The organism is Sphingobium phenoxybenzoativorans (genome assembly GCF_001757355.1).
Classification (GTDB): Bacteria; Pseudomonadota; Alphaproteobacteria; order Sphingomonadales; family Sphingomonadaceae; genus Sphingobium; species Sphingobium phenoxybenzoativorans.
In genome coordinates, this window is sequence record NZ_MINO01000025.1 from 1 (window position 1) to 51,915 (window position 51,915).

Sequence of the window (51,915 nt, forward strand, 5' to 3'; positions counted from 1 at the left end):
AACCTTCCTGCCTTTCACAGCACCGGCCCGCCGGAGGGGCGGGGGTGGGCGGCAAGGAGAGCGATGAACGGACACAGCGCATGAGGCGGGGGGCACCTGTGGCCGGAACGCATGTGGAGGACCCTGAGCGCAGCGAGGGGTTGCGCCCCGTCGCGATGGGTCCAGAGGCGAGCGACGCCCACCTCCCGGCCCTCAGGTGGCCGCGATCCCCAAACGCCGCGCAAAGCGCGACCGCCAGCGCTAGGCCGTCAGGCCTGCGCCACCGTCAGTGATCGTCACGGGCACCGACGAGACCCGCCAGGCGGGGCTCGGCCGACCAAAGGGAGGTAGAGCGCGGCCGGCCCCGCAGGGGACGGGACGGCGACCCATCTGAGAGGAATATCTTTGCCCAGAAATCGTGGATTTGCCTGTAATCGGGCAATTGGCGCATTTGACAGACGAAACTGCCGTATTTCTGTCCGTTTTGGGCGCTTGCGATGAGATTTGGCACGCCTGGTTCTACCTATGACGGCAATCCAATGGCTCATGCCCGAACAGGGGCCGTCATACAGGCAACAGGCGCTTGCCCCAGTTGGTGTATTTCGAACCGGGGGATAAGATTTGCAACGCCTCCCCTTTCGGCCCTATTGCGTATGACATACGGTTAACCGCAGGTGGATTGGCACATTGAAGGGGCTGACATGGAGAAAATGACTAACGCCACCCAAGTCGATATCGGTTGGAAGCAGTTCGCGACCAATATTTTTGAGCTCTCGCGCTGGCCGATTGTCGTTCTTGTAATCTGCATTGTTATGAGAGCGCCAGCAGGGCGCCTGATCGATGCGATTTCGATAGCTCTGCGGGGGCAATGAGGTTGCCCCAGTATGTCGGCATCAAGATTTCCCCATGTGGCAAATGGATGGTTGCTCTTGTTTTGGAGATCATGCCGTCACGGGGAATGCGGAAGAGCGCTATACTCTATCCATTCGTATAGCGCCTGTACCAGGAAACGAACTCGGGCACGCCCACCTCTATGGGCGTCGTTGGCCGGAAACCCAGGTCAGCGGAAATCGCCGTGATGTCGGCATAGGTGGCGTGGACATCCCCCGGTTGCATGGGCAGCAGATCGATGATCGCCTTCTTGCCGCATGCTTCCTCCAGCACGGTGATAAGGCGCATCAGTTCCTCCGGCTTGTGATTGCCGATATTGTATATGCGATGGGGCGAACGGCTGCCTCCCGCCTTTTCCGCGCCATCGTCCGGTGGAGGATTGTCATGAGCGGCGATCACCCCCGCGACGATGTCGTTAATATAAGTGAAGTCGCGCTGCATTTTCCCGTGGTTGAACACGGGAATCGGGTCGCCCGCGAGAATCTTCTTCGTAAAGATCCACATCGCCATGTCGGGCCGCCCCCATGGTCCATAGACGGTGAAAAAGCGCAGACCTGTTTGCGGCGTCCGATAGAGATGGGCGTAAGTCTCGCTCATCAGTTCATCCGCCTTCTTGGTCGCCGCATAGAGCGAAACGGGATGGTCGGCCCGGTCCTCCACCCGGAAGGGCAGGCTATCATTGCCGCCATAGACGGATGAGGAGGAGGCATAGACAAGGTGCCGCACCTGACGGTGCCGGGCCAGTTCGAGCATGTTGACGTGCCCGACCAGGTTCGACTGGACATAGGCATGCGGATTTTCGATCGAATAGCGCACCCCGGCCTGCGCGCCGAGATGGATGATGCTTTCTATCGAATGCCCGTCCAGCACCGCCAGCAAAGCGGTATGGTCAGCAAAATCACAGGGAACGAACGAGAACAGCCCGCCGTGAATCGCCTGCAACTGAGCGATCCGATCCTGTTTCAGCCGGACCGTATAATAGTCGTTCATATTATCGACGCCAATGACCGTGCGCCCTGCCTTCATCAGGGCATCCGCCACATGCATGCCGATAAAACCTGCGACACCTGTAACCAGGATCGTCATCTTCACTCCTTTATCAGACGCTCGTTCGCCATAATGGGAGCGACTATAAGATCAACAATAAGGCGCCTTCTTTACAGGGGATCAGAAATTTTGCGCTATCCAGCCTGCTTTGCTCGCGCCACCCTGGCTGGGGATATCCAGGCGAACTCGTCCAGAATATTTTCGACCCTACGCACCTGATCGGCAGTTAATCTCACCGCTATTCCACGGGAGATCGACTGCCCGACGAGGGATAGTATCGGCCCTATGACGAGCCGTCCCATTTTGGGACAAGTTCTGGTTAACATTTTATGATATTTTCTCAATAACATACCCGTTGGGGCATCCACGGCATCAGCTTGATCTGGCTTCGGGGACAGACTTTGCTAATTCCCAACTGTCGGTAACCAGGGGACTTGCGATGAACATGTTGCGTTTAGCCGCCGCTACGATGGCGCTGCTTTTTTCAGGCAGCCAGGCGGCACAAGCCAAGATTGTATCATATGATTATTCCGGGGTAATCGAAGACACTCAGCCCAATGCCATTTTCGCGAATGGGACCTCCTTCTTCGGCACGATCTCCTACGATAGCGATTTTCTGCCCAGCGCAACTTCGGCCACTACGGCGACATATACCGCCATCCCCGGACTGTTCAGCATCAACATTGGCGGATTCAGCGCCAGTCTCAATTCCTTCAACGCTTTCGTACGCGATGATGACGGCGGGCCGGACGACGATATGTATGTCTTCAGCAGCCCCCTCCCCGGTGTTGATGGCAACTCCTCCCCTTATTCTTGGAACCTCCTGTTCGCAGACAGTTCGAAAACACAGGTCACCTCCACCGGCCTGCCTGAGGCAATCCCGGCGCTCGGCTCCCACTACACCTCATTCAATATCTCCGGCGGGAAGGAGCAAAGCGCTTCCTTCGGATCCACCAGCCTTGCGGTGAGCGCAGTGCCTGAGCCAGCGACATGGTTGCTCATGATCGCGGGATTTGGGGCAGCGGGAGCGATGCTCCGCAGAAGGCGGCGGTTCACAGACCTAAACGTCGCCTACGCCTGATATCTCTGCATCTTCGGGTGCACTGCCCCTGCAAATGCGGAGCCGGATTCTGCGTGAAGTCGGCTCGATTTGTGAAAAACTACGCTCGCCAAATTAGCTAACCAAATGAAAGGCCGATCGAGAAGATCAAAGCATGTCTTTGGCGTAGATAGCTAGGCGCCTTTGGGCGGATGCATCTCGTGAAGAAAGCATGCGATTTAGCTCCGCCTACAAACATTCTACCCGTTCGCGCTTTCATCGACTCGGCTCGATATGCCATCCTGCCTTGGTTAACGGTCAGGGGTTATTATGCGCCGATTGATTCAGGTAATCATAATGGCGGTCGCAATAGCGGCTTCGGTGCCTGCAAGCGCCGCAACATGGTACGCGACTTTTTGGGGGAATGCGAACGCTACCTTTAAGTTCGACGACACCTTAGAACCAATCCTGAACGATGACCCCACGCTATTTTATGGGGAAGGACCATACTCAGCATCATTCCCCGCCTATTATTTGGAAGGAAATGATCTGGGCAGAGTTCATATAAACAGCCAGCCCAACTCAAATTTCTTCAGCATCCTCGCACGAGACAATCAATTCGGTTGGGAGGTTCTTGGAACGCTTGCCACTTCAACGAATATTTTCAGCGAGGGCGCACCTTTCGGCCATGAGATCGACTATCTGCTGGGACAACAGGACACCGCCTCTGTCGCCTTTTATCCTAGTGGTATCTACAACCCTGAAAACACTCCGCTGACGGGCATTTATCGCTTTACCCTATCCCAGTTTGCTCCAGCTGTGCCTGAACCCGCCACTTGGCTGATGATGATCATGGGGTTCGGCGCAACTGGGTTGGCGCTGCGCCGCCGTCGCCGAAGTACGGTTTTGCCGACGATGAATCCGCTACCTCCGGTTAATAAGCGTCAAGTAGAATGTCATGAGCACTATTGCAGATAGCTCACCATTCGCTTCGTCATTCGGGCCTTAACCGCCATATAGTGTCCAAGCTAATCCCCAGATGACGCTTTCTGATCGCGATCAGCGGTTCTGTTCCTGTGTTTAGGCAGCAACCGAAGAAGAGGCCGCTCCAGAAACCTATAGCCAAGATCCGCGATTGCTAATGAAGCCAATATCATCAAAATGATACCCACTATGCCGAGGAAAGACGCGCCAGCAATATCCAGTCGCTTCAAGATGGCCCAGCCTATCCCTAGTACAAACATGTGGGTGAGATACAACGAATAGGAAACATCCCCGCACCAATTTAGAATAGAGTAACTTCGAACTCGCCCCTCAGCGCATAAAACTGCGGCTACAATTAGTATGGCGGCTCCAGCCATAATAAGATGGCCATGAAGGGCTTTGGTCATATCAAACGGCACTTGATAAAACGCAATTGTAGCAAGCACGGCGAGAATACCGACAAACCATTTTGCACTCCTAGGGAGAGCGGAGAATCGGGAGGGCAGGAAGATTGCTAACAAAACGCCGCCCGCAAACGGCAGCAGATTTAGGTTTGCGTAAAATGCAAGGATGCTCGACTTTGGCGTCACAAAAAATGCGCTCAGAATGAATGCCGCCATCACGACCAGGATCACTCCCCCTCGCATAGACATAGTTCGACAGGCGAACGTGAGCGCCACCACAATATAGAAAAAGACCTCATAATTTAGTGTCCACCCCAATTTGAAAAGCGGGCGCCAGTCGAGAGTGCCAGGAACAGGTGTGGGGATGAAAACCAACGATCTAAGCAAATATGTTGGCTCAAAAGATGTCGACAGGAGCATCCTGGGCATAATTATCGCGATTCCGGCGACCATGAATGTCGTAAACCAGTAGAGAGGAGCGACTCGCCACAGCCTCCGGATCAAAAATTTTCTCGGAGAGAAGCTTGTCGGTCCAGCAGCAGTAAGAACAACCAATCCACTAATAACAAAGAATATTTCTACTCCAAAACGCCCAGTTAATATAATGGAATTGCTTGCATGACCCGGTCCATGTTCAATAGAGTGGGCCACCACCACAAGAAATGCGGCGATACCGCGTAGGGATTGAATAGAATATAGCTTACTGTCTTGGCCTGCCAAAAGCTGCCTCCTTCTCAAATCCCGCGAGAAAGAAATACCCTAACATGTATTCTTGACAAAGAGGAGTAACCATAATTTATATAGGTGGAGCTTTTAAACGGGCCTTAGAGCCTGCTTCATAATTATCCGATGAGATTTCATAGCCTTGCGATGCGACGGGCAAATAGCTGGATGGAAGCTATGAACAACCACGCGGTTGCCGATGCGATGGTCTGTTCAAAGTCCTTGGCGAGGCGGCGGTTGCGATTCAGCCAAGCCAGTGTTCGCTTGACGACCCAGCGGCGCGGGAGAACCACGAAGCCTTTTGCCACATCGGATCGCTTGACGATCTCGACGGTCCATTGCCGATACGCCGGAGCGCCTCCCTGAGCTTGTCGCCAGCATAGCCGCCATCGGCAAAGACATGGCGCAGCCATGGAAAGCGACGGATGATTTCAAGCAGCACCAGTGGCGCACCGTCGCGGTCCTGAATGTCGGCGGTGTGAATCACCGCATGTACCAAATTGTCCTCGGTGTCAGTGAGGATGTGGCGCTTACGGCCCTTGATTTTCTTGCCCGCGTCATAGCCGCGAGGGCCGCCGCTTTCAGTCGTTTTCACGCTCTGGCTATCAATCACCCCTGCGCTGGGAGAAGCATCGCGACCAGTCGCTTCACGAGCCATCAACAGCAGGGCATGATTGAGCGAGAGCCACAGTTTGTTATCGCGCCACAGGTAAAACCAGCGCCGCACCGTCGAGACCGGCGGAAAGCAGGGCAGCAGCATTCGCCACGGCAGTCCCCCGCGCAGCAAATACAGGATTGCCGCAACAATTCGCCGCAGCGGCCATTTGCGTGGTCGGCCCACATAGGAGGGCGGAGGCAATAACGGTTCGAGTACCGACCATTCGGCATCGGTCAAATCGCTTGGCAAAGCCAGCCCCGCGCGGGCATACTGCGTCCGAGTGGTATCGGTCCACATCGTTGATCTCCGGATGTTTGTTGCAAAACACCTGAATCAACGACCGCGGCGAGCGTCACGCTAACCCGCTGATACCACTCAACTTAGTTTCGGATCAGGCTCTCAAAGCTACAGATATTCCACCGGATACCGAAGGGTTGAGTGCCAGTCATGCCATCTGAGCGCTTAAATCCTTCTCGCTGTGGCAAAGAGGTAAGCTCAACCGTCCCTGCTGTTTTATCAAATCTTTTTGATCACCGCTATCCAATAGGCCTGGCTCTTCAAATTCAAACCTCGAGTATAGCCTATGAATTATTCGCGAGGTCCGCTTATAACGTGGAACCAGATGCAAAAGTTTGGTCCGTTATAAGACCGGGTTATTCGAGCCAGCGGCTCCACTCGGCCGACACGACCCACTCGCCTTTAACCGGCTTCAAGGCATAGATCGTTCCCCAATGCGCCGAACGAACGGTAACAAATCCAATTGTCCGATCTCGCGCAGGTTTGGTCACGGCAAATAGCGGGTCACATTCTTTAAAACTGTTCAAAGGCCACCACCGCGCGGCAACACCTGTCGGCGTCCATGCCGAGCTGATTGCAACCGGCTCACCGGCTTTTTTCCATGTTGAAAGTCTTAGAGCAGCACTGTTGAGAAGATACTGATCCATCGCCGGAAGCATTCGGCGGGAATCGCTCGGTTCGGTAAGTACGGGCGCAATTCTCGTTTCTCCCTTATCTACTTTGCCCTTCTCTAAATTCACAGCAGATGGCCACAACGGCTCAGGATAAGACCAGCGCAGCCGATCGCGCGATGGCAGTGGAGCAATGGCCATCTCACGAAATATGGAAAGAGCCTCCCCCTCCGTCTCGTCATTTAGACATATCTTACGCCCTTCAGAGGTTAACAGCGTAAGTACCGAACGAACCATTTTTTGCTCGTCATCGAGCGGCCGATTGTTTGAACAAGCAGCCAAAGCTATCAATAAAATGGCTGACAAAAGCGGCTTTGCGTCATAGAGCCTGTTCATGCTTCTGCGCCCAAGCTTTTCAAAACTCGGCTGTTTGGGATAATTCATGCCCGATCCTTCCACCCCCTTCTCAGCATGGCCTGGATCGAAAAATCAATAAGAAAATGGTTAATTCAATGGATGTCTAATATCATATCTTCGATATTTTGTTTTATTATCTTTAGTATATATTTATTCGACGAAATTTACGACGTTCCACACGATGTTCCTATATTTAATTATTGGCGGTATTTGTGTCAGAATTCAAAAAGAAGATTTTTCAAGGCGCGGCATGGCTCACGCTAAGCCGACTTACCATGAATTCTTTGGGTTTTGTGAGCACGATCGTGTTAGCTCGCATATTGGTACCTGCTGACTTTGGAATATTCGCGATTTCTTCCGCAGCTCTAGCAATAGCTTTATCTATCACAGATCTCTCTTTGAATTCTTCGTTGGTCCAGCGAGCAGAATTATCCCAACATCATTTTGATAGCGTTTGGACAATAAGTTTCTTTAGGGCATTATTTATTATTCTGGTATTTTCCGCGATCGCATATCCGATGGCATTTTTGTACCAAGAGCCGAGACTCGCAGCGGTATTTTTCGTTGTTGGAGTGACAGGCGCCCTACCAGGATTGAAAAGTCCAAAAGTCGCCTTAATGACACGCGAGTTACTGTTCCGTCAGGACTTTATAATTCAAGTCACACAAAAAGGCACGATATTTGTCTTTTCCATTGCTCTGGCAATACTTCTCAAAAGCTATTGGGCACTCGTTATCGGCAGCTTCATGGGAGCGGCGATGGGGCTGATAACATCTTATTTAATCGCACCCTATGTACCGAGATTCAGCTTGAAAGCCTTCCGCGAACTTTTCTCTTATTCCTTTTGGCTTTCGATGGGAGATACCGTCAACACGCTGAATTGGAAACTTGATCAGCTGATTCTAGGCTATCTGGTCGGACGAAGCGCTTTAGGTGTATATACTGTAGCCGATAATCTTGCCGCCCTACCAGTGCGGGAATCCACATCTCCGCTCGTGAATACGCTCTTTCCCGCTTTCTCACGAATGAAGGACAGCGTTGATCGGTTGCGCATCGCATATAAGCGTGCCCAGGCCCTCATCTGCGCGGTATCTTTTCCAGTCGGCTTTGGATTTGCGGCGGTGGCGAATCTCCTCGTGCCGTTCATCCTCGGCAACAAATGGAATGGAGCAATACCGATTATTCAAATTCTTTCCGTCACTTTCGCTATGCAATCCATCACTGTTGGACTGCAACCACTCGCAATGGCAAAAGGGGAAACTAAAGCCCTATTTTTCCGAGATGTACGAACCTTCTTGATTAGAGTCCCTTTTATTGCGGCAGGGTTTTTGATTAATGGACTGATGGGTGTGGTCGTTGCTCGCATGATCTCCAGCCTCATTGGGACCGTTTGGAACATGGCACTGGTAAGCAGGATTTCAGGTATCAAAAAAGTCGACCAGGCGAGACTGGCTTCCCGCTATTTCATTGCAGCTGGAGGTATCCTACTAGCCGTGTGGATTGTGCAGAGTGCATTCGCAGTCACTCCAGATGGCCATCACGACCTGCTCACAATTACATGCTCTGTGATTGCTGGAGTAATAGCATATCTGAGCATAGTATCAGTGTTGTGGCTCGCTGCTGGGCGCCCGGAAGGGCCGGAAACCGAATTCCTATCATTGTATCGAGCAGCGTCAGAACTTCTCAAGTCGCAAAAGAAAACTTGATGGGAAACGCTAGGCTTGTGTCTCACCGCTCCATCGAAGGAAATTACCAGACCTCCGTGCAGCGACTAACAACCATGTTGTTAATACGAGAATCTGAAAGCCCAGGGCGTTGGAGCGCTGACCGCGAATGCAGCGTAAGCGGTGTTTTCCCCCCACCTTGTATATTGGGGTGATTGAGTCAGATCGTCGATGGCATGGATGACGACGCGCTAAGGACTGCACTGGACACGCGCACTGGAGTTGATCCGGAGCCTGTTCGGCGTATTGAAGTGCTGAGCGGGATGGTAGGTCGGCGGCGATCCTGGAGCCTGGAACAGAAGCTGGCGATCGTCGCAGAGGCGCAGCACTGCGATAATATGACCGAGTTAGCGCGGCGGCACGATATTCGGACCTCCCAGCTCTACACGTGGCGCCGTGAGCTTCGTTATGCGCTTGAAGCGCAGCGTAGCCCGGCGGACGCGGAGCCGATGTTTGTGCCGGTGGTCGCCAGCAGCAGGCGAGACGATATCGCGATAGAAGTCGAGATCGACGGCGCCGTGGTCCGGATTGCGCGAACAGCCAAGGCGGACCTGGCGGCGGCTGTGGTGCAAGCCCTTCGGTCCCCGCGATGATCGGTCCTGGCGCTGGCGCGCGCGTGATGGTTGCGACGCGTCCGGTGGATTTTCGCAAGGGCCCTGATGCGCTCGCTGCACTGATCGGCAAGGAGTATGGCGGCGATCCCTATTCGGGTGTGATCTACATGTTTCGGGCGAAGCGCGCGGATCGGATCAAGCTGGTTTGGTGGGATGGCACTGGGCTCTGCCTGATGGCCAAGAGATTGGAGACGGGCGGCTTCAAGTGGCCCGGGATCCAGGACGGCGTAATGCGACTGACCGCCGCCCAACTCGGCGCGTTGCTGGAAGGCCTGGACTGGCGACGGGTGCATGGCGGGCGGCGACCGATTGCACCACAGATTGCCGGTTGACGGCGTCCAGCGTCCCTGATTCACTATCTTCATGCTGATCGAGGCGGACCTTCCCAACGACGTCGAAGCGCTGCGGGCGCTCGTTCTCGAACAGGCCCGCGAGCTCGACACGATGAAGGTCTTCCAGGCCGAGGTCGAGCGGTTGCAATGCAGCTGTAGCTTGGGGCTTTTAATTCCCAAGCGCTAATCGAAGCCGCGACACGGCCCAGCCTCCGCTCGAAACTAGCGAGTCTGCGGGGTACGTCGCCGAAAAATTTCCGACAATATATTTCTTTCTCGCCGACGCCCAAAAGCAGCAACGAAGCTACCCAGCGCGTGCACTGAAGTCCCATTAGACGATCTTTTTGCGCTATCAGCCGTATGCATCCAATGCGTGGGGTGCTCATTTGTTTTATCAGAAGCGAATATCCACCGCCCCTCTTTCCAAGCTATCATGCCGATCCGATCACCATCAGGATCAGCGTGCCGATTCCAACAAAAATAGAATTCTCCATTTCTGGGAATTGTATTCATGGGTTTCCACTCAAACATAGTATGGTCTCACACGCTCAAATGGGACTATGCCCAACACCTACAACCCGAAGTCGCAGATTGGCAGCGCGCGGTTATCAAGATCAACCTGCGCCATCTGGGCAAGGTGAATCCACAACCAAAACGTCATTGCATATCTTGCGACGCACGATGTCAGATTCGCGTTAACCACGAATCACTTATGCCAGTCGTTATGCCAGCGATATGAACCAGAGCTAAGCGAAATAGGATAAGATGACCAGAAAGAGCGGCTAAATCGAGCTCCTGCAACACGGCTACGCCACTTGGTTGCTGCTAAATCCTACCTATCGCAATGAGATAATTGAATTAATTTGATTATAATGACATTTTAGGAATGTTAGGGTTGCGAATGAGAACCACCAATTTCGCGGCGAATTCATTAAGGAGGATAGAGAATATTCCTCCCAAATATGGCAAATAACTATTTTTTCAATTTTAGTTTTTTATACAATTCAGCAAATATATTATCTTCAACATCGCATTGTCATCGACATATTTTCTCATTTACACTCCGCATCGCTAAATTTATAAAATAAGATTTCTAAAAATAATATAAAAAATTGAGTTTTCCCCCCCCACTTGGATTTTTTGACCAAAAAAAATACGAAGTGGATGAAAATATATTTTTCCCTAACCAGAGATCAATGTTCTTTCAACTTATATTATTTCGAATTGTTGCCACAATATTTCCATGGCGGGTTTGCCGACCAATCTTATTGAACATTCTCTCGGGAATTAGGAAAAAAAAAGATTGAACTCTAACATAATGAAATTTGGCATCTTCTTAGTTCCCAAATAGTAACGGGATATCGAGTTTAAAATTGGCTCAATTTCGTACAATTAAGATCATCTAAAGATGGTTAGACAAATTGCTATTTTCTTATTCGGACCTTATCATGGAGCTGATCAGGGAGACGAATCGTGATGCCATCACTTTTGGCGGCACCAACATTGAACCGATTTCGGCGAGCGGCTAGGAAATCGAGGGCGATTCTGCGCCCAGGATTCATCACGGGGTTCATTTCATTTGAAGAATATGGGCGAACCCATCCAGGAAGTTGGCATTTTGCCAGACTAGGCTATGCTGACTTTCCACCAATCCCTCGACATTTCGGCGATCAAACTGTTGATATGCGAGCTCTCCTGCAGCCGGCGCCAGACCTGGGAATTCTGCAAGTAGAAGGCGGCGCGGTATTTGGAATTGAAGGATGGCCCTTCACCAGTTCTGGGGAACTACTCATCGATGCCACGTGGTATAATGAAGAATCTTCAAAGTTTATAAATAAGTATATAAGAACACAACCACGATACATGCCCGGAATCTGCCTCTCATTAGCTACTGATTTCGGTCATAATAACTACAGTCATTTTGTCTTAGACTGTCTTCCGAGATGGGAGTTGTTCCAGAAATGCGGGATAGGGATCGAAAATATAGACTATATTTACCTTCCCAAGCCGATGGACAGCGCTTGCGACCATTTTCTTGATGTTTACGGAATCCCGAAGGAAAAATGCCTTTTTACACGACCAGAGGAATTTCTAGTTTTTGACACACTCCTCTGCACGTCTTTCCCAGGAAGCAAGCGGAACTATCAGTCTTGGACCGTGGAATTTTTGCAATCGCCATTCCCAACTCCTACCGGTGACAAGCGACGAATTTACGTTCCACGCACGGGCGTGCGCCGCATTGAAAACGAAAAGGACATTATTGCCTATCTTCGTGGATTTGATTTCGAAGTCTATAATTATGAAGAGAACCCTGATGAGCAAAGTATGTTTAGCGAGGCGAGCGTGGTTGTCGCTCCACATGGTGCTGGTCTGACAAATCTCGCATTCTGTGCTCCTGGTACCAAGGTTTTCGAGCTATTTCCTTCTGACCAGATCAGGCCAAATTTCTATACCTTGTCTCATGCTGCTAGGCTTTCCTATTCCTACATGATCGGGCAAAGTGTTGGCGATAGGTCGCCTGATTCATGGGGTCCAAGCCCGTTTGATTTCCATATAGACGCAGATAGTTTCAAGAGTGCAGTCCAAATACTGATAGGCGAGGCAAAACTCTCTTATTGATACCGTAATTTTCAATTAGTAAATTTCGAATCGATGGATTTTCGATGGATTTTTTAGGTGGATTTATTCGGAAAAAAATATTCTATTTATTTTATTTTTTTTCATTTATATTTGCTATTTCTCCTTGGCTTGGCAGTATTTCAAATAAGATAGATAGGATTTCTTCATTTTTCCCGATTTTTTTTCCTTTGCTGGTTATTGCTGTGTATTTGGGCTTCCGCGATAGGCCACTTCGAAACCTATCTCTTGGATGCCTAATCCTTTTTACTGCCGGAACAACTTTGGCTCCAGAATTTGTCGTATCAAATGATAAAATTCTCTCGAAAGGAAAGCAGCTCTTTATAATATCACATAATCTCAAACGACTTAATTTTGATGCACGCCAAACCGCATCGAAGTTAGTATCGAGCAATGCTGATATACTGATACTTCAGGAATGGTCCGATCGACTTGAACCATTCCGAAACCAGATTTTAACTCGCTTTCCTTTCGTGGCGGAGTGCGAAAAGGGCGATGTCATTATCTTCTCAAGGCTTGCGCTGGGGAAAACGCGATGCCGTACCATTAAACCATTGTGGGCCAATCAGGTCCTGCTTCTTTCTGAAATAAAGCTGAATGATAAATCAGCCGCAACCCTGGCCTCTTGGCACCCATCCTGGAGATTGTCCCGCGGACACCGGCAGGTTACCAGACACAATCTGATTGAAGTTTTCAAGGAGTTCGAGAGCACACGTGCAATCCTGGCAGGAGATTTCAACATGACTCCGTGGAATAGTGGAATGCGTGAACTTCAAGCTGAGTTGTCACCGCTTCGTCGCATTACACACGCGCAATTTACCTTCCCCGCTCGGGTCCGTAGTGTAGAATGGCCATTTGCCCTCCTCCCAATTGATCACATTTTTGTTGGCCCGGCATGGTCTGCAATCTCGGTTCATCGCATGCCACGTACCGGCTCAGATCATTATCCACTGATAACGCACTTGCAACTTCGCGAGGGTTATTGAGCTTTGCATAGATTAGTAGCAGTGGACGGAGTTCTAGTTGTAATCGCGATTTGAGCCGAGGATTATTTTATGCCGAACGCCCTAAATATCTCCGCCGCTGGCTTCCTTATATCCTCAAAATAAGTGGTGATTTCAAACGCAACTGATACCAATACCACGTGGAACCACCGCAGATGGTTAGATGAGGCCTTTTGGAAAAAGTCATCGATTCCAGCGGTTGCGTAGCTCCATCTCGATAGAATTATAACGCAGCTGATTCCAATTATCGCCCCCCCAACTATATCGCTCAAGTAATGAGCTCCTGTATATAACCTCGGAAAGCTCACCACCACCGTCGACCAAAACATCGCAAGAATGCCCATTTTCCGCGACATAATCCATACTGTCGCTGCTAAAGCGAAAGCCAACGCTGCTGTATCACTCGGAAATGAACTCCAATCTGCCGACAGCGCGGTAGGATACGCGAAATCGAAGTTTCCCGAGTATAAGGGCCGTGGTCGATGAGGGGCAATATTCTGGATGAAACGCGTCAAGAACAATGTCACGAACCCAGCAGCGAGGCCGTTAACAATCACGGGCCGCTTCTCACGCTCGTTCCAGAACCAGACCAATGAAAGCATCAAGGGGAGCAATCGGAAGGTTGGCGTTTGGAGCACCTGAACGATGATCTTGTCGATTATTGCGCTGTGACCAGCAAGCTTAGTGACGTACTCCGTTACAAGATCGTCCATAGAGCTCATTTGGTATTCCCCTTAAGCAAATAAGGCGGAAGGCATGTAACAAAAATGTCATTTTATCTAGAAGATGGCCGAACCGGTTGTCCAGAATAGAGACATTAACACTCGGGATTATTACCCATCCCAATTATGGTAAACGTCAAGGTCGGAGGCCTCGCGGCATCGACTTGCTTCAGATTCGCGATTTCACGGTCACATGAGTTGGACGGATCATGAAATGATTGAAATATCTGCCCGGTATAAGCAGTCAACGGATAGGTTCTTCACCGTCCAATAGGAGCATCTTCCCTATGCGACCGTCATAAGGGGTCGACGCAGTGAACATCGTTGCCGGGAGTGCGGCCGGCAGCCTGTTCACCAGCGCCTTTACCTCGCCCCGCTGTGTCAGAACACACCGCCCTGGGACCGTAAGCGCTCCCAGTGGTAATCGAGCCGCTGTCCAGCATATCAGCGGATTTGTCGGCTTGACGACGCCGGTCGGTCTGATCTGCCGCCCCACCCCTTCCAATGGAGCTATTATTGCCGCGGCGATATGACCGGAAAGTCGGGCGGTAAGTTTCAAGGGGTCCATCAGGGTAAGCGGTTGTCGAATTCCCCCCACAAAAAGGCGTGAGTTTGCCGACAGCTGTCAGAATACCAAACTGCCTGTATCTGGGAGCTAGCTGAATGTCGAGCGACAGGGTCGTGGCAAGCAATAAATATCTAACCTTTGGTATTCCCTCTGATAAATGGCTGGAAATATAGGCCTTCTCTATCATGCTTCGGCTTGCGCAGGCCTCGCCAAGCCCTGCGCTGAAAGGAACTGCGTTAGCCGCTTCAATCGCGCTCATTCCTATATGCCAAGCAAAGAGTACAATTATCTCATATCTAGAGCAGAATCCGATCACTCTGGTTCATATCCGGTGGCAGTGAAATAGTTTGCGCATTCTTCGGGAGTGAAGCGGGTCAAAGCGTCGCGGATAGCATCCCATAGCTCCGGGATGGTTCGGGCGGCGGCTTTTCGTAGGATGGCCTTTAGTTTCGAGAAGGCGTTTTCGATCGGATTGAAGTCGGGACTATATGGCGGAAGGAAGATCATGCGCGCGCCGACTGCTTCGATCGCCTCGCGGGCTGCCGCTGTTTTGTGAGCCGGCAGATTGTCCAGGATTACGCTGTCGCCGGGGCGCAGCGTTGGGGCCAGAACCTGCTGGGCATAGGCCCCGAACCATTCGCCTGTCATGGGGCCGTCCAGGACCATGGGCGCGGTCATCCCCGTCAAGCGCAACGCGCCGGTGAAGGTGGTGGTTTTCCAATGGCCGTGCGGGATTGGCGACCGGCATCGCATGCCGCGCCTTGCCCGTCCGCGCAGACGCGCCATCTTCGTTGACGCGCCGGTTTCATCGATGAACACCAACTGCTCGGGATTGAGATCAGGCTGGGCCTTGAACCATGCGCGCCGCCGCGCGAGAACGTCGGGCCGCTCCTGCTCCCTGGCGTGCGCGGTTTTTTTTGACCGTCATCGAGTGACGGTCGAGGAAGCGCCAGATGGTGCTCGGTGCAAATACGGCTCCATGCTCCGATCGCAGCATCTCGGCCAGTTCAACCAGCGTGATGTCCACCTGCTCCTCGATCGCACCGAGAATAACATCGCGATGGGCTTCAATCCGCCGTGACCGCATGTCGCCGCCCTGGGGCTTCGCCCGTGTCGATCCGGTCTCTCGCCATTCGCGAACCCAGCGAACCGCGCTCGCCGCCGCAACTCCAAAACGCTCGGCTGCCGCGCGCCGTGACAAACCGCCATCGACCGCCGAAATCACCCGCGAACGCAAATCCTCTGAGATGGACTTCGTCATGCCAGGCTGGCCTCCTCGTCCAGCTGACATGATGAATCAGATTTTCCAGTCTAAGGAAAGACCCTCGATTCAATCAGATCGGATTATGCTCTAGGGCGGTACCCTTTGGTTTGGACGGGAGCGCATCGCCCTGCTCACCAGTTCTTCAGTTGAGCGCTCGTCTCCGGAACATCGACGAGCGTCACGTCTCGAGCACCAACTGTAGACTACCACATGAAAATTAACGCGTGCCCATTAACCACCTGCGAACTGCAGCTTCCAAGTCTCTATTGCTTGTAACGGCAAACGTATCTCAGTGGCAGTACCGCCGTGAATCCATAAGCGCGCACCCTGCAAATCAGACCGATTAAGAACCGGCAAATTCGTATCTCGGGAAATTTCTGTCGCGCGGTTGTCAACGGACATAATCAGTGCGCGATGGCCCTTTTGCATCGCCCGAATACCCCCGTGCAATCGCGTGCCAATGAAATCTACATCCTCGGAGTCTAAGACCGAATTATAGGATGCGAGCTGAGGCTGAATGATTTCGATCCCCGAGATACCTAAGCTTTGAAAATATGCCAGATCGTGTGATTGCTGTGGCCAAAAAGCTACCTCTTCATATTCCTCTTTCAACAAAGACAGCAGCCCGCGATCCGCTTCACGGTCTTTCTTGTAGAAAGTTAGCGTTGTGACTACCTTATTGGCTTTATTTCTTGGAAGCGCGGCACAGTGCTCGGGAGTTAAGCTCCACATAGTTACACACGAGGTATTTACAACCCTTTTACCGATATTTGCAAGCTTATCGGCAGTATAAGAATCTCTCACAGAATGAATATATTTGCCCGACAATATTTTTTTCAGGATAAATCGTGTGCTGCATTTCGGCGCGCTCACATAGGCATGCCATCCTACTCCCAACAGCACCACTGATTTCAACGAAAGTATATCCTTCAAGCCCAGCTTCCAGAGGGCATGTTTGCTAAGCATGCTGGACGATAGGATATTTGTTCCGCCCACGATGGATAGGTCACTGCTTCTAATAAGTCCGCGAGACGTTGCCCCCATCCGCTCATGGGTAGCCACCCTGTAAAAATATCCATCAGGTAATACGGCTCTTGCCACCTCAGCAACAGCGTCCATAATAATCTCGTCACCGAGATTATCAGTCGCCACAGAAGTATCCAGCAATGTGATGCGTCTCATATATCCCACGGTTCTAAAGTTTATTTTTAATAAAGCTCATCGCCGCCCATCGCATTTTATTAACAGGAGCAAAAAATCTTTTAACCGGCCTAAGCATAATGTTTAAAAATGATCTATCGCTTTGTCGAAAATCGCGCCAATCACCAAGAGATAAATAATATAAATATTCATGCTCATATTTTACGTCATCTCGATAGTTCCACGGCTTTTTTTGAGTGGTAAAATGAACGATACGAATATCACTCATTATCTCTTTTACAGACTGCTCCGATAGATCAGAATTTTTCAGGTCTAACTTCTTTGTTTTGGCTTGAAAGTTCCACCGCAAGCTCAAATCAATAATTCGCCCACTACAAACACCGTTCAGCGTGTCTTGATCATGAAAGATTAGTATATCACTATTATCTTCAGCATACTGAATGAAACGTCTAACCAGATCTTCTTCGCGCCAAAGACGAAGATTAACAACTAAAACACCTGCATTTATGTATTTATGCGACAGAGGAAGTCCTAGTCTTAAAACACTTCCTTCAGAATATGGATCAAATGCTCCTGCAATGTAGGAGGTTCCTAAATCCATTTTCCACAATTCTGCTACATCGCCACGAACAATCACATCGGCGTCAAGATAAATTACTTTATCAAGGTCATCGGGCAGAATATGTGGAAGAAATAGCCGGAAATAAGATGCCAACCTTATATGACCATCAATTCGAAGATGTTGATATGGCCTCTCATCGAACTGATAAAAATTCAATTCCGCATTTCCGAATGTTTCTACGAGAGAGCGGATTTTTCTGCGGTTCAGTTCACTGACACCCCCGGCAATCACATGCAGATGAAACAAATACTGCTTATTATTTACCAAGAGCGACGCTAACGTCGCAGCGAGATGCTGGCAAAAATTGTCATCTGTCGAAAAAACACAATGAATTCTGTTCATTGGTAACAGGATTGGTCGGTCATCACCCATCAAGGCCTCACATTAAGCGTGGGTCCTTTTATATCGAAACCGCCCCCCCGCCTACGTTCTTTTGCATTGCAGCATTATCAGTTGATCACAAATTCGGTTCTTCTCGTCGCCTTGCCCGATCCGTACGCGGCCGACGAAAGCCGCGCCTTATGTGCAGAAGGCCGAAAACTCCGGCCCCATCATGAACATGCAAGCCCTACAGAACAGGTGTCGTTAAGCCCGTAACGACTTTCCACTATGCTTCAAATACGCGACACCGCCCCGAAACAAGCGCCTTAATCGCCATTGCGTCTTTCTGCGCCCCAAGATAGCGTCGTCACCGGGTATTACAATCTCCCGGATCGCGTCCCGACAAAGGACAGCAACACGTCGTAAAATCATTGGATGTTTGAAGAAATATTTTGCGAACAAAGCACCATCTCCAAAGCTATATCCAGAGTATAGCTTTCGTGCCTGATCAAAAGTCTTCCGACCGTGAAAATGATAGACGACTATATCTGGATCATATCTTATCGGCACATTTTCTAGCAGCGCTCGCATTAGCAGCTCGCTATCCTCTGCAGCTTTAAAAGCCGCACCAGGCCCGAAATTTTCATCAAACCCCCCGATGCGCCCAAATGTGGCATATGTTATTACGAAGTTAGCGCTCATGATATAACCAGAAGGTATTCTTTTCCCCTCAAAACAGGACCCTAGCTCATCTTCCTTTATGGTGATCGGGAGGTCATCAGGATCGCCCAGCATTATCCTTCCTCCGATGATTTGCGGTTCCGCCAAGTTAGAAACGGCCCGGGAGATGGCCGTGATATAGTCCTCTGAAATGACACAATCATCGTCTGTAAAAGCTACAATTCCGCCCATAGCTTCTGTAATACCAATGTTCCTCGCAAGCGAGGCTCCAGCTTCTTGCGCCCTCACAACACTGACCCAGAACGGTTGATCTCGTGCCCATTCTATCAATACTTCTTTGGTCAAATCATCAGAGAAGCTATCGATCAATATGACTTGAACTATAGCTGACGAGTTCAGAATCGCCGATCTTAAGCTATCAAGCATTGGCTTTAGCCGCTCCGCACGGTTGCGGGTGCAAACGACTAGGGACACGTCCGCATTTTTGCTTGCATGGTCAGTTTGAAAATCGACCGAATAGCGGCGAGGCTGAACGAGGTTAGCACGCGTAACCGGAAAAGATCCCGAAGAATTTTCTGCAGAAGCGGTCATCGACCATTCACCCCTTCTCATAAAAATCCCACATATAGTAGTACGAGTAACATTATTACATATACTTCAAGACAAATGACCCAGTATTCTTATAAATACCGTCGTTTTCAGTGTGAAATACGTCTCAACGTTCTCTTGATAATCGACATATCTCAAGAAGCTCATCTGGAACCAGCCTATTTACATAGTAAGCAGAACCTCGACTATGGAGGATTTTACCAGGATTGCCAGAAACCACAGACATATCAGGGATATCTGAGGACATGACCGCCCCGGTACCGACTATCACATCATTACCGACCGATATCCTTCCCACCAGCGCGCTTCCAACGCCGATATAGACACGGTCCCCCACAATCGGCGAGCCTGCACGTGTACCACGATTTGCTTGCCCGATCATCGACATTTGAGCAATATTTACATTATTTCCAATTATAGCATCCCCATTGATGTAAATCCCACCAAACCGGTTGATGAAAAACCCGGGGCCAATTTCTGTATATTCAGGTATAGCAATACCGTATTTATATCTTAAATGACGCAGAACAAACTTGAACGGTAATCCCAAGGTGTATTTACGCAGTTTGCTGCGATGAGCCCATCCAGTTAATCTCATCCAGACGGTATATTTATAACCAGGCGTAAAAAGAAAATGTTTGATGAACTTTGCGCGACCCTCTCCTTGATATCGGATCAAGTCAGCCTTCAAGTGTAAATAAACTGATCGTAATGAGGGTAGACATCCCCGAAGATGACGGGAAGATAATTGGCTTAACTGTTGTGATCCGGCGACATCTTTTCTAGAGGTTGTTATATGTCCTTTCGTATTATTCATGCCAAGCCTCGCAGTTTATTTCACTATGCCACTTTGAATTATTGGCATCTATCAAGAGAGAGAATAAGACTGGTCACAACTTCAAATGCGGCGGAGAGCCATTTGAAAATCGATACCGCGCTCGCTTGACCGGTCCAGATGCGAGTCCATAGATGAGCGCAGCGCGCGGTTGCATAAGCAATGAGAAAGCTGCCTTGCCAAAATGGCGCTTCCGCAAAAGGTCCATTATCATTTTGCCGTTTCGGGCACCCACCATCCAGCATCGATATTTCATTAGCATTGCTTGCGAAGTTGGTGTGAGACTGCCTTTAAACTTCTTAAGCAGGTCATCAGCAACCCAGATACGATCGTCGAGATTCGGAACGGTTCGTGACCCTTTCGATTTTTTACCTGTGACGAGGCTGGACGGCAAAGTATAAGAATAATATGCTTCGCTAACTAATATCGCTTTAGCCCCGTGTAGCAGGAAGTTCATAAAAAAATGAAAATCCTCAGCGTACCGGATTTCTGTTGAATAAGAGATTTCCTTTTTGGTGAGAAATTCCCGTCGTAGGATTGGCTTCAGCATGCCAAACCGCATCCGTCCGCCGGGCCGCTCGCTCCATAGAAAACGCTCCGGCGTAAGCTCACCCCATTTTTTCCGAAGATAGAACGCTGGGGTATCGCCTGCGGGGCGAGACTCATCATGCAAAACATAATTATCTGCTATGATATCACACGACTGTTCCAGTGCGATTTCTATAAGATTTTTCAGGCGCCCTTGCTTCCATGTATCATCGGCATCCAATATCGCGATCCAATGACCCTTTGCATGTCCGATCGCCAAATTCCTAGCCTCGCTAGGGCCGCCGTTTTTTATAGTTTTGTGAAGGATGATCCGATCATCTGCCAACTGTAGGCGACGCACCACATCGCAAGTATTATCGGTCGAGCAGTCATCTACGACAATTATTTCAAGTGAATGGCCCATTTGCTGCTGAGCACTAATGATCGCTCGTTCGATGTAGGCACTGGCGTTATATGCGGGAATGATCACCGATACCGAAGGTGCCTCGCCGCTGGCCGTCCCCATACTTCGCCAACTCCAAAATTCCTGAAGAAACGCCTCTTCTGAGTGGCCTTAGCCGGAAATCACGAACTTATGAACATCACTTCATCGCGCACCGCGGACCTATCATCGCAAATCGATATAAGCCGATTGTTACCGATAGCGCTGTTGAAGCTGTCGCTCACGCCAAAATGGTCCCCGCCCCTTTTTTCAAGAAATGCAGCATCTTCGAGGGCCAGTTGCTTTTCGGTTCAGCCCGATTATGCATGTCCGGGCCATCCTTATCAGGCAGGAAGCGAAAGGCATTTTTGTTGCGCGCTGGAAAAGTCGACATTAGGGGCGCTGGCCCACAAAATGATTTGGGATCACCTCATACGCATGGTGTCCTTGCATGAACGGTCGCATCGAGGTTGTGAGCGGCTCACTTCCTTTGTTTGCCCAACTTCTGGGACTTCTCCTTTCGTCCATAGTTGCTTTTGTCGCGCTGAGAAGATGTCAGGACTGGTCTTCAAAGTTCGTCATATTTGCGATCTGGTTTCGCTTCATATTATCTGCATTTCCCTCCGTCACCTATCAGACCGTTGCCGCTGGACTTTCCGGCAACGCTCTAGGTTCTATCTTTATCGTTGCCTTGGGACTGTTTACGGCGCGTAGGAAAATTATATTCAATGTTATAGCGTTAGCAATAGCACCTTATCTGATTTCGATAATTGTTAGTTCATCAATAAACCATAATTTGATGGGGAGTGTCGATACTATTCTAAAAACTCTGTATTTTTTCGTTATTGCAACTCATATCTTTAATATTTTCAGAAATGGTTATCACAAAAATTTCAGCTTTTGGGCCTTGTTCGCTTTTTGTCCGTTAATCATTTTTCAGGCGCTCTCCGTTGTTCTGGGAAGCTACAAACAGACAGAGGCAGACGGCTCTGCTTCTTATATTGGCGGATACAATCATGAAGCGGCGTTCTCTTCCGCCTTGGTCGGCTTGGTCATGCTTTCCGTGCTTGGGCAAGGCCTATCCACACGAACTCGGTGGGCAGGCATGACGACGGGCGTCGTTGGCATTTTTATCGCAAATTACAGAACGGCCATAATTGCAGCGGGGCCTATAATCGTATATTTCGTATTATCTGAAGCTATCCGGCAGTTTCCAAGGCATCTAAAAGCATTTGTCTTACTGGTTTCGGCATTATTTGCTATCACTGCTGCCGTCGGCATTAGCGTATCTACAGATCGATTAGATGATTTGCCGAAAGCTATAGAAAGAGTTGCCAACGGTTTAGGGCGACCGGAATCCTTCACGTTCAGCGATAGAAGGATATTGTCGGGCCGGCTCTATCTTTGGAGCAAATATATCGATGAATGGCAGCAGTCTGACAACATACGACATTTAGTCGGATTCGGCCCGGATTCATATCAACAGAAATTTACAATTTATGCTCATAACACCTTCGTTCATAATCTATACGAATACGGAATATTTGGACTTGTAGCCGTTATTTTCATGTTTGCTTGTGGCTTCATCGTGTCCATATTGGGATCAGGCGAAAACAGGATAAAAATTGTTTTCGCCCAACTCTCCTTTTTGGTCCTCAATATGTCGACAATGCCATTGTGGCAGATTGAGGGCCTGATAACTTGGGCAATAATTTGGGGTTGGAGCGCGTCATTCTATGCCGGGCCAGCGCGCCGGCATCAAAGTCGCTCTCAGCGTTAATTGAAAGGACGGCTAGACTGCGCCGGGAGAGTGTCCTGTTTCCGAACCGCTCATTTCTCCTCGGGCAAAGCGATCGCCAAATTTGCGGTAAACCTGCATGACCGCTTCCGCATGACTTGTTGGGGATAACTCCGTAGCGATCAGCCGGCGATCATCCAGACTTAGCGCAATCTGATCGGTGCTAGTGATCATTCGCTCTATCACATTGGCAAATTCTTCCGGATCAGCGTTTAGTGGAACGCCCACCCCTCCAGCCCACTTTTCCAATATCTCGCTGTGCCCCGCATCGTCCGTGGCTACATAAGGCACCCCCAATAACAGGGCCTCAACAGGCGTGCGGCCAAATGGCTCTGTGATCGCCGGCATTGCCAGTATGTCCAAAGCGGCAATATTGTTATCGGCAGGCGTACGAAAGCCCGCAAGTAAGCAAACCGCGCCAAGTTGCATCTGCTGAATTAGGTCCTGCATACGCGCTTCGGAAATGTCGCCTGGCCTACCGAAGATCACAAATCTCAGCCGGGGATTTCTCGCTGCAAGGATTCGAGCAGTTTCCAGAAAAAATACTGGGCGTTTCCTCTCCCAGAAATTTCCAGAGAAACCGATCAAAATGCAGTCATCATTTGCACCCATTTCTTGAAGAATGGCATTCTTCAATTCAGATGGAGGCGGTGTGTCAGGATACTTAAAGGGATCCGTAACCAGGGTTTTCCGATGTTCGCCAACGCAAGCCAGGCTGGCGTAACAAAAGGACGAGATGCTTATGACATGTTCAGCGATCTGGATGGCCAGGCATTTGGGGAACTTTCTGCCGTTAGCTCTATCATGATGTATGACTGGGATGCCTATAAGCCGTGCTGCTGGGCCCCATATGGGCAGGGCAGACATGTCATTGACGTGCAGGACTGCCCCATCCTTCAAGCGAGACAACATGCTGTAACGCGAGCGAAATCCCAGCAATGCTCCAAGCGGATCATATGCGCGGTTGGAAGGCGCAGCTCCACTATCTATCGTTGTGAAACCCATCCCTCTGGCAAAGTCGGTCACTTCAGATTTCTCTGGCGCCACGATCACGCTGTTCAGATCAAATCGCTGCCTTAGGCCATCTGCAAGGACAAGACCGGAAATATGCGAACCCCCAAGTCTTTTGCCGGTAAAGGGCATAATTACCAGTCTGGGATCTCGGTGCATTTCCCGCCTCCGCCATAATCTAAAGGATTTCTACCAGAGAAACTGATACAGAGATCAAGTCATTTTGCTTACAAGGACAAATAAAAGCATCGCGCAAAAACATTGCACAGATGAAGAATTGATATTTTTTTGTTTATTCTATGACTATGCGGCGTAATATTTTTTATACTTCTTATAATACGCACTGGCGTCTTCTTTCGTCCATTTATTCTGCTGATCAAGATCCACCTGAGTTAACGCAATTCCGGCAACATTGGCCCCAGATTCAAGCAGCATTCTCGATGCCGCCAAAGAAGCGTCGCTAGGTGTGTCGCCCCATCGCACTAGGAAGACAACACTATCTGCTTTCGTCACAAGAAGGCGGGTCTCGGCAATGGCAAGAACCGGTGCGGTATCAATCAGAATGAAGTCAAATGCCTTCCTGAGATCTGCCAGCAGATCATCCATTGCCGATTTGATAAGGACATCATCGGCCCCCACCGGCTGCGTGGAAATGGGAAGAAAGTAGGCCGATGAGATCGGATCCTTCACGATCGCCTGCTGCAGTGAGCAAGTGCCTGCAAGGACTTCCAACAGGCCATATTTTGCGTGCTGAGATGCAGGCCCACGATCTGGACGGCGCGTGTCGCAATCAATTAATAGGGTCTTGAGCCCGCTTGTCGCCGCAACTCGTGCCAAACACATTGTGCTGGTTGATTTTCCTTCGCCCGGCAGAGCAGAGGTGACAGCAACGACCTGATATGGCTTAGTGCTTTGAGGCTTGTAGAGCGAAGCTAGCAGCATCCGAAAACTCTCGGTGAATGCCGAAAATGGCCGATCAATCACGATGCTCGGATCAAATTCGGCTGAACCTGCTTTTTCGTCACCACTGAGCGTCGAGGAAAAGCTCGGCACAGAAGCCAAAGTGCGCATGCCAAGAACTTTCTCGACATCACGCGACGTTCGAATTCCTTTTTCCAACAGTTCCCGTACAAGAATTGCCAATGCCCCCAACGTGAGCGCCAAGACAATTCCAATCGCTCCGAACGATTTCAGCGAAGGAAAACTCGGCATACCCGGAATGCCGGCGAGGGTGAGAATTCGCGCATCCGCACTTTGCGCTCCCTCTTGCGCCGTGCTCTCCCGATACCTGCGAAGATAATCCTCATATGTGCTGGCAATCGTTGATGCTTCGCGAGCAAGTTCGCTCTGAGTGGCCTTGGCGCGATTGTTAGCGTTCAATGTCGCAGATAAATTGCCGACGCTGCTTTCCAGCGAAGCGACACGACTGGCAGCGGCTTTTTCCTTTGCCTCCAAATCACCGATAGAGCGGCCACCAGCTGCAGCAATTCTTGCTCGCAGGGCCGTTAATTCTGAACGCGTCGAGATGAGTTGAGGATGATTTGGTCCGAGATTGGCTTCCAATTCGGCCAGTTTGCGGCTCAGAACGGCTTCTTGGGCCCACAGGCCGCCGCCATTGGCACCTTCCGGAGATCCCTGATCGGAAGCACCAAGGAATCCGTCGGAAGGCGCATAATTGCCACCAGCCGCTAGAGCACGGGCTTTTTGCAGTTCCGCAAGCCTTGAGGCATGCTCCGCCCTGGCAGCGCTCAGCTCGCTCGACATTGAGGCAAACTGCTGCTGCGAGACATTTTGATCGTCTGCGGACGTGAGCAAAGGATGACTGGATTTGAAGTCTGCCAAGGCGGACTCAGCCTTAACAGCCTTCTCGCGCAAGCCTCCCAGCTTACCATAAAGAAAACCACTTGCCTGCTGGGTGGCTGTCAGTTTCGAACGAAGCTGGTCGTCAGTGTATACCTTCACCAGCTCGTTGACGACCTTAGCAGCAATGACCGGATCCTTATTGGTATAGCTGACGTCGATAACGAACGCGACGCCGAAGCGCTTTGCGGCCAAGCCAGAAGAAATCAAATCGACAGCCGTACTCACTGCCTCCTGGGGAGAAAGTGGGCCATCATCTTCCGATGGCGGAGGCATGAAGTCCGGATTGTTCGCAAGACCCAGACGCGTGACTACCATCGCAGCCAAACCTGGAGACTGCAAAATCTCAACAGCGGTATCCACAGCATAAGTGTCCGGCGTATCTCGCTGAACAATGTCCTGAGAGACTACCTGCTCCTTGCCTGTCTTGAGCACCACCTGAGCAGATGCAGTATATTGCTTGGGTGTTAGGATATATGCCGCGACCGTGAGCAACATGACGATAACTGCAACGATGACAAAAAGAATCCACCGTCGGCGAAAGGCAAGCCACGCAGCTCCAAAATCAATCAAACCACTTGATGATTCCGAAGCCGGAACTGAATTAGTAATCCCGATCTCGGGCTTGCCTGAAATGAACGTCATAACTTTTATCCTACGATCGGCAGCTGTCAGCACGGCTCAGATACGCAATTTATTTTCCAACTCACAGCCCGATATGCTGACAAACAGATCGGCCATCAACATATAACTATTCGACAACCCTTGCAAAAAGGCCTTGCTTTTCGCTTGGGTTCGCCGATCGCGCAATATCGTCGTTTAACCCTGCCCGTCTTACAGTGGCGACAGAATTGCTGCAACTGCTCACTGGGCGCAGCTGCCGGTGCCTTTAACAGATGGAGTCCCACGAGGCCGATTCGCGTCATGTCGTACGACGAGCCGTGCTATAATCGGGAAGTGATCTGAGCCTGTGGGAGGAAGACGGTCAACCGAGGCCACGGATAAGCCTGAACCAACGACAAAATGGTCGATCGGCAGGACCGGCAAGACATGTTCAATTTTGTTCATTCGCGAAGGAAATGAGAATAAGGCGCGCGAGACGCGGCGAGCAGGTATTATGCCTCTGTCAAACTCGCGCATGCCAAATTCCCAGGGCGTGAGGTTAAAATCGCCAGCAACGATCAGCAGGCCGTGTTTGGATGCATGAATGAAGTTCATCAGCCTGCGTCGCTCCACGTTTCTTTCGGCAACTGAGCCGTCCCGGGCCATATGAACGGTCGCAAGCAAGATCGACGACGTTGGCAGGGTTAGATGAGTCCACATAATGTGGGGGCCAGTAGTCGCACCATTACTATCCTTGAAACGCCAGCGAACCCGATCCATCGATATGCGGGAATAAATTCTGAGGTCGCAACCTCTTACACAGCGTGAATGGTAAGGATATTGCCTGTCTAGCATTGGCAAATATGGTTCAACGCTGCCGCTTGCCTCTTGTAGCAGTAGAACGTCCGGATTGGCCGCAAGAAGCGCGCGGACCGTCGCCTCCGGCCGCCGATTTCTCACTGCAAGATTATGCGACACGATGCTGATCTGCTTTTGTTCACTAGCCTCGCAAGAGGCCGCAGACCACATCTCAGATACAACAAGGCTGGCTGCCACTCCGATCAATCCCAGACTGATCGCAATGAGCCATCTCCCGCCCTTTAGGATGCCATAAATTAAAAGAAATATATGCAGAAATAATATAAAAGGATATACTGCAAAAATTCTCTCATATTCTCCCAAGTCTATATTAATTATTGGCCAAACTGTGTAAGATGCCGTTAAAAAAATTATTGACGATAATATTATATAATAAAATGTCTCCATTTTTATATTTTTGAACATGCGGGAAGGAAAATTCGACGCCATATTACCTCGCCCACGTCGATATCCGTATTTCAATCGCTTCGACGTGCGCGAGTATCATTGTAATATGAGGCCCAGAGTCTGCCTCTTTGCCGGCGTATCTTCCGCCTTTTGTAGAAAAAACGGATTAGCATGATTGCACCGAGCACAAGGCTCAGTGCACACGCACCCAAGATGAGAGCCGCTGGGTCCACTTAACAGCTCCCTTGTTCTATCACCATCACTATTAAGGCCCTTCCGGCTCACCACTACGCGATTGAAAAGTGAAGCCTGACAATCTGCACCGCTGCCAAACATCCACAAATCAAGATCGATATACACTGGACGCGAATATGTGCCACTCCCGAAAGATTCGGTAGCCTTTCCAGAGTTTTATTGCCGCTCTGTGCAGGCGATAACCAAGCTGATCCAAAGCGAACCATATCCGATCAAGCCTTCTGGCCCCTGCTTAGCCTGCCTGAGAATCTTCGACGCCGGTCTGGAGCCAAAATTTATCAAACTTTCAGAGGTTTGACATAAATTTGGATGACACGTCTTCCACTAAGGGCTTTCAATGACCGGTCTATATGTGATGATGATGGCTCCGTTCGCATTGGTAGGTGCCATGGTGCTTTCTTGGTACCGTAACAGGGGCGATGATTATTACTGACCGAGCAGATTTCCCGACATTGGCAGATTGCCGTTGCCTAGCCTACCTTGTTTCAGGCGGGAATATGTTCCAACGATTGGAAACCTGACCGAGCTGCCAGACCGTAGGCCTCGATTGTTTTGGCGGCAATCTCGCTCCAGTCATAGTTGCTGAGTGACTGGCTCCAGTCGACTCGGTTTTGGCTGGCATCACTTGGCAGACCTGAGCGAATTGCCCCTGCAAGGCCGCTGACATCCGCCAGCTTAAAGTAGCAACCATGCGGCAATCCGACATTCAAATTAGCTTCAATATCGCTGGCCACCACTCGACACCCGAAGGCCATCGCCTCCAATAATGCGATTGGCAGCCCTTCATGACTGGAAGGCAATGCGAAAATTCCGGCATGGCTGTAGAGTTCCTCTAGTGCCAATCCCGTTTGAAAGCCCGCCGCAATCACATTCCGATTGCCCGAGACCTCCTCATCAATGATTTTGCTGTAGTCAGTCGCATGATCAGCAGCCCCCACAAGAACCAGCTTCATGTCTTTCACATCGAGGAATTCTAACGCGTGGATCAGATCGATCTGCCTCTTCTCAGGAACGATGCGCCCCACATGAAGGATGTACCCCCCAGGCTTTAGATCCAATTTATCAAGGATCGTCGTGCTGGATACTGGCTTTGTCGACCTAACGCCATTGGGTATATATTTGAATGACACACCGTAACGCGCACTCACATCATTTGCGAGAGAGGATGAGACGCAGATTCGCTCATTTGAAAAGAGTGCGCCAAACCGCTCACCCAATCTGAGCATCTTGCGCGCAAACCACCCCCACTTCTCACGCTGAAAATCTTCGCCATGGTGCGTAAATACCACCCGCAGTCCTAACAACCTTGCGAGAGGAACTGTCAGCGACGGCCCGATCGCATGCATGTGGAGTATCCGCGGCCGGCGCCAGGCAGCATAGAGCACCCCTATTATAGAATGCACGATGGCTTCGGTCGATTTCCCCTTGGGAGACCATAAGGGAATGGTGCGTATATCTCGCCCGCTGGCGACTATTTGCTCGCCCGCGTAAGGCTTTCTGACGACTACTTCGACTGCATATCCAGCACGGTCAACCTCCTGCGCCAATTGCTCAACATGCGCTTCCACACCGCCTTGACCATGGCCAAAGCTTCGCAGCCCCAACATCATAACATCAGGTCGTCGGCTCGATTGTTTTGCCTCGTCCCGCATGGCTAGCAGCCTGCTCCTGCTATGCGCCTGCTACGGGAGTAAATCCCGTACAATGGGGGCGGCATGTTCTCACCGCAGAGGGTTTGAAATCGGTAAATTTTCGACCCCTTCAACATTGGACATTTATATGATTAATAAGCAAAAAGCTCTCATGCTGCTTAGCAGCAAATATCAGCCACTTCGGACTTTGCATACTGGAAATAAGCGATCGCGACATGGCCTCCAAACTTCCCCGCAAACGTATCCTATTTGTCATAAATTCGCTCGCAGGCGGCGGAGCCGAGCGCGTCCTGTTGGAATTAATCGGCGCTTCCCGCCAATTTCTCAGCGATTATGACATTTCCCTCGCCCTGCTCGATGATGAAGCAAAGGAATATACACCACCTCCATGGCTACACATTCACCAACTGAATGGCCGTTTCAAATTGATACAGAGCATCCGCGAGTTGCTCAAACTTGCCAGAGCCGAGCGGCCCGATTTGACGCTCTCCTTCCTGACCAGAGCCAATATCGCCAGCGTGGCGGTAGCCCGGATGCTGGGACATAAGGCCATCATTAGCGAGCGCGTAAACACCAGCGGTCATTTCGCCCACGGCATCGCTGCCCGCCTTTCCAAAGCTATGGTGCGCACGATCTATCCCCATGCTGATCGCATCATCGCTGTGTCCGACGGTATCGCGGAAGACCTTGAGCGCAATTTCTCCGTTCCTGGGAGCAGGCTCGTCACGATTCCAAATCCCGTGGATTCTGACCGCATCAATCTTGCAGCCGCGGAAGAAATGACGCTGCCCGTTGACGGGCCATACATTGTGGCAGTATCGCGGCTTAGCAAGAACAAGAACGTTATTCTCCTTACCGACGCGCTAGCCGCATCAGGACTGAAACTGCCGCTGGTCATCCTCGGCCAAGGGCCCGAGCATGACGAGATAAAAGCCCGAGCAAAAACGCTCGGAGTAGAGGATCGGATAGTGCTGGCAGGCTTCGCTGCCAACCCTTACCCCGTGATGCGTGCGGCAAGCTGCTATGTAAGCGCGTCAAATGCAGAGGGATTTCCAAACGGACTGGTGGAAGCGCTGGCGCTTGGCCTTCCCGTCGTGGCGACAAACTGCCCCTCAGGCCCGTCGGAAATACTGGCAAAAGCTCGTCGGGAAGAGATAGATGGTATACATATAGGCGAGAATGGCATTCTCGTCCCTCAAAATGACGCCTTGGGGGTGGCTGAGGGTTTGCGATTGGCTCTCGAACCAGAACGCGCGCGTGCGTTGGCCATAGCAGGCCCTCGTCGCGCTGGCGATTACAGTTTAAACGCGGCGCGCGACCTGTATTGGAAGGTCATCGAGCAATGTCTGGGCGAGGCACGCAGTACACCCCCCGCTTCTCGACATTCCAGAGCAGCGGCTACGGTAATCGCCAGCGATAAGCCAAATTAAAAGACGCGTTGTCATTGCCAATGTACCGAGGAAAGGCCATCGAGAGAAGAGTACCCGCGGGCAATCTCATATCTGCTCAAATTTCTGGTACCTTCGGCAGGAGTCTGGATATGTTAAAGGCATCGTTCATCGCGGCTGCTCTGTTTGTGTTTGGAACGTCGGCCGCAATCGCCCAAGCCGATCTCAAGCCTTTCGAACCAACAAAGAAACTGAAAAAGTTAAATCGAGGCAACGATGCAGTTTTCATCGGAAGTAATGTAAATTTCAGACGGATTGATAACATCGATATAAAGGGCGCATTTCGGGTAATAGAAACAAAGCCTGGTACGGTAATTTCCGATAGCGAAATTTCAAATATTAATGCGGTAGATGTTCAGCGTGACTGCATCAGGCTTCGAAAGGCCGAACGGGTGGTAATATCAAACGTCTTCTGTCGCCATGCGGACCTGCCCAACACCCCTCCTAACCTACCGGAGGGTTTAGCCATCATCGCGGGGTCGGACATCGTTGTTCAAGATAGCGAGTTTAGCGGATTTCAAATGAACATGGATGCCAACCGGTACTGGAATGGCGATGGGATCGCGGCAGAGGGTACCGTTGACGGGCTTCGTATCGAGCGTGTCCTGGTGCAGGATAACAGCGATGGAGGCGTCGATCTAAAAGCGAAGAATGCCTTCCTTGATCAAGTGACCGCCAGAAGAAACACACGCAACTTTCGCTTCTGGGAGTCGGCAGAAGCGGGAACCTTGATCAGCGAAGACCCAATGAGCCGTGGTGGAAAAAGTAGTCCTCTACATATTTGGGTGCTCGGCCGCGGCCAACCGAAAACACTCCATATCAAAAATTTGATCGCCAAATCAGCAACATCCGCGCCCCTACTGGTTTCAGAGGGTGGATTTACGACATTCATCATTGATGAATGCGATATCGATATTCCCGATACCGCCAAAATATTATTAGGCCCTGGAAAAATTATCGCAGGTCCAAAATGTAGTCTTACTCAATAGCGGAATATACGAATAAATATTTTCCCGCACGCCGCGACGATGACAAAATAGCAGGTTAACGGAATTTATCGCTATGCCGGGTTCTCATGCATTGCAACTTCCAGTTTTAGGACAATGCAGGTTGCGATCTTCAGCAATTCATCGTGACAAAATATGAAAAAGATGGAAAGCGCGCTCTAGATAATGTGGAAGTCCCATACATGCATCAATCTTCTGTAACGGGATTGAATGAGCTCGCGATTGGCTGCACAGAGATGATGAAGGGGCAGTATTCGTGATCCATATCATGGTATGGCAGTGGGTTCGCAAGGCACTTGCCGAATATCCTTGGCAGATCGCCGCATTACTGGCGCTTGGTTTCCTGTCGTCAATCGCCGATGGTCTCAGCATCAGCCTTTTGATACCTTTGCTTTCAACATTGTTCCATAGCGCAGAACTCGTAGGTTCGGATGAGGGGCCAGTTGCAGAAGCTTTAGGTAAGGTCGCCAATCTGGCAGGCACCGAAAATCGTCTTGAGCTTATCGCAGGATTGATTGTCGCTTTGGTAACGCTACGCGCGATCATAACCTTCCTTAATGGCCAGTTGGTTACATGGCTCAGTGGACGAATGAGCATGTCACTGCGAGCCCAAATCCATGCAAGTCTTTTGGGCGTAGATTATGAATTTATTTGCCTTACCGACAATGGAAAACTCATAAATACCCTAGATGGCGAAAGCTGGAAAGTCACGCACGCTATATTTAGCGTATTTGATTTGTTTACCAATATATGCATGATCTTGGCTTTCACATGTATTCTTATTCTCATATCCTGGCCACTTACTCTTATCGTCATTGCACTTGTGGGGTTGGTTTCAATATTTCGTAGATTGATCGACGGTCGTACGAGATTGCTGGGCGAGAAAATCGTGCGCGCATCTGAGGATTTGTCTGTGCGGGCCTGCGAGCTGCTCGATAGCATGCGTATGACGCGTGCATTTGGCCGGGAAGCCGACGCACAGCGGGTTTATGAGGACGCATCTCAACGGCTTTTCAATCTTGAAAGAAAGGTTGCAACCTTAGGAGGCGGCGCCTCGGCAACGCAGGAAGTACTTTATGCGCTTATAGTGGCTATCATTTTGCTGGCCGCGGTTTCTCTTGGCGTTGGTCAGGCTTCGATGATTGCCTTTCTTGCATTGCTTCATAGGCTTCAGCCGCACGTGAAGGCTATTGACGAAACGCGCACCAGCCTTGTCCAAGCCACAGGATCTGTGGAGGCAGTTGCAAATTTACTGAATCTGGAACAGTGGTCGGACCGTGCCAACGGCACCCAAGCCCTGCCGCCCTTTGAAGATGCTATTCGCTTTCAAGATGTCAGCTTCTCCTATGCCGGCAAAAGTCGGGAACGGCGCAATGCGCTTGACCATATTTCATTCGAGATTCCTTTTGGTAAAACGACGGCACTGGTTGGCGCCTCAGGTGCCGGGAAGTCCACCATCACTAATCTGATTTACCGATTTCATGACCCGGACTCCGGTCAGATCAGCGTGGACAACGTGTCGCTTTGCGACCTGGATCTTACTTCATGGCGGCGGCGCCTCGCGATTGCCGGGCAGGACACCGACCTTATATCCGGAACGGTAGGTCAGAATATTAGTTATTCCCGGCCCGAAGCCACTGAGGAGGAAATTAAGGAAGCTGCTCGAGCAGCGGATATCCATGATTTCATCCAAACGCTGCCAAACGGCTATGACACGGAGATTGGGGAGAGGGGGCTTCTTCTCTCGGGAGGGCAACGTCAACGTATCGAACTTGCCCGCGCCCTGCTTCGAGAGGACAGCATTCTCATTCTGGATGAAGCGACAAATGCGTTGGATAGCCTGACCGAAGCAGAGGTGTTCAAGGCACTCGAATCTATACAGGGCAAGCGGACGATCATCATAATCGCACATCGCCTGAGCACAACACGTATGGCCGACGAGGTGATTGTACTGTCCCACGGAAAAGTTGCTGAACATGGATCGCCCTCCCAGCTGTTTCAGCAAGGTGGAATTTTCAGCAAGATGGTGCAGCTTCAGGAATTAAGTTATCTGATCAATGATCCTGTTATGCTTGCCAGTGAAAGCAATGCTATCTCAAGGCAGCTGACGTAAGCGCCGCCCCTTTATTAGTGCCGTAACCATCCGGAGTCCGTAATTTATCACCCGGCGCACGCCAGGGGGCGTGTAGGCCCTAAGGAAACGACGCGACGCACGTAAAGCCCTCCGACATATCCTCGCCAGCGGTATGTACAGTGGCACCCTATATGGAAGAAGCTGGTTGCGTATAGAACGATTTATGACCGGATCGTTCAAGCCCAACCGTCGCACATACTGGTCAAGCCATCGGAGGTATACGGCTCTAGCGGGATGATGATCTAATGGGTCATACTCCCCGGACTCAAGGCTTTTCCAACAACAGGACTCGCTATGCTGCCTGTAATAGTCCAGCACTTCATCTATCACGACGATCGGATAGTTGGCGGTCATCTTGGACAGGAACACTTGATCTTCATATAGACCACGAAACGAATGCTCAAAGCCGCCACACTCTTCAAAAGCGTGCCTGCGTATCAACAAGCTGCAAATTCCGGGCAGGCAACCACCTTGGGTGACCAGAAACTGCCGCAAGACAATAGGTGGTATCAGCAACATTCGTGCGGGCAGATCATTGTGGCCGGCAAAATCGGCCTGGCCATCGACGGGCGGCTTCTCTCCCCGCGCCTCGGCCCAACTGTACCAATAGAGCGTAGGGCCATAGATAAGTCTGGCGTCCGGAAAATCCCGCGCTACCTGCACAAAATGCTCGAGCCGATCGGGAAGCCATATATCATCCGCGTCGAGAAATGAGATGAACTCGCCGGAACCGGTCGAAACACCAGCATTTCGAGACGCACTCATGCCTCGGTTCTGATGGCCCTCATGTTCGATATAGCGAATTTTCCCGGGATATCTTTCAGCATAGCTAAGAGCGATCGACGTCGCGCCATCCGAGCTGCCATCATCGACCAGGACCAGTTCCCAGTTCTTGTAGGTCTGTCGGATGATGCTCTCGATCGCCTCGGCAATATATTTCTCCCCGTTAAGGAAGATCATTACTACCGTTACAAGGCCTGACGCGTTGCCCTCTTGCGACGTCATCTTCCAACCCTCAACAGAAGATGATGCTCATCCTGAAGCCACCGTGTAAAGGCTTCTTCATCCCTCTCTACGGACTGCAATCGCGGTAATGCCAGACGATCCATTGTGGATGTGGCGGCACTTACGGCACTGGTACAGGCGACATCGACACCCAATGCCTCGACGAGCTTCTTCGCCGAGGAATTCAATCGTCCAAAGGGATAGGAGAAGCGATCGATCCGTGCCCCTATCGTCTCTTCCAGGTCCCGATGGCCACCTTCAATCTCCTCTGCTTGTTCCGCGAGCGACAAATCCGGTAGTGAACGATGTGTACGCGTATGACTACCAATGTGCAGCAGCGGGTGCCCTGCATGGCCGGACAGCTCCTCTCGCGTCGCCGGGTAGCGACTTTCCGGCCCCTTGAGCGATGCCCCCGCCCAGAGGAGTATCTCGTCTGTTACAAGATCCTGTGCTTCGGGAGGCAAAAGGACAATTGCATTCCACAGTTCCACATACAGCTTTTCCCGATCAGTACGCGGTCCATCTTCATCCGCGACCCAATTTTGCGCCAGGGCCCTGTCTTCGGGTCGATCGTCGATGGCGAACTCTCGGACATCTTCCCCCAGCTTCAATGTCAACGAAACCGGAAGGGTCGCACTCTCGAGAATCGCGCGCGTCAACGCGTCCCACCAAAACTCGCGCCGCCGACCTAGAGTTTGAGAGACCGCAAAGATCGTGATCGGGATCTCGTATTTCTCGATAATGGGTAGCGCGGCTGTGAGATTGTCGACATAGGCATCATCGAACGTAACGGCGATACTCGCGCCACTCTTCGAATAGCCTTCCCCGCTGGAAAATGCTGTCAAATCCACTGCAGCGCGATATTTCGCCAACACAGCCATCTGATCCGCGAACGCAGCAGGTGAGACGCATAGCCCCCACGGATCACACGATTCTTCCGCGACGCGATGATACATCAATATACCACCGCGCTCATGTCGATTGTGTATCGCTCTCCGCAACGGATGCAGCGCCCGACGAACGATTTGAAAGGCCGAACTATTTCTCAAGGTAAAAAATGGTTTCCCTACCATATTGCGTTGCTGACACGATTATTTCTTCGCGCACTTGGAGGCCTTCGAAGAAAGCCGTCAATTCGCTTTTATCTAGGGAGAGATCAGGAATTGCCCCATTAAACGCGATCGCTTCATCGCTCTGCGCAAAGGGTGTGAAAATTATGAGCGTCATACGCTTGCGGAACGATGATATGGCGTTTTCAAGAATTTGCCGCCATCCCCAATTATGCTCCAGGACATGGCGCATGAAAATACAGTCCGCCTCGGAGCGGTACTCTTGCAGTTCCGCTTTGATATCGGCCTGATCGCTTTTGCTGCCGTCTATACCAACGTAGCGACTTTGGGAGACAAACTTTTTGGCATATGCGCTGCCACAGCCCCAATCCTCTATGGTCGCGCCCACCCCATCTAAATGGGCCATGCCCAGCTGATAGCTGGTCTCCTCATCATATGCAGTCGGATCCTGCCCCTCATAGTTCCACAGGTCAGCCATGCGCATCTTGGCATTTGCATCACCAGCCCTGGCAGTGATTGCTATGGTTACGGGATATTCCGGATCAACATGATCCAGTTCCGCGGCAGTCAGTTCACTTTCTGCAAGCCCTTGCAGGAAGGAAGTGGCAGAAAGGACGTTCCCGTGATGGACCACGTCCACATTCCCCTCCTGGAACACCTGTTCACACAGCTTCCTCGCTGCACTCTTCGTCAGCGACCAATACCAAGTGTCGTTCCATGAGGGATCGGCAACCTGTGTAATCCCGGGCACAGTGCACAACAGTACGCCACCTGGCTTGAGGATGCGGAAAATGGTCGTCAACGCCTGCTTCATATCGAAGATCAGATGCAGGGTCTGCGTCAGGATCACGCAGTCATAGCTGTTGCTCGGAATGGAATAGCCGTCAGTGAGGTCATCGACATAGGTCGCCCCCTCCTCATCATTGACATGGAGCATATCACTTTGGGTTACACCCTGGCCGTATAGTTCGGTATATGTCCGCTCCCCAATCTCCAGTACCCGGCCTGTGATCAGCCGCCCCTGTGATTGAAGGAAATTCTCGATATAGTATCGATCGATTGGCCGGCCCCGGTCATAGCCATATTCCCGGCTGATGGGTTCCAGGCGCCGGAGATCACCGAACCGAACCCTGCCATGTAGTGGTACGCCTTCGCCACCCAGCCTGAACCGGACAAATTTCAATAGTGGCATGATCCCTGATCGACGTGCTGCGCCGCGGATCTTGCTTTTTACAGAAATATTCAACTTCATCCCCCCGGACAAGATACAGCCTTTCTATCGCCCAGAGCATGTCACCATGTCGAGTGCAAAGCGTATTATTTCGAAGCTGCTATGTTCAGATTTCGGACGATATGATGATCGTCGCTCCGATAGGTGCTCGCCTTTAAACGCAAATCTCGTTTTTATTTTGCTGAATTTCACGAAACTGAAACAGGCTCATGCCGAAGCATGAGCCTGCAGGATAGGTTAACGATGGCTGCCTTGTCTGACGGCAGCCTCAAATATTCAGTCACTTATGGCAGCTTGCACCCCGCCCCCAAGGTGACGACCGTTGCCGCCGTCGCCTTATACATCAGCTTTGTGCCTGGTGGCACTGACAGCTCACAGGATTTTATCGTAACCGACTTGGCGCCATCAACATAAAGGATGAGCGCGTTGGTTTTCGAGGTGGCTATCAGCTTGTCAATCACAACCACTGCACCTCCTCCAGCCCATACGTGCGCATTCACTGGATCAGTGCTGGTCAGGGTCGTGGCCGCGGCCGTCCCCCAGAAGCGATAGCTACGATAGTTTCTGGAGGCGCTCAGATTGCGAAGTACAGTATTTGTGGATTTAAGGTCAAAGCCGCCATCGCTGTTATCGCTTGAATCGACATCTTCAATGGTCAACCGATCAACCGCCTTCTCCGCCGCAACACCGTCTCCATTGGCATAGGTATTCGGTATCGGTATGGTCTTGAATCCGGATACAGAGCCTCGCTGAATCAGGATATTCTTGCCTCCAAACATCACGATGCCGGTAGGTATCTGATCATTCGTCTGCGGAATGTTCCGCATGGCAATATTGAAATCCTGGATCTGAACGCCGTCCGCGTTGCCGGTTATGCGTATTCCTTCTCGCCAAGTGTCGGAAATGAAGACCCCCTTCATAGTCATATTGCTAACGACAGCAGCAGGATCGCTCCAAACCGTCATGGCTGCATTTAGAAAGATGGCCGGGCCAATCACAGCGTTCTGGACCGTGCCCTTGATTTTGACGCCAACTCCGCCATTGAAGGTAATGGGATTGGCAGGCGCGACACGCCCGTTTGTGGAAATATTGACTGTCTGCGCGTTGGCTGCGCAAGAGGCAGCCGCCATGAGGATTGCGCATGCAACCCGTAGATTCTTGCCCATGTAAAAGCCCCGACTCTAGCCCCCACCAGAACCATGGCCATTAGAATAGATTCACCTTTCCAGGTTATTAATTACGAGATAAATACATAGTTAAATGAAATTATTCATGTCGGATACATCTAAATTCCCATAAATAATTTTGCATTTTAGCATAGTCAAATGGCAATTTTTGTATAGTTTATTATGTATTAACCTAAAATAGTTTTCGTATTTCTAAAGGTGTTAATTTATAATTTCAAATATATGAGATTTTTATAAATTAGTATTTAATAGATTACATAATATTCACAAAAATCAATTCTCTCTATAAATTTTATGAAAAAATATCACGATCTATATTTAAATTTTTATACCAACGTCCAGATATTTCGATCTATTATGTTTTTATATTGGAAATATAAATAAAAATATCGCGCCTTATTCTATTTTTTTCTGTGTGCCATTGCCCCTCTCGGAATAATGACGAGTACCAGTCTTAGTCGCGCCAATTCTGCTGCTATCCCACGGAAAGTTAATGGAATTGCATATCCAGCGGGACATCGTTAGGGGTTTGTTATAGGAGCTGAGAAATGGCCTATCAGGTCGATATGATTACGCAGGAGTACCGCAGGCGACTATTTGTCGTCTTGGGTCTTGCTGGCGCCCTGACAGCATCCACATTGCCAGTGACGAACCAGCGCGCATTGTTCAATGCGCTGGAATTTCCCGACAATGACGAAGTCTTCGCCTATGGCGTAATTATGACGACCGGATTCGGTCCGAAAGGCGGCAACGGTCGTTATGGGAGACCTGGCAGGCCAAACCGTACCGACCGAGATGGCAACACGCCTCCCCCGGTCGCATATGCATTTCAGGTCCCAAATGAACCAACGCCCTTAGGACCGCCTGTCGATCCTGCAATAGCCACGCCACGAGGCCTGCTTCCTTCTGTGCCGCCGGGCTTGAGCTCGCCTCCAACCGGCGGTCCATCGCAAGTGGCTCCGCCATCAACGGCCACGCTAGTGGATTCCCCTCCGGCCCCGGTGCCACCTGTACCGGAGCCGGCGACATGGATCATGATGATCCTAGGATTTTTAGGAATTGGCCTTGGCCTCCGGCGCGTGCGCACAAAAGATGCGGCCCGTGTGACCTCGACCCTGTAGGTCAGCGAATACTTAGGCTGTCACCCTTGATTGTGACTGATTCGAACTTTGATAGGGCATTTTGACCTAAAAGCGACACACCCAGGCCGTTGCGGACCACCGCTGCCTTTAGCTGATTGACGTTTCGTCCACCTATTTCAATCCGGTCAATTGTTGCCCAGGCCATTTCAGCCTTACCGCCGACCGTTTTTACATTGCTATTATAGTGCTGTTCGCCCACCTCTATGCCGACCGCCTTGGCGTCCGCAGCTGTGAGCACCATTATACTTGCCCCGGTATCGACGAGAAAGCGCAGTGGCTTTCCATTGACCAGAGCGTCGACATAGAAAAGACCGTCACTGGCATTTCGCCGACTATAATGCCCCTCAGTATGGGATTTTGCATCACTACTACGTGCGCTATCTACGATTGCCGCGTTCGCGCTTGGAATAGCGTGGATTGATCCGTAAAATTCATCGCGATGAGCCCGCGCGAACACCAGCGTGATCGCTATCGATCCAGCGAACAATAGTTTTGTTCGCAGTGAAAGAGATTTGGTGAACAACATGGCAGCCATAATGACAGCCGCCTTTCAACATTCAGTATTGGGATTAGCCTAATTCTACATTTACCAATTATATCGGATAAGCCTTATCAATATACTTTAGTCTACGGGTTTCGCGAGGTCCTTCCGCCACGCAGATGGTAATCCTGCAACCCCGCCGCGATCAGTGACAAAAGCGCGCCGAGCGCCAACTGAATCGCTGCTAGATAGTATGGCCAACGCATGGAATGCGGGTTAGCGAAAAGCACATAGTAAGGACGCTCAACCTTATATCCTGCATATTCGTAGAGCCGGACGATCGAGCCAGGCAACGCATTAGAGACCAGAATGCCGGCTTTTGTCGAAACCGGTTCATCGACAGGCGGCGCCGCATTCCGCGCTACCGGTAGCAGCTCAACAAAGTAGCGAATTGCCCCATTCTCGCCTTCCCGCGCTTCCATCGGCGCGAAACGCACGCCCCTCTTTGAAACTATCAAATCTTGGGCAAACGCAGAGGTGCGAAGATAATTGATGTGACCGGTAATCATGGCTGCGCCATCGGGGGGGCGCTGATCATCAGCTCCGCCGACATTTATGATCCTATATGGCGGCTTGAATGTCGGGAGGGTAAGTGTCCAGATCAATGTGGAGAGGGAAGCCGCAGCGAGACCAGCTGCGAATATATAAAGCACCTTCCTGAGCCCTGCCCCAATTGTCTGCGCAGTAACGCGGGTCCTGTAAGCCTTCCTCATGCCGAACCGCTTCGAACCGAACCGCAATATCCACAAAGCCGGTGATCCGAACAACAAAACGAGCAGCATGAAAGTGAGGATTGGCGAATAATGGCCGAAATGGACAAACTGCCATTCCGAGATGCGCCCATAGAGCCCGGTGTAAAATACAGCCTCCCAGGCGAAATAGAAGGTTACGGCGAACAACCAGCCGAGCAGGATCCAATCAACACGGAGCCGCCGCTTGAGACGCCGCAATGGGGTACGGCGCGCCGCAGGCGGACGATCAAAGCGTTGTGTCAGGGTCATCCGATGTGATCTGTTCTTTTCCGTTATGGTTAATGAACCTTAGCGTAGAATGGGCAGGGCCGTCACCTCCCACGTCACAAAAAATTTGGAGAAGATATATGCGATTTTCCGCGAATAAATAAGAGCGCCGCAGCAATATAAATAAAGCGCGACAATCAAGAAAAATCTGTTCGCATATCATTTCATTATTTTATAAGTTTACCATTCTATTATAATATTTATAGCATTTACTCATGATTTATTATTGCGTATAAACGAATTTAACTTTCTAAATTTCGTATAGATTTTGCGCGATAATTTGCATAGGATAATGTATATAGTTAAAAAATGCATCAATATGAGACTTTGAGAAATCATCAAATTATTGCTTTAACTTGATTAACTGCGCAAATGGACAATCATAATCATCTCCCAATCGGTCTTGGAACAGAAAATGAAACATGCTCGTTTGATCTTGGTTCTAGCCGTCGCAATATTCGGGATGGCTCAGCCGGCAACAGCCGCCCAAAGCCTCGCGACCTTCTATGGAAAGATTTCCAGCGGGTTTGACAGAACGGGCGTATTCGGTGCTTCCGATACCAGCCTCGATGGCGCCTACGCTACTTTTGCTTTCCTTTTTGATGACGCGACACCCGGTGCTTATTTTAGCGTAAGCCCAACCGCCTCGCAGCTGAGCGGCGGTTCGCTTTATGGGATTCCCTCGCCTGGCAGCGCTGTTGTGACAGTCAATGGCGTGTCCGTACCAATAGCGGGCAGCTATCAATCATATGCAGCCAGGCACAATGGCGGATATGACGAGATAGATTATTTCGCCCAGGATTATGCCGGCACACCATCTGGAGAGAGCAATTGGGTCCATGGCAAGATCAGTTCCTCGTTGAATGATTTTATATCGACGACTGATTTCAACGGGATCCTTGCTTATGACGTTGTACCGGGCACGGATTTTCTGGCCGATTTCCAGTTCTACAATCCAGGCGTGGGGTTTGTGGGATCCGTGCAGGCCTACGGCAAGATGGCTGTCAGCCGCGTTACAGTGCAATCGCTCATTCCGGCAGTGCCTGAGCCTGCGACTTGGCTGATGATGATCGTGGGTTTCGCACTGATCGGCTCGGCCCTCCGCGCCGGCCGCAGGAAGGCGATTTCGACACCGAAAATGGTCTACTGATCTGACAAAAGAGAATGGCAGGCTTAGTTGCTAGAAAGCCGCTATGTAGCACAAGTTGAGCTCATACAGGGTGGGAATTGCTTGCTAAACTGGGGGGTCACAGGCTGAAAATTCAGCCAATTTGGAGGCTTCTCTATTATCTCACTGTTATATCTGAGAAATGTAAGGTTAATATAAATATAATTTTTATTGCCTTATATATCGATAATCCTTCCCTTCATTGCTAATATCAGGGCGGGGAGAATCAATCTTATAACAAGATCATTAGAGTTAACGGATTAGCCATCACTCTAATGCGATATGAGGTTTGCCTCTTCGGGGCGGGGGGGGGATTTAGCGGAATGCGTGTCTGCGTAGTGGGGTTGCGAGCTCTGCCATCTACAATTGGCGGCATAGAAACCTATTGCGAGATGTTGTATCCCCACATGGTGGACGAGGATGCGAACCTCCTCGTGACGATATTGACCAGATCAGGATATTCCAAAGAACGCGCTTTCAATTTCCGATCACTGAATGTCCGGTCGATTTGGTCGCCAAGAATCTCTGGTCTTGAAACTGCGATGCATACGTTGCTCGCCATAATTTATGCGCGGCTCACCATTCACCCGCAGGTCATACATCTTCATGGCGTCGGCCCGGCATTCTTCGCGCTGTTTGCTCGCATGCTTGGGATGAAAACAGTCGTCATTCATCACGCTCCCGATTATCGCCGTCCTAAATGGGGCATGGTAGGACGCTGGTTTTTAAAATCAGGGGAAAGGGTGGCAGCGCAATTTGCCGACGCCATCATATGTGTGAGTGACACCGTACGTCGTGATTTCCTGGGCCTCTATCCATCTGCAAGCTCTCGCACCGTCGCGATCCGCGCAGCCGCGGCACTCCCACCCCCCGCCTGGAATCACGCGGACGAGATATTGGACGAACTGGACCTGCACCGAGGTCGATATATACTCTCTGTCGGACGGCTGGAAGCTACGAAGGCATTGGAGGATCTGATTGACGCCTTCGAGATAGCGAGCCCCCTGGGAATGAAACTGGTGATTGCCGGCTCAGGAATCGGGGATGAACGCTATGCGCAAAAACTGATTGAACGGGCTTCAGACAAAATAGTCTTTGCCGGCCCACGTTATGGCAGCGCCTTGCGAACCCTTTATACTGAAGCAGCCTTGTTTGTGCATCCTTCCCATATGGAAGGCTTTGCCCTGGTGGTCGCTGAAGCCCTTTCCGTAAGGCTGCCGGTCATCCTGTCCGACATTGAACCCCATCGCGAGTTCAAACTCCGGGACAATTGCTATTTCAGGAGGGGAGATGTTCACCAGCTCGCTCGGTTGTTGGCTATGGACAGCTATGAGAGCTTTTATTCTAGGGAACAGTGCGAAATACAAAGCGCCAAATCCTGGACCCATGTAGCCCAGGAACATCTCTCCGTACTGGCAGGGTTATCCCGGGAACGAAAGAGGGCGCCCTCGCAGCCCGACTTTACCGTCAATTCCCGTCATTCTGACATTTCATCAAATACCGACCAATAATGATCCGCTATCCGGATCAGGGCGAAGTCCTCAGCCCGTTGAGCTGCCCGTTCCTCATATTTTCGGCGGATCACAGCGTTGTTCATGCTCCGCATCGCGGCGGCCATTGCTTCAACTGAATTCACCGGAACCAGGAGACCAAATTCCCCTTCACAGATTGTACCAGAGCCTGGCTTGGCAGTGCCTACGAGGATTTCCGCAGGGCCAGACGGACAATCAGTCGCGACAACTGCCTTGCCCAACACCATGGCCTCGACCATCGCATTGGGGAAACCCTCATTCAATGAGGATGACACAAAATAGTCCGCCCGCGATATGATGGCGAACGGGTTCCGCATATATCCAATGAGATGAATTCGGTCTGATGCTCCAGCAGCTCTAATTTGACCTTCCAATGCCGATCGGCTTGAACCTTCCCCCATAATTACGAGGTCGCCCTTAGTTTCCGAAACGAGAAAAGCGGATACTAATTGTGCGAAATTCTTGCTCGGTTCCAAACGGCCGACAGCGATAATAAAGCTTCCAGGGAGATCGATCTCTGGTTGAGCCTGCCCATCCAGTCGGATTGCGTCCAGATTATAGGGGTTATGGATGGTACGAATATGATCTGGATGGACGCCAAATTTCGCAACCAGATCTTTGCTTACCCCCGATGACACACCAAGCATAAGGGGGATATGACGATATATGACGCGGGGCGCCAGCCCGACAAGGATCCGCTTCAGCCCTGAATATCGGCCATCCAGGTGGGACGAAAGATGCATCCGCTCACACGCAATATGCTTCAAATTATGCCAACGCGCTACCAGTCCTGTCGATACATTTGCACGAACCAAAAGACTGACAACGAGCGTAGGTCGATGACTTCGAAGAAACTTCCTTAGCAGGTAAATGCTTCTCCACAGGCTGCCGCGTGAATCCAGCCTGTCAATCTTTACATATTCAGGCAGTGAGCGCGCATCGGGAAGCCGATCAAGCAAGACGACACGAACGGCATAACGTGACGCGCGCGCTCCGATTGCTTCAAGGATATTCGAAAGTGCACGCTCCGCCCCTCCAAAGCCGATGGAGTTAATGACGAAGATAATCGTCTGCTTCGACACCCCGTCCTTGCCGTCGGACAATCTTTCTGAAGAGATTTCATGTCCGTTGAGTGCGGCTGTCTCGGTTTTCATGCTCGGATATACGGTCGCGGCCGCCTCAACTATTTCTTGTCGGCAGAGGCACCGCTCTCGACCGGGGCATAGCCCGGCTTATACTCGATTTTCACCGCCTTACGTCGATAATTCACCTGCTCCTCAAGCGCTTTTTCAACATTCTGCTTCTTCAGAATCTCCATCGCAGCATTTTGTTGTTCCTTTGGCCCAATCGGCGCGTTGATAACATTCACCTTGCTATTGATCAGCAGCTGCTGACCATTGGCGATGATGAAAGGCATGCCGTCCGGCAGCTTATCAATCTGATTGACCATCTCTTTTGGCAGCGAAACGGCATCAAGCTTACTCCGGCGACGTTGGAAGGGATGCTTTTTCGTGGTGAGGTAGCGGACTACTTCTTCATTGCTGTTCAGCTTTTGCAGCTCATTCTTATCCAATGATGCGACAGATGTGCTAATCTGATCAAGGTCATAGATCTTACGTCCGCTAAATTTCTGAGGATTGTCGTTTATAAATTGCTGAACCTCCGCCGACGACGGCGTAGGAAACTGCTGCATCCGCTCGTTAACAAGCATGGAAGCCAAAATTACTTCCCGCATACGCTGAACAGCAGCCAGGTAATCCGGCGATTTGTCCAGCCGGGCCTTTTTTGCCTCGATTGCCAGCAATTTCCGACTAATAATCCTCTCCAAAACCTCGGAACGCTGCGCCTGCGTCTGCGGCGCAGCCTGAACATTTTCGGCCAATAGTTCTGATCGGATGTCGCGCTGGGTAATATCTTCCCCATCAATGCTGGCAACCACCTGTCCGGTGGTTTCCGATTTCTCTTCGCATCCGGTCAGTCCGACCAGGGCCATCGCAGAGCATATTGCCAAAGCCATAAATCTGTTCGATTGATGACGCCTGCTCACACTGTATCCTTTCCAAATGATTGCCATATTCCCTAACAATGGGACAGAAACAAGGTTGATTTAATTGCAAACCGTATATGACTGGGTCACGATGGCCATATTCTGTGGAATCATCGTATTATTCCTTGAGCGGTCCATAGGGCAGAAAGTCGAAGATGACCGTGTGGAATATTACCTTCCTCCCTGCGTCGGCTGTGCATTGGCCAATTATTTTGGCAATGCCGGAGATAATCTTATCGCAATTGCTATCATTCTTCTGTCAATTGCGTACATCTTCAAAGTCCTCAAGCCATTCCGTGGACTCACATGATCCGCGCAATCACTTGAGTGCGCTGTCCCCGAGATAAACTTGCCGCGCAGTGCCTGCAATTCCGCTAACCATGTCTTTCATGAAACCGCCCAGCGTCTGAAAGGCTTTCGCTCGATCTGCTGATATCATCGATATCCGAATGAGCACTGCGTCAGGCACTACGCCCGAAAAGTTACTCTTGAGAATAGCTATACGCTGCGCGGCGTAGTCTGCGGGAAACTGATGACCAATCCGGGTCCAATACAAGATTTGCTCAACCCTGTCGCTCCGGGAAGCTGTGAGAAAAATGGCCTCACTTGGCCGACCCAAAATATCGTCTGTCCTGACATGCGTTCGATAGTCGATATGAAAACCGGCCGCAGGATAACAAGTCTCGGGTCGGTGAATTTGCACATCATATTCCTGGGCCCTGTCATAAGCCACGAGGAGCATGATAAACGGGTCGATGCCGTTCGAATAAGTGCCAAAGCGCGTGTTGCTGTACAGTATCTTCGTTAGATCATCCTCGACCGGCAAGACAACGCCATCCTCACCTGTAAAACGGAAATTGCCCACCAGCGGCGGCGTCACGCTGCGAAAGGCATCCTGACTTATCCCAGGACGTTTGGATGTCAGCCGAACCCCGTAATGCGCCGCTCCCGCAAAGCCCAAAAGGCCGGCCAGTAGCAATTCTCGGCGACCTATCCTTCCCAAAGCAGTAGGAAGCGGCTGCGCAGCACTATCCATGCTTAGCCTGCCTATGCACGAACCGCTGGTAGATTGGTGCAAACAGATGATCGAAAAGGATCAACCCGGCCAGAGTGACCATGAACATCGTCAAGCCCGCGGCCTCATGAAACGCGCCTTGTGCAAAAGCCTCTCCAGAATAATGCGTAGCTAAAAGGAGCATCATTACGCGAATGAAATTCGCCAGTACGGCAATAGGAAATATAAACATCATAAGTATTAATGAATATATCCAGTCAAATCTTCTAAATAAATAAATATATAACAACCCTATTGCCATAAGACTAACAAGTGAATTCAATCCTGCGCAAGCTGCTGCAACAGTGACTTCATATTGATCTATGAAGATAGACGATCCGCTATTGGCCACATCAAATCCTAATGGAGACAAGATATCAACAGCAGCCTCAGATATCTTCAGCTTGAGCATCCTGATGAATGGCCCAGTCATCGAAATTGGCGGAGGAATAATAAAGAATAAATATAAAATCGGAAACCATAATTTTATAAACAACCTGTTCCCAATATAAATGTAAATCATTGATATGGTGCATATCAACGCGCCCAATGCTTGTATCCAGCTAATCCCAGACCTGCTTCCGAGCAAATATATTAGTATGGAGATAATTATAGATGGATATGCCCTGAAAAAGTTTCCATCCTTTAAAAGCTCCCTATTGTTGAGAATCTCTCTGGTTATTAGCCATAACCCCGTCGCAAGTATCAGCGGACCGTGCGCACCCTGATCTGTAGACCATTCATGCTTTGCCAAGCCCAAAATTACAGGAGCCCAGAAGAAGCTAAAAGCTCCGACAAGAAGGAATGTATAAAATAATGGGCGTGTTATTGCCGGCATCTGCGTTGAATATTGTGACATGTTACAGAGAATTCCACACCCGCAGCCAAGACACCCTCATCGATCATCGTCGGAGGCATTAAGATCGTCCCACTTCCGACAGTGACTGGATCAAGCCCGGAGGTTACCAGCCGGATAGCCGTTAATGGCAATTTAGCCTAGGTTTTTCCCACCCTCACTAGCGACCACTTGCGCAGAACGCGGGCCCAGGGCCGTCCGCACCTGCGACACAAAGAGCTGGCGCAGACCTGTCAGCACTTCTTCAGCTGAAACGGAAAGGCGCTCCACCCCTGAAGGTGAAGCGCCTTTCCCATTTACGTTATACCCGGACCACAGGCGCGCAATCACTCGCGTCCTACAGCATCAAGCAGGATTATTGCGCGTACGAAACCGTCGTCTTGACCCGGCGACGGCGGCGCATTGCCATACCCATGGCACCAAAACCAAGCACCATCATCGCCCAGGTTGCCGGCTCCGGCACTGCCGAGGTGACAGTCAGGAACCCGAGCCCGCCAGCACTATTATTACCGTTCACAGCCGACGTAAAGTTGTAGGCCTTTGGAAAATCCAGGAAGCCGGTGCTGCCGATATCATCACCGTAGAACGACAGAATTGTGCTGCCGAAGGCCAGGTCAAAAAGACCAAGATTGGATACCGTGTAGAAGGTTATGGAGTCAGGCGTGCCTGCTACGCTGACGTCATCCAAGGAATATTTGAAATTCGTGAAGCTTGATGTCGGGTTGCTATCAAGTGGATTCGGCAGGCTAAAAGAGAACTGGAACGATGTGTTAGCCTTGCTGTAGGCAGTCGTCGCCGTGCTACCACCCCAAAGGCCAGTGCCCTGGAGGAGCACAGCGGCATCTGCCGCCGTGGAAACTGCCGCCATGGCAAGGGCGCTGCCAAGAGCCAAAAGCTTGCTCTTTAATTTCATATCAGTTCCTTCCTCGAACCTTGTCCGACGTTAAATGCGCCCCGCTATAATTAACCGCCTGTTAACGGAAAAGTGGCGCTCTGTCGCACCGATTATTTGCTCGAGTTTGTCTCATAATGAGACAAGAATGAAAAGTTATTTTGCATTTGCGAAAGAGCGACTGGTCTCAAGCGAGACACATTTGATCAGATTTGCGATATTTTGGCTACTGTTTTCAGTGCGCTAACGTAACAGTGCCACAAAGGACGCTTCGAAGCTTAGTTGCGCCGCATCAACGGCGATTCGGCTCTAGGTCACTCGACTGCCACAAACACCGGCCAGCGAATTGCCGATCTACGAAATCCGCCAACCAACAGTGGGAAATGCGCGCTCTCTATATTCCCGAGCTATTGTTCCAATTTCGAAATAAACACCGCCCGCTCCGCTTGCGCATTTGAAGGTTTCGTGCATGTTCGGCACACAGGGGGAGAAAATTCATTCGATGACTGAATATCTGGATTCAAGCGATCTTGTTTCCGTCATTATTCCGCTCTTCAATGCAGCAGCTACCATTGATCGCACGCTAATTAGCGTAAGGACGCAAACTCATGCAGCATTGGAAATTATCGTCGTTGATGACGGCTCGACCGACGGCGGGCCGGATATAGTCCGTCGCCACGCGTCCCAAGATCAGCGTATCACACTCCTCCACCAGAAGAACGCCGGGGTGGCAGCTGCCCGCAACGCTGGGATCGCGGCTGCGTCCGGGAAATTCATCGCTCCTATCGATGCTGACGATCTCTGGGCGCCAGAGAAAACGTCCCTACAATTGGCGGCACTTCTGCGAGCAGGCCCTGGAACAGCCGCCGCATATTGCTGGTACGCGATGATTGATCAAGCCGACCATATCCTTCTCGAGAAACGCTGCATGGCAGATGGTAATGTCCTTCCAGTTATGGCCCTCTACAACATCGTCGGAAATGGCAGCTCAGCGATGATGAGGAGAGAGGCCGTCTCCTCTGCGGGAGGGTATGATCGCGGACTGCGGGAGATGGGGGCTGAAGGCTGCGAGGACTATACGCTTTATTTCACTATTGCGGAGCGCTCCCATTTTGCGCTCGTCCCACAAACGCTCGTCGGATATCGTGAAAGCCCGGCAAACATGTCCAGCGATCTGCGCAAGGCGCTGCGTTCCCGTGATCTTTGTGTACCCAAATTTGCCGAACGGCACCCGGAACTGGCTCGGACATTTCATCGAGGTCGGAGCCGCGTACTCCGGTTTATGCTTGGCCGTTCATTTCGCCTGCGAAACTGGAAAGATTTCAGATTTGTCTTGCTTGAGATGGTGCGGCACGACCCTATTGGAGCCCTCATCAGCATAGCCCAGCTGACATTGGGACTTGTTGGTCGCCTGAGACGGTCCATCGATGGGAGGAGAGAGTATTTTGCGATCGGGCGGATCGATCATTGATGACAATGGAAGCATCTATAGCGGTCGTTATAACTGCATATAATCATGCACACTTTCTGTCTGCCGCGATAGAAAGTGTGCTTGCGCAATCTGTTCCAGCCTCAGAGCTGCTCATTATCGACGATGGATCGAATGACGACCCCGCCGCCGTCGTCGCGAAATACCCGCAAGCGCGGATAATTCGTCAGCATAATCAGGGCCTGCCGGCCGCACGCAATAGGGGGATGCAGGAAACATCGTCACCGCTACTTCTTTTTCTGGACGCAGACGATCAGCTCGAATCCAAGACCCTGGAGATATCCAGCGAAATGCTGAAATCCTGCCCTGATGCAGCGTTCAGCTATGGGGCCTATGTGCTGGCATATGAGGGAAAGCCGAAAGTACCTGTCCGTTTCAGGGCACTATCCGGATCAGTCTTTTCCAGTTTTCTGCTTGAAAATCCTATCGGTATGCACGGAACGGTCATGTATCGAAGGGATCGCCTGGAGGAAGCCGGCGGGTTCAGACACGATATGAAAGCCTGCGAGGATTATGAACTATATCTCAGGCTAACACAAAAATATCCGGTCATATCTACCAGTCAAGTTCTCGCACAATATTGGCAGCATGATGAAAATATGTCGCGCAATCCAGTAACGATGCTGCACTGGTCTCAGATCGCGCTCGAGCTTCACAAGCAGGAGGCGTTGAAGGCCGACCTTGAGACTGAGTTCAACAGGGGGATTTCAAACCTACGACGCGCCTATATCGGAATTTGGGTAGGAGACATCCGAAAGAATCCGCATTTCCGAACTCATTTCCGGCAAGGTTTCCAGCTTTTTCTCCAAGCACCATGCATCATGGTCGCCGAAATATGGCACAGGCTGAGTAAGCGGTCCAAAATCGTCAAATAATAACGCTTCGATTGCGCGGAGTCTGTCAGGGGTCCTCTGATGGCGACTGCAACTTTGTCCATTGGAAAAGAGAACAAAGGGAACAAACGGTCCAATCCAGGGCTTTTTAGTAAAAGTGGATTGGTGTGGAATTTCGGACGCGCGCGAATACCAGCCTTATCCAGACTTTAAGGCTGTTGCATGCCATCACAGAAGCCGGCTTTACCTTGCAAGTCGACCAAAAGGACGAAGTTAGGTTCAGGCGTCTTGTTGAGATATTCGACATGCCGATCGCTATCGGATCAGGCGCACCTGTTCTGGAAAGCATTCTCGTAGATCATGCCGGCCCGATCACTGGGGTCTGCGGTATCGCCAAACCGCTGGTGATGCCGCGATCGACAATCACTTACTGCCGGTCAAGATGGCCGGATAAACGACCCATTGCCGTCTCATTTGCCGGACTCCTGACGCCATGGCGGAAGAGCGCAATCCTGGAATGGCTGGCAAATCACGGACAGAAGGCGCCACCTTTTTTACTCAGCAGCCGTGTTAATAGACTGAAGACGAAGATACTCTGCCGCCTTAATATGACCTTTGACCAGCGCATCAACGTTGGACCAATGATGCTCTCACTCAGTGACACTGGCAGGCGATTTCCTCGAAAATCATGGAATGTTGAT

46 protein-coding genes are annotated in these 51,915 nt (G+C 50.7%); 20 read left to right on the top strand and 26 right to left on the bottom strand.

The genetic code is table 11. The annotated features are described in order from the left end of the window. Positions 1-680 precede the first annotated feature (680 nt). Positions 681-851: a hypothetical protein gene (locus BHQ40_RS26190; RefSeq protein WP_171905846.1), complete on the top strand. Its 171-nt coding sequence runs from the start codon at positions 681-683 to the stop codon at positions 849-851. 106 nt (positions 852-957) lie between these two features. Here the strand turns inward: BHQ40_RS26190 and BHQ40_RS13055 are convergent, their stop codons facing one another. Continuing rightward, a complete protein-coding gene (locus BHQ40_RS13055; RefSeq protein WP_070156310.1) occupies positions 958-1,956 on the bottom strand; it encodes an NAD-dependent epimerase/dehydratase family protein in 999 nt (332 codons plus the stop codon). 400 nt (positions 1,957-2,356) lie between these two features. Between BHQ40_RS13055 and BHQ40_RS13060 the strand changes: the two genes are divergently transcribed. Beyond that, positions 2,357-2,998 carry a PEPxxWA-CTERM sorting domain-containing protein gene (locus BHQ40_RS13060; protein ID WP_083276895.1) on the top strand — a complete coding sequence of 214 codons (642 nt, stop codon included), beginning with the start codon at positions 2,357-2,359 and terminating at the stop codon, positions 2,996-2,998. A gap of 288 nt (positions 2,999-3,286) precedes the next feature. Then, entirely contained in the window at positions 3,287-3,934 is a 648-nt protein-coding gene (locus BHQ40_RS25110; RefSeq protein WP_083276896.1) for a PEPxxWA-CTERM sorting domain-containing protein, read from the top strand. Between the two features lie 50 nt (positions 3,935-3,984). Here BHQ40_RS25110 and BHQ40_RS13065 read toward each other — a convergent pair whose 3' ends face one another. The 3 genes from BHQ40_RS13065 to BHQ40_RS25730 all read right to left on the bottom strand — a co-directional run bounded on the left by BHQ40_RS13065 (position 3,985) and on the right by BHQ40_RS25730 (position 7,077). Continuing rightward, entirely contained in the window at positions 3,985-5,064 is a 1,080-nt protein-coding gene (locus BHQ40_RS13065; RefSeq protein WP_070156312.1) for an acyltransferase family protein, read from the bottom strand. A 137-nt stretch (positions 5,065-5,201) separates the two neighbouring features. Further along, positions 5,202-6,022, bottom strand: a protein-coding gene (locus BHQ40_RS13070) for an IS5 family transposase (protein ID WP_139139299.1) whose coding sequence is annotated in 2 segments (ribosomal slippage) — positions 5,202-5,407 and positions 5,407-6,022 — 822 coding nt in all. Because the reading frame shifts where the segments join, the coding sequence is not laid out codon by codon here. 356 nt (positions 6,023-6,378) lie between these two features. Next, positions 6,379-7,077, bottom strand: a complete 699-nt coding sequence (locus BHQ40_RS25730; protein WP_139139300.1) for a hypothetical protein — start codon at positions 7,075-7,077, stop codon at positions 6,379-6,381. A 185-nt stretch (positions 7,078-7,262) separates the two neighbouring features. On the opposite strand from BHQ40_RS25730, the gene BHQ40_RS13075 reads away from it, so the two are divergent. The 6 genes from BHQ40_RS13075 (at position 7,263) to BHQ40_RS25120 (ending at position 13,343) form a co-directional block, all read left to right on the top strand. Next, the gene (locus BHQ40_RS13075; RefSeq protein WP_070156313.1) at positions 7,263-8,756 is read left to right on the top strand and encodes a lipopolysaccharide biosynthesis protein; all 1,494 of its coding nucleotides are present in this window, start codon (positions 7,263-7,265) and stop codon (positions 8,754-8,756) included. A 173-nt stretch (positions 8,757-8,929) separates the two neighbouring features. After that, positions 8,930-9,367 (top strand): transposase, encoded by a 438-nt coding sequence (locus BHQ40_RS13080; protein WP_253183353.1) that lies wholly within the window; start codon positions 8,930-8,932, stop codon positions 9,365-9,367. A 26-nt stretch (positions 9,368-9,393) separates the two neighbouring features. After that, entirely contained in the window at positions 9,394-9,720 is a 327-nt protein-coding gene (gene tnpB / locus BHQ40_RS13085; RefSeq protein ID WP_216094886.1) for an IS66 family insertion sequence element accessory protein TnpB, read from the top strand. 31 nt (positions 9,721-9,751) lie between these two features. Next, on the top strand, positions 9,752-9,907 hold the full coding sequence (locus BHQ40_RS26195; protein ID WP_171905845.1) for a hypothetical protein: 156 nt from the start codon (positions 9,752-9,754) through the stop codon (positions 9,905-9,907). Between the two features lie 1,289 nt (positions 9,908-11,196). Then, complete coding sequence (locus BHQ40_RS25115) at positions 11,197-12,339, top strand: glycosyltransferase family 61 protein (RefSeq protein ID WP_083276898.1); 1,143 nt, start codon at positions 11,197-11,199, stop codon at positions 12,337-12,339. 44 nt (positions 12,340-12,383) lie between these two features. Next, on the top strand, positions 12,384-13,343 hold the full coding sequence (locus BHQ40_RS25120; RefSeq protein WP_083276899.1) for an endonuclease/exonuclease/phosphatase family protein: 960 nt from the start codon (positions 12,384-12,386) through the stop codon (positions 13,341-13,343). Between the two features lie 62 nt (positions 13,344-13,405). Here the strand turns inward: BHQ40_RS25120 and BHQ40_RS13090 are convergent, their stop codons facing one another. From BHQ40_RS13090 to BHQ40_RS13120, 7 genes are all read right to left on the bottom strand, one after another. Further along, positions 13,406-14,083, bottom strand: a complete 678-nt coding sequence (locus BHQ40_RS13090; protein ID WP_070156316.1) for a phosphatase PAP2 family protein — start codon at positions 14,081-14,083, stop codon at positions 13,406-13,408. An 880-nt stretch (positions 14,084-14,963) separates the two neighbouring features. Continuing rightward, positions 14,964-15,912 (bottom strand): IS630 family transposase gene (locus BHQ40_RS25125; protein WP_253183354.1). Its coding sequence is split into 2 segments (ribosomal slippage): positions 14,964-15,573 and positions 15,572-15,912, totalling 951 coding nucleotides; the frame shifts between segments, so codons are not numbered across the junction. A gap of 234 nt (positions 15,913-16,146) precedes the next feature. Beyond that, the gene (locus BHQ40_RS13105) at positions 16,147-17,097 is read right to left on the bottom strand and encodes a polysaccharide pyruvyl transferase family protein (RefSeq protein ID WP_070156319.1); all 951 of its coding nucleotides are present in this window, start codon (positions 17,095-17,097) and stop codon (positions 16,147-16,149) included. A gap of 13 nt (positions 17,098-17,110) precedes the next feature. Next, positions 17,111-18,070 carry a glycosyltransferase family 8 protein gene (locus tag BHQ40_RS25130; protein WP_083276900.1) on the bottom strand — a complete coding sequence of 320 codons (960 nt, stop codon included), beginning with the start codon at positions 18,068-18,070 and terminating at the stop codon, positions 17,111-17,113. 213 nt (positions 18,071-18,283) lie between these two features. Further along, complete coding sequence (locus tag BHQ40_RS13115; protein ID WP_171905847.1) at positions 18,284-19,291, bottom strand: glycosyltransferase family 2 protein; 1,008 nt, start codon at positions 19,289-19,291, stop codon at positions 18,284-18,286. A gap of 124 nt (positions 19,292-19,415) precedes the next feature. Then, the gene (locus tag BHQ40_RS25135; RefSeq protein ID WP_083276902.1) at positions 19,416-20,126 is read right to left on the bottom strand and encodes a serine O-acetyltransferase; all 711 of its coding nucleotides are present in this window, start codon (positions 20,124-20,126) and stop codon (positions 19,416-19,418) included. A 73-nt stretch (positions 20,127-20,199) separates the two neighbouring features. After that, positions 20,200-21,198: a glycosyltransferase family 2 protein gene (locus BHQ40_RS13120; RefSeq protein WP_070156322.1), complete on the bottom strand. Its 999-nt coding sequence runs from the start codon at positions 21,196-21,198 to the stop codon at positions 20,200-20,202. A gap of 367 nt (positions 21,199-21,565) precedes the next feature. Between BHQ40_RS13120 and BHQ40_RS13125 the strand changes: the two genes are divergently transcribed. Beyond that, complete coding sequence (locus BHQ40_RS13125) at positions 21,566-22,894, top strand: O-antigen ligase family protein (protein WP_070156323.1); 1,329 nt, start codon at positions 21,566-21,568, stop codon at positions 22,892-22,894. Positions 22,895-22,906: 12 nt separating this feature from the next. Here the strand turns inward: BHQ40_RS13125 and BHQ40_RS13130 are convergent, their stop codons facing one another. The 4 genes from BHQ40_RS13130 to BHQ40_RS13140 form a co-directional block, all read right to left on the bottom strand. Then, entirely contained in the window at positions 22,907-24,082 is a 1,176-nt protein-coding gene (locus tag BHQ40_RS13130) for a glycosyltransferase family 4 protein (protein WP_083276903.1), read from the bottom strand. A gap of 144 nt (positions 24,083-24,226) precedes the next feature. After that, positions 24,227-26,428 carry a GumC family protein gene (locus tag BHQ40_RS13135; protein WP_070156325.1) on the bottom strand — a complete coding sequence of 734 codons (2,202 nt, stop codon included), beginning with the start codon at positions 26,426-26,428 and terminating at the stop codon, positions 24,227-24,229. Between the two features lie 219 nt (positions 26,429-26,647). Continuing rightward, on the bottom strand, positions 26,648-27,694 hold the full coding sequence (locus tag BHQ40_RS25140) for an endonuclease/exonuclease/phosphatase family protein (RefSeq protein WP_083276904.1): 1,047 nt from the start codon (positions 27,692-27,694) through the stop codon (positions 26,648-26,650). A gap of 698 nt (positions 27,695-28,392) precedes the next feature. Continuing rightward, positions 28,393-29,559: a glycosyltransferase family 4 protein gene (locus tag BHQ40_RS13140; protein WP_070156326.1), complete on the bottom strand. Its 1,167-nt coding sequence runs from the start codon at positions 29,557-29,559 to the stop codon at positions 28,393-28,395. A gap of 215 nt (positions 29,560-29,774) precedes the next feature. On the opposite strand from BHQ40_RS13140, the gene BHQ40_RS13145 reads away from it, so the two are divergent. The 3 genes from BHQ40_RS13145 to BHQ40_RS13155 all read left to right on the top strand — a co-directional run bounded on the left by BHQ40_RS13145 (position 29,775) and on the right by BHQ40_RS13155 (position 34,127). Next, positions 29,775-30,989 carry a glycosyltransferase gene (locus tag BHQ40_RS13145; RefSeq protein WP_070156327.1) on the top strand — a complete coding sequence of 405 codons (1,215 nt, stop codon included), beginning with the start codon at positions 29,775-29,777 and terminating at the stop codon, positions 30,987-30,989. Positions 30,990-31,099: 110 nt separating this feature from the next. Next, positions 31,100-31,996, top strand: a complete 897-nt coding sequence (locus BHQ40_RS13150; protein WP_070156328.1) for a hypothetical protein — start codon at positions 31,100-31,102, stop codon at positions 31,994-31,996. Between the two features lie 274 nt (positions 31,997-32,270). Next, on the top strand, positions 32,271-34,127 hold the full coding sequence (locus tag BHQ40_RS13155; RefSeq protein ID WP_083276905.1) for an ABC transporter ATP-binding protein: 1,857 nt from the start codon (positions 32,271-32,273) through the stop codon (positions 34,125-34,127). Here the strand turns inward: BHQ40_RS13155 and BHQ40_RS13160 are convergent. The 4 genes from BHQ40_RS13160 to BHQ40_RS13175 all read right to left on the bottom strand — a co-directional run bounded on the left by BHQ40_RS13160 (position 34,110) and on the right by BHQ40_RS13175 (position 38,620). Beyond that, positions 34,110-35,153, bottom strand: a complete 1,044-nt coding sequence (locus tag BHQ40_RS13160; protein WP_070156329.1) for a glycosyltransferase family 2 protein — start codon at positions 35,151-35,153, stop codon at positions 34,110-34,112. The genes BHQ40_RS13155 and BHQ40_RS13160 overlap by 18 nt on opposite strands. After that, positions 35,150-36,109: a polysaccharide deacetylase family protein gene (locus BHQ40_RS13165; RefSeq protein WP_070156343.1), complete on the bottom strand. Its 960-nt coding sequence runs from the start codon at positions 36,107-36,109 to the stop codon at positions 35,150-35,152. Before BHQ40_RS13165 ends, BHQ40_RS13160 begins: the two co-directional genes overlap by 4 nt. A gap of 82 nt (positions 36,110-36,191) precedes the next feature. Continuing rightward, positions 36,192-37,475, bottom strand: a complete 1,284-nt coding sequence (locus BHQ40_RS13170) for a methyltransferase domain-containing protein (protein ID WP_070156330.1) — start codon at positions 37,473-37,475, stop codon at positions 36,192-36,194. A gap of 263 nt (positions 37,476-37,738) precedes the next feature. Beyond that, a complete protein-coding gene (locus tag BHQ40_RS13175; RefSeq protein WP_139139302.1) occupies positions 37,739-38,620 on the bottom strand; it encodes a hypothetical protein in 882 nt (293 codons plus the stop codon). 569 nt (positions 38,621-39,189) lie between these two features. Between BHQ40_RS13175 and BHQ40_RS25145 the strand changes: the two genes are divergently transcribed. Then, a complete protein-coding gene (locus BHQ40_RS25145; protein WP_083276906.1) occupies positions 39,190-39,762 on the top strand; it encodes a PEP-CTERM sorting domain-containing protein in 573 nt (190 codons plus the stop codon). Position 39,763: 1 nt separating this feature from the next. Here BHQ40_RS25145 and BHQ40_RS25150 read toward each other — a convergent pair whose 3' ends face one another. Both BHQ40_RS25150 and BHQ40_RS13185 read right to left on the bottom strand, forming a co-directional pair. Next, positions 39,764-40,318: a retropepsin-like aspartic protease family protein gene (locus tag BHQ40_RS25150; protein WP_083276907.1), complete on the bottom strand. Its 555-nt coding sequence runs from the start codon at positions 40,316-40,318 to the stop codon at positions 39,764-39,766. A gap of 92 nt (positions 40,319-40,410) precedes the next feature. Then, entirely contained in the window at positions 40,411-41,325 is a 915-nt protein-coding gene (locus BHQ40_RS13185; RefSeq protein ID WP_070156333.1) for a hypothetical protein, read from the bottom strand. A gap of 433 nt (positions 41,326-41,758) precedes the next feature. On the opposite strand from BHQ40_RS13185, the gene BHQ40_RS13190 reads away from it, so the two are divergent. After that, positions 41,759-42,493, top strand: a complete 735-nt coding sequence (locus tag BHQ40_RS13190; RefSeq protein WP_070156334.1) for a PEPxxWA-CTERM sorting domain-containing protein — start codon at positions 41,759-41,761, stop codon at positions 42,491-42,493. Positions 42,494-42,834: 341 nt separating this feature from the next. Further along, positions 42,835-44,022, top strand: a complete 1,188-nt coding sequence (locus BHQ40_RS25155) for a glycosyltransferase family 4 protein (RefSeq protein ID WP_171905848.1) — start codon at positions 42,835-42,837, stop codon at positions 44,020-44,022. Here BHQ40_RS25155 and BHQ40_RS13205 read toward each other — a convergent pair. Then, the gene (locus BHQ40_RS13205; protein ID WP_083276909.1) at positions 43,989-45,197 is read right to left on the bottom strand and encodes a glycosyltransferase; all 1,209 of its coding nucleotides are present in this window, start codon (positions 45,195-45,197) and stop codon (positions 43,989-43,991) included. The two genes, BHQ40_RS25155 and BHQ40_RS13205, sit on opposite strands and share 34 nt — an antisense overlap. Before the next feature lie 29 nt (positions 45,198-45,226). Continuing rightward, the gene (locus BHQ40_RS13210; protein WP_083276910.1) at positions 45,227-46,117 is read right to left on the bottom strand and encodes an EpsD family peptidyl-prolyl cis-trans isomerase; all 891 of its coding nucleotides are present in this window, start codon (positions 46,115-46,117) and stop codon (positions 45,227-45,229) included. Between the two features lie 37 nt (positions 46,118-46,154). Between BHQ40_RS13210 and BHQ40_RS26945 the strand changes: the two genes are divergently transcribed. Next, entirely contained in the window at positions 46,155-46,400 is a 246-nt protein-coding gene (locus BHQ40_RS26945; RefSeq protein WP_083276911.1) for an XrtV sorting system accessory protein, read from the top strand. Positions 46,401-46,409: 9 nt separating this feature from the next. On the opposite strand, the gene BHQ40_RS13215 is transcribed toward BHQ40_RS26945, so the two are convergent. The 3 genes from BHQ40_RS13215 to BHQ40_RS13225 form a co-directional block, all read right to left on the bottom strand. Further along, positions 46,410-47,126 (bottom strand): exosortase C-terminal domain/associated protein EpsI, encoded by a 717-nt coding sequence (locus tag BHQ40_RS13215; RefSeq protein ID WP_083276912.1) that lies wholly within the window; start codon positions 47,124-47,126, stop codon positions 46,410-46,412. Then, positions 47,119-48,003: an exosortase gene (xrt, locus tag BHQ40_RS13220; RefSeq protein ID WP_083276913.1), complete on the bottom strand. Its 885-nt coding sequence runs from the start codon at positions 48,001-48,003 to the stop codon at positions 47,119-47,121. Before xrt ends, BHQ40_RS13215 begins: the two co-directional genes overlap by 8 nt. A 352-nt stretch (positions 48,004-48,355) precedes the next feature. After that, complete coding sequence (locus BHQ40_RS13225; protein WP_070156339.1) at positions 48,356-48,913, bottom strand: PEPxxWA-CTERM sorting domain-containing protein; 558 nt, start codon at positions 48,911-48,913, stop codon at positions 48,356-48,358. Positions 48,914-49,361: 448 nt separating this feature from the next. Here BHQ40_RS13225 and BHQ40_RS13230 point away from each other — a divergent pair, with 448 nt between their 5' ends. The 3 genes from BHQ40_RS13230 to BHQ40_RS26515 all read left to right on the top strand — a co-directional run. After that, on the top strand, positions 49,362-50,363 hold the full coding sequence (locus BHQ40_RS13230; RefSeq protein ID WP_139139303.1) for a glycosyltransferase family 2 protein: 1,002 nt from the start codon (positions 49,362-49,364) through the stop codon (positions 50,361-50,363). Further along, complete coding sequence (locus tag BHQ40_RS13235) at positions 50,363-51,256, top strand: glycosyltransferase family 2 protein (protein ID WP_070156341.1); 894 nt, start codon at positions 50,363-50,365, stop codon at positions 51,254-51,256. Before BHQ40_RS13230 ends, BHQ40_RS13235 begins: the two co-directional genes overlap by 1 nt. 125 nt (positions 51,257-51,381) lie before the next feature. Further along, on the top strand, positions 51,382-51,915 hold a 534-nt coding region (locus tag BHQ40_RS26515), incomplete at its 3' end, for a hypothetical protein (protein ID WP_216094885.1).

What these genes read in the sequence shown, in the direction of transcription:
- BHQ40_RS13090 (WP_070156316.1), bottom strand. Translation starts at nt 14,083, where the DNA reads ATGAGCTCTATGGACGATCTTGTAACGGAGTACGTCACTAAGCTTGCT.
- BHQ40_RS13150 (WP_070156328.1), top strand. Translation starts at nt 31,100, where the DNA reads ATGTTAAAGGCATCGTTCATCGCGGCTGCTCTGTTTGTGTTTGGAACG.
- xrt (WP_083276913.1), bottom strand. Translation starts at nt 48,003, where the DNA reads ATGTCACAATATTCAACGCAGATGCCGGCAATAACACGCCCATTATTT.
- BHQ40_RS13145 (WP_070156327.1), top strand. Translation starts at nt 29,775, where the DNA reads ATGGCCTCCAAACTTCCCCGCAAACGTATCCTATTTGTCATAAATTCG.
- BHQ40_RS13170 (WP_070156330.1), bottom strand. Translation starts at nt 37,475, where the DNA reads ATGAAGTTGAATATTTCTGTAAAAAGCAAGATCCGCGGCGCAGCACGT.
- BHQ40_RS13175 (WP_139139302.1), bottom strand. Translation starts at nt 38,620, where the DNA reads ATGGGCAAGAATCTACGGGTTGCATGCGCAATCCTCATGGCGGCTGCC.
- BHQ40_RS26190 (WP_171905846.1), top strand. Translation starts at nt 681, where the DNA reads ATGGAGAAAATGACTAACGCCACCCAAGTCGATATCGGTTGGAAGCAG.
- BHQ40_RS13140 (WP_070156326.1), bottom strand. Translation starts at nt 29,559, where the DNA reads ATGCGGGACGAGGCAAAACAATCGAGCCGACGACCTGATGTTATGATG.
- BHQ40_RS13105 (WP_070156319.1), bottom strand. Translation starts at nt 17,097, where the DNA reads ATGAGACGCATCACATTGCTGGATACTTCTGTGGCGACTGATAATCTC.
- BHQ40_RS13130 (WP_083276903.1), bottom strand. Translation starts at nt 24,082, where the DNA reads ATGCACCGAGATCCCAGACTGGTAATTATGCCCTTTACCGGCAAAAGA.
- BHQ40_RS13055 (WP_070156310.1), bottom strand. Translation starts at nt 1,956, where the DNA reads ATGACGATCCTGGTTACAGGTGTCGCAGGTTTTATCGGCATGCATGTG.
- BHQ40_RS13165 (WP_070156343.1), bottom strand. Translation starts at nt 36,109, where the DNA reads ATGTATCATCGCGTCGCGGAAGAATCGTGTGATCCGTGGGGGCTATGC.
- BHQ40_RS25110 (WP_083276896.1), top strand. Translation starts at nt 3,287, where the DNA reads ATGCGCCGATTGATTCAGGTAATCATAATGGCGGTCGCAATAGCGGCT.
- BHQ40_RS13205 (WP_083276909.1), bottom strand. Translation starts at nt 45,197, where the DNA reads ATGAAAACCGAGACAGCCGCACTCAACGGACATGAAATCTCTTCAGAA.
- BHQ40_RS13060 (WP_083276895.1), top strand. Translation starts at nt 2,357, where the DNA reads ATGAACATGTTGCGTTTAGCCGCCGCTACGATGGCGCTGCTTTTTTCA.
- BHQ40_RS13125 (WP_070156323.1), top strand. Translation starts at nt 21,566, where the DNA reads ATGAACGGTCGCATCGAGGTTGTGAGCGGCTCACTTCCTTTGTTTGCC.
- BHQ40_RS13135 (WP_070156325.1), bottom strand. Translation starts at nt 26,428, where the DNA reads ATGACGTTCATTTCAGGCAAGCCCGAGATCGGGATTACTAATTCAGTT.
- BHQ40_RS13120 (WP_070156322.1), bottom strand. Translation starts at nt 21,198, where the DNA reads ATGGGGACGGCCAGCGGCGAGGCACCTTCGGTATCGGTGATCATTCCC.
- BHQ40_RS25155 (WP_171905848.1), top strand. Translation starts at nt 42,835, where the DNA reads ATGCGTGTCTGCGTAGTGGGGTTGCGAGCTCTGCCATCTACAATTGGC.
- BHQ40_RS25150 (WP_083276907.1), bottom strand. Translation starts at nt 40,318, where the DNA reads ATGGCTGCCATGTTGTTCACCAAATCTCTTTCACTGCGAACAAAACTA.
- BHQ40_RS13115 (WP_171905847.1), bottom strand. Translation starts at nt 19,291, where the DNA reads ATGACCGCTTCTGCAGAAAATTCTTCGGGATCTTTTCCGGTTACGCGT.
- BHQ40_RS25135 (WP_083276902.1), bottom strand. Translation starts at nt 20,126, where the DNA reads ATGAATAATACGAAAGGACATATAACAACCTCTAGAAAAGATGTCGCC.
- BHQ40_RS26195 (WP_171905845.1), top strand. Translation starts at nt 9,752, where the DNA reads ATGCTGATCGAGGCGGACCTTCCCAACGACGTCGAAGCGCTGCGGGCG.
- BHQ40_RS25145 (WP_083276906.1), top strand. Translation starts at nt 39,190, where the DNA reads ATGGCCTATCAGGTCGATATGATTACGCAGGAGTACCGCAGGCGACTA.
- BHQ40_RS13185 (WP_070156333.1), bottom strand. Translation starts at nt 41,325, where the DNA reads ATGACCCTGACACAACGCTTTGATCGTCCGCCTGCGGCGCGCCGTACC.
- BHQ40_RS25730 (WP_139139300.1), bottom strand. Translation starts at nt 7,077, where the DNA reads ATGAATTATCCCAAACAGCCGAGTTTTGAAAAGCTTGGGCGCAGAAGC.
- BHQ40_RS13210 (WP_083276910.1), bottom strand. Translation starts at nt 46,117, where the DNA reads ATGGCAATCATTTGGAAAGGATACAGTGTGAGCAGGCGTCATCAATCG.
- BHQ40_RS13190 (WP_070156334.1), top strand. Translation starts at nt 41,759, where the DNA reads ATGAAACATGCTCGTTTGATCTTGGTTCTAGCCGTCGCAATATTCGGG.
- BHQ40_RS13230 (WP_139139303.1), top strand. Translation starts at nt 49,362, where the DNA reads ATGTTCGGCACACAGGGGGAGAAAATTCATTCGATGACTGAATATCTG.
- BHQ40_RS13235 (WP_070156341.1), top strand. Translation starts at nt 50,363, where the DNA reads ATGACAATGGAAGCATCTATAGCGGTCGTTATAACTGCATATAATCAT.
- BHQ40_RS25115 (WP_083276898.1), top strand. Translation starts at nt 11,197, where the DNA reads ATGCCATCACTTTTGGCGGCACCAACATTGAACCGATTTCGGCGAGCG.
- BHQ40_RS25130 (WP_083276900.1), bottom strand. Translation starts at nt 18,070, where the DNA reads ATGGGTGATGACCGACCAATCCTGTTACCAATGAACAGAATTCATTGT.
- BHQ40_RS13160 (WP_070156329.1), bottom strand. Translation starts at nt 35,153, where the DNA reads ATGACGTCGCAAGAGGGCAACGCGTCAGGCCTTGTAACGGTAGTAATG.
- tnpB (WP_216094886.1), top strand. Translation starts at nt 9,394, where the DNA reads ATGGTTGCGACGCGTCCGGTGGATTTTCGCAAGGGCCCTGATGCGCTC.
- BHQ40_RS25140 (WP_083276904.1), bottom strand. Translation starts at nt 27,694, where the DNA reads ATGGCGTCGAATTTTCCTTCCCGCATGTTCAAAAATATAAAAATGGAG.
- BHQ40_RS25120 (WP_083276899.1), top strand. Translation starts at nt 12,384, where the DNA reads ATGGATTTTTTAGGTGGATTTATTCGGAAAAAAATATTCTATTTATTT.
- BHQ40_RS13225 (WP_070156339.1), bottom strand. Translation starts at nt 48,913, where the DNA reads ATGAAATTAAAGAGCAAGCTTTTGGCTCTTGGCAGCGCCCTTGCCATG.
- BHQ40_RS13215 (WP_083276912.1), bottom strand. Translation starts at nt 47,126, where the DNA reads ATGGATAGTGCTGCGCAGCCGCTTCCTACTGCTTTGGGAAGGATAGGT.